We start from the raw sequence: 57671 nt of genomic DNA, 5'->3' as shown, positions 1-57671 counted from the left end.
ACCGTTATGGGCCAACGCAATACCGTAAGGCGAGTTGACATAAAATGGCTGAGATTCCGCTTCGCTGGATGAACCAGCGGTAGGATAACGTACGTGACCAATGCCCAGGTTGCCCTTAAGGCGAGCCATATGGCGGGTGTGGAAGACGTCGCGCACTAGCCCATTGCTCTTGCGCAGTAAGAAGCGTCCCTCGCTCCAGGTCATCATACCGGCAGCGTCCTGGCCGCGATGCTGAAGTACGGTCAGGGCATCGTAGATTCCCTGATTTACCGCCTGCTTGGCCAGAAGGCCCACTATACCGCACATTCAAGTTACCTCGCTTTAGTGCCATGGCTTGCCAAAACAAGCCCGTACGTTCTTAAAACTCATTTTAATACGTTTGCGTTTAACCGGTACCCGTCAAGCGGTTAGGCAAGCGCAAAACACGCTGTTAGGCGTTATTGACTATCCATGGGCTGCGGCGCAAAACTGCCATGCGGGCGAATCTCAGGCAGTGATATATCGCGTAAAGAGGCGGGCGCTTCTGGCAGCTCACGCTCCCACTGATCCAACTGACTAACCGCCCAATCGCGCAACTCGATAAAGGTGGGCCGTAACGAGGCTTGCTGCCATGCCTGAAGCTCGGCAAGCGGCGTGAGCGTAATAACAACCGTGGCCACCAGCAAGATGATCGTGCCACGCGCGATACCAAACACAGCTCCCGCAAAGCGGTTCAAAAGCCCCATGCCTACCCATACAATGGCCGCATGCACCAAGCGAATAACAATGCCGCAAAGCAAGATCACCGCAAAAATAACCAGTGCAAAGGCCAATACAAGTCGAGCGTCAAAACTTTCGATAAACCCGCTCATTAACTCGGCAACCGGCTCTGCCAATACGCGGGCGACCATTAACGCAACCACCCATGCCCCAAGCCCCAACGCTTCTCTAACAAAACCACGGACAAAGCCGGCCAGCATCGAAAGCGCCAGCACGGCAAGAAATACAGCATCAATCCACGTTAGCGCCATCGTTTAATCTCTTACTCGCACTAACAGACCTTGCACGTTTGCGCGCTGCTTAATTAAGGCCATCGCCGCTTCGCCATCCTCTGATGATGCGTAAGGCCCCACGAGCACTGTGGTCAAGTTATTGTCGCGCTGGCGTTGGAAAACACTAAATCCTTCGCCTGTAAGCTGGCTACCTAGTCGCTGAGCATTCGCGGCATCGCCAAAACTACCCACCTGAACCGCCCACCCACCTTGCTGTGTAGACGCTGGTCCAGCACCCGATGAACCCGCCCCTGATGAACCTGAACTAGAAGAGCCTGTACTTGAAGAATTAGCACTTGAAGAACCTGCAGCGCTTTGGCTGCTGGATGTCGACGTGCTATTCGAGGCTACCAGGTCGGCAATGGGGTCATTTTGGGGAGCGTCAGTGTTTGAAGATGACGTAGGCGCTTGTGCGACGGTTTCCGTTTCACTGGGCGCATCAATTTGAGAAGTATCAGGTAATCTCGGAGATGCATCTATCGGTGCATTAACCCCATCATTGCTTGCCACATTTGAAGATGGCTGAGGGTTAATGGTAGAGGGCATTTGGGGAGCGTCTACATCATGGCGCGCCGTTTCTATGGGCTGTTCAATAATGAACGTTGGTTGCTGTCGCTCCTCACGCGGCGCCGGGTCACTCATCAGCCAAGGGACAACGATTGCGAGTAGCGCAAGCAGAATCACAACACCGCTAATGCGCTCTGTTTTACCATATTTCATATCATCTCCCTCTAGCGGGACTACGCCTTAAGAACGGCTGGCTTGTGGCAGTGATCGAGCTAACAGAGCGGCGACGGTAAAAAAGGAACCCGTTACCAAAATGCGATCCTTGTCAGTGAGCATCTCAGCCATGGCATCAACACCGGCTTCAGGCGAGTCTGCACAAAGCCGCACACAGCCACCATGGGCTTTAATACGCTCAGCGAGTTCATTGGCCGTGTGGCCGCGCTCGCCATCAAGCGTTACACAGACCCAGTCAGTAATACGCGGTGCTAACGCCGCAATAACACCATCAACGTCTTTATCATTAAGCATACCTATCACTGCCCACTGCCGTCCTGTATCAGGCAGTACTGGCAAATGGCGAGCAACATAGGTAGCCGCATGAGGATTATGCCCCACATCCAGGCACCACTGCCCTATCCACTGCATCCGGCCTGGCAGATTAACACTGGCTAATGCATTTTGCGTGGCTTTTAGCGTTAGCGTCAGCCCCGTAAGCGCCAGCGCTTGTAGCGCAGTTGCGGCATTATCGACAGGCAGACCAGGATCAGGCAGCGCATCCAGAGAAAGCGTCTCCCCCGTTGCCGTCAACCCACTCCAGCACCAGGGTAAATGGCTGTTTTCCTCGGCACTGTGGTTAAACGCTAATCCTAACCGGTAAACCGGCGCCGCCAAGGCAATAGCCGCATCGGCCACGCTACCGGGAAGCGACTCACTGCCCAATACCGCTGGCCGCAACGGGCGAAATATACCCGCTTTCTCAAGCCCGATTTGCGAAATATCGGTTCCCAAAAAGCTCGCATGGTCTTGGGCTATCGTAGTGACAACCGCAACATCCGCATTAATGATATTGACGGCATCCAAACGACCGCCCAAGCCCACCTCAAGTACCGCAAGATCCAGTTCAGCTTGTGCCAAACACCAGAGTGCGCACAATGTACCTGCTTCAAAATAGGTCAGGCTAATTTCCGGCGCTTCCAGGCGAGCCTGTTCGACACGTTCAAACCCCTCGACCAGGCACGCGTCGCCAGCTTCCTGGCCGTTGATACGCACCCGCTCGTTGTAACGCAATAGATGAGGCGAGGAGTACGTACCCACATGCCAACCATGTGCGCGAGCCACCGCGTCAACCATGGCAACCGTCGAGCCTTTACCATTGGTGCCCGCCACAATGACAACGCGATTGGCAATGGGGCGTTTAAATAGCCCCATACGCTCAGCAACACGTGACACACGCTCCAGGCCTAAATCAATCCCGACAGGGTGCAGGGTTTCCAGATGCTGAAGCCACTCTGCTAACGACTTAGGCATTGCGGTGTGGTTCATGGCTCTTGTCAATAGAATCCGGACCTGTCTCGTCAACCGTTACGTCAGTATCGGCGATGTGTGCTTCATCAACCACCGGCTCAGCGACGGCTTCATCATCCGTCAACTCACTGGCTAACGAAAGCGCCTCCTGATGAGTCAACTTGCGTAGTACGCCGCCCACACGGGTACGCATTTCCTGGCGATGTACAATCATATCGACCGTACCATGCTCCAACAGGAACTCACTGCGCTGGAAACCTTCTGGCAGCGTTTCGCGGACGGTCTGCTCAATAACACGCGGACCAGCAAAACCAATCAATGCATTGGGCTCAGCAATATTCAAGTCGCCCAGCATGGCGAGCGAAGCGGATACGCCCCCAAACACCGGATCGGTAAGCACCGAGATATAGGGCACACCGGCCTGCTTGAGTCGCTCAAGTGCCGCCGATGTTTTGGCCATTTGCATCAGTGAGAAAAGCGCCTCCTGCATACGCGCACCACCGGAAGCCGCAAAGCAAACCAGCGGAATACCTTCGTCAAGCGCGATAGTCGCCGCTCGGGCAAACTTCTCACCCACTACGGCCCCCATCGACCCGCCCATAAAGGTGAACTCGAAAGCAACCGCAATGACCGGCAAACCGTCCAACGTACCACGCATAGCAATCAGCGCATCTTTCTCGCCGGTATCTTTTTGCGCAGCCGCCAAGCGGTCCTTGTACTTTTTAGAGTCGCGGAATTTCAGGCGATCAACAGGTTCAAGCTCTGCCGCGACTTCTTCACGACCTTCTTTATCCAGGAACCAGTCCAAGCGTTTCCGCGCAGTCAGCCGTAAGTGATGGTCACATTTCGGACAAACACTATGGTGTTTCTCTAACTCAGGAAGATAGAGAACGGCTTCACACTTGGGACATTTACGCCAGAGGCCGTCGGGCACACTGGCACGACGGTCTTTACGCTGGATACGCCCCATGGAGGGCACTATCTTGTCTAACCAGCTCATATCAAAAAGGCTTCCGTTTTACGTCATGCCTGGCAGCGCCAAGCTTGATGAGTGTCGTCAATCAACTTCAAGTATAGACGATGAGGGGCAGCGTTAGGCGTCCATTGCGGTGCGCATCTCTGCTAGCACGCTTCTAAGCTGACCAGCGATAATTTCGGGCGTTTCTACATTTTCGGCAATACGGTTTACTAACGCACTACCGACAATCACTCCATCCGCTACGTTAGCCACTTCAGCAGCCGTTACGCCATCGCGGATACCGAAACCAACACATAGCGGCAGGTCGGTCATTTCACGTAGCGGTGCCAGGCGTTCAGCGACGTCACTTGCATTTAAGGTTGCCGCACCAGTAACGCCTTTTAGCGAAACGTAGTAAAGGTACCCCTCACCCTGGGCGCATATTGTAGCGGCTCGCGTAGGTGAAGTGGTAGGCGCCACAAGGAAAATTGCTGCTAAATTATGCGCTTTTAACAGCGGACCCAATTCATCGGCCTCTTCAGGCGGCATATCGACCACTAGTACACCATCAACGCCCACTTTTTCAGCCTGCTCAGCGAAGGCCTCGTAGCCAATACGCTCAATAGGATTTAGATACCCCATTAACACGACCGGGGTTGTGGCATCGGCCTGACGGAATTCAGCCACCATATCCAGCACGTCGACCAAGCGGGTGCCCTGCTTTAAGGCGCGTTCACAGGCTTTTTGAATAACCGGGCCGTCCGCCATTGGATCAGAAAACGGCACACCAAGTTCAATGACATCCGCACCCGCTTCTACCAGCGCATGCATAAAGCCAACGGTGTACTGTGGCGCCGGGTCGCCCGCCGTAATATAAGGTATCAGAGCCTTGCGGCCCTGCTGCTTGAGTTCAGAAAAGCGCTGATCGATACGGTTCATGCTTGTCCTTAAAAGCGGGCCTTAAAATTCGATACCGTCAATGTTGGCTACGGTCATAATATCTTTATCACCACGGCCTGAAAGATTAACGACGATATGCTGGTCAGGGCGCATGGTAGGTGCCAGCACCTTGGCGTGCGCCAGCGCGTGGGCTGACTCCAAGGCAGGCATTATACCCTCCATCTGCGTCAGTTCTCGAAACGCTTCCAGCACGGCGCTGTCATTAGCGGTGACGTAGCTAACACGACCAACGTCTTTCCAAAGCGCGTGCTCAGGGCCAACGCCCGGATAATCAAGCCCGGCTGAAATGGAGTGTGTATCGGCGACCTGCCCCGCTTCATCAGACATCAAGTAAGTACGGTTTCCATGAAGCACACCGCGCGGGGCATTCGATGAAAGCGGAGCGGCATGGCGGCCCGTCTCAATACCATCACCTCCGGCCTCAACCCCATACATCGCGACGGCATCGTCTTCAACAAACGGATAAAATAGCCCAATCGCGTTGGACCCACCACCGACACACGCGATCAGCGCATCCGGCAAGCGGCCGATTTGTTCCAGCGACTGGCGGCGTGCTTCACGCCCCACTACCGCATTAAAGTCGCGCACAAGCTCAGGGTATGGATGTGGCCCTGCTACCGTGCCGATAATGTAAAACGTGTTATCAACGTTCGTTACCCAATCGCGCAGCGCTTCGTTCATGGCATCTTTAAGGGTGCGCGTGCCCGACTCTACCGGAATCACTCGTGCGCCCAATAAACGCATACGATAGACATTCAACTTTTGGCGCTGCACGTCTTCAGCGCCCATATATACATCGCACTCAAGACCCAGGCGCGCGGCAACCGTTGCCGTCGCCACGCCGTGCTGCCCGGCACCGGTTTCAGCGATGACCCGTGGTTTGCCGGTTTTTTTGGCAAGCAGTGCCTGGCCGATGGTGTTGTTTACCTTATGCGCGCCGGTATGATTTAAATCTTCGCGCTTTAACCATATTTGCGCACCACCGAGCGTCTCGGACCATCGCTTGGCATGATAAAGCGGCGACGGGCGCCCTACGTAGTGGGCAAGGTCATTATCAAACTCGGCCTGGAAAGCAGGGTCATCACGCAGGCTTACGTAAATTTTCTCAAGATCTTCCAGGGCGTAGCTCAATGTTTCGGATACAAACCGGCCGCCATAAGGGCCAAAATGACCGCGGGCATCCGGCATTCGGGTCAGGTCGCTGAATCTGGTCTTGGAAGCCGTGTCAGAAACGGTTCCAGGAACGGTATTAGCGCCACCAGTTGCTGAGACAGTCACAGGGATACCTCACAAGATTGCCAGAACAGGCAACAATTGAATAAGCGGACATAGAGCGCAGCGTCATAAAAAAACAGACTGCGCGGCGTATTTAACGAGCGTCGGCTAACGCGACTTGCTGAATAAACAGTGTCATTTTTTCAACGTCTTTACGGCCATGCGCTGCTTCAATCCCACCCGACACATCAACGGCATAAGGCGCCACTTGTTGAACGGCAGAGGCGATATTATCAACCGTTAACCCGCCTGCGAGGATAACAGGTTTTGCCAGTTTTGCGGGGATTCTCGACCAATCAAAGACCTCTCCTGTGCCACCTGGTGTGCCCGGCCGATAGGCGTCCAACAGCAGCGCCTGTGCCTGATGATAGTCAGCAGCTGCCTGAGATAAATCGATATCGTCACGCATTCGCAGCGCTTTAATCCAGGGACGTCCAAACTGTGCGCAAAACGCAGGAGACTCATCACCGTGGAACTGAATCATGTCCAGGTACGGTAAGCACTGCTGAATCACGTCAACGGATTGATCAACAAACAACCCTACCCGGGTAACAAAAGCAGGTACTTCACCCGAAAGCGTTTCAAGTTGCTCAAGCGTAATGCTGCGCGCGCTTTTCGGCCACATGACAAAACCCAGCGCATCTGCCCCCAGCATTACGGCTCTTTTAATATCATCACTGCGGGTAAGCCCACAGAACTTGACCCGTGTACGCATGGGGCTAAGCGTCTTCATCTAGCGCCTCCTGAGCGGGGTCAGACGTTGTTTTAGCAAATGTCAGTTTACGCCGCGCCGCTATTCTGGGGGTGTCTGGCAGTTCTCGTTCGCCTGTCCACTCCCCGGTAAAAGCGAGCAGGTTAGGTCCTACCGGCTCCATGGGCAAATCAAACCGCTCGTCGTAAATTGAATCAACAAAATGCAGCCCACACGCGGGAGCGGTTACATCACCTTTCTTACGATTCCTTAGCGCCAGCAATCGTTCAATATAACCTTCGTCCTGCGTCCCACGACCTACGCTAACCAGGGCGCCAGCGATATTGCGAATCATGTGATGTAAAAACGCATTGCCCTGAATATCAATGACCACCAGCGGGCCAAACCGCTTCACCTCGACAAAATGCATTTGCCGCCATGGCGTTTTGGATTGGCAGCCTGCAGCACGAAAACTTGAAAAGTCATGTTCGCCAATCAGAGCCTGCGCAGCGCGATGCATGGCATCTGCATCCAGAGGATCGCGGCACCACGTTACGTTCGTGCGTTCAAGCACAGGGCGACTGATTTGATTGAGCAGTAAATAACGGTAACGCCTGCCAAGCGCGCCCAACCGGGAATGAAAATCATCCGAGACAGGCTTTACCCAGCGCACGGCTACATCGCGCGGCAAGTTGGTGTTGGCACCAAAAATCCAGGCTTTCTCAGTCCGCTCGGTAGGTGGGTCAAAATGCGCTATTTGACGCGTGGCGTGAACGCCTGAGTCCGTACGTCCGCTGGCATGTATCTGAACGGGGGCACCGGCCACTTTTGCCAAAGCATCCTCTACGGCGCCTTGAACAGAAGCAGCATGCTTTAAACGCTGAAAGCCGCAAAAACGCGTGCCATCATATTCAATGCCTATTGCCAAACGGCCTTTCAGCGGCCGGGTTTCATCAAAGTGGTAAAACTGGGTCATCAAGCCACGTCACAAAGTTTGAAAGGTTAGCCATTATCCCGACCCAGCGGCTTGAATGCTACCTCTTCAATTTCCCACTCTGTGCCTATCGGGCGAGCCGTGCTTACTTTTTTCAGCGTTTCAGACGGTGTCAGCTCGGGCGCTTCAACCCGCTTAAAGTCCATGCCCTTTAATAACAGCGCATCTTCTTGCGGATACCGTCGGCTGCCATGGCCTGCCAAACCTGCTGCCTGACTTTTAGCGTAGCTAGCGCCAAAAGCATCACCTCTCTCGGGTATTACCGTGTCACTTGCGGAACTGCTGAAATGGTCTGATGCGGCACTGCTTGTACGAGCCCCGGAAGATAACGGTATATTATGTGTAGACGCTTGCAGGTCACTACTAACGGGTGGCGATGGTTTGAACACCTGAGGCTCGGCAAGCGACGCGCTCCTCAAATGCGCTTGAGCAACCGGCTCTTCAGCCTCGCGCCGCTTTCTGCGCCATATTAATCCCGTCAACAGCAGTACCAGCCCAAGGGCAATGAGTGGCCATCGATAACGCTCAATACTACGCAAAACACCACTTGATGGCGCATCGTGTACGTCAGCGATTGGCTGTGCCGCAGCATTCGCCTCAACCATTAATGGCATCGGAGGAGACGCTTCTACCAACACGCTATTCTCGATGAATTGACTGAGATTATGACGCAGTTCGCTGAGTTCAAGACGAAGCTGCTCACGCTCTTCATTAGCCGCCAGTAAGCTTGCCTGGCTTTGCTCCAGCTGCTTTGAAAACCTGGCCATGGTACGAGTCAGCTCGGCTTCTATCTGGGCAGTAGCCAGCTCAGGCGCAGGTGGCGCCTCAACCTCAACGTCCACTGGAATACTCTGAGGCACTGCTGTATTGGCGCGCTGCTCGCCTGCCACCATCACCTGGACAGCGTGAGCCGCCTCATCGACTGAACGTAGCTGCACTTGCCCTTCTGCGGGCAAGCGCAGTGCCTGGCCCGTCCGCAAACTATTAATATTGCCCTCAGGAAAGAACTCAGGATTCGCCGCTACCAGTGCCAGCATCATCTGCTGAATGCTCGCGCGCTCAGGTTTACTACGCGAGGCAATACGCCACAACGTATCACCCTCTTGCACCCTTACCTCGGTACGTGGAAGATGCTCCGCTGTTTCCGAGCCTGAGCTTGAGCTTGACACGACGCCATCAGCTTCCGCCTGGTTCAATGGGTAATTAGCGTAGTCAGCTGGGTCAAAAAGCAACGTGACCGCGTGCTGTTGCTGCCCCTCCGGCGAATCAATGACCAGTAGCAAATCCAACCAGGGCGTTGTTACCGCCTGTGATGAGCGCAGAATAATGCGCCGGCTGCCCGCTTGCTCTTGAATCTCGGCATGCACCTGACGAGCCAAAGGCATCCACTCAAGCCCAGAGGCGACAAATGATGGTTCATCAGCAACCTGTACGCTTAGCTCGTCTAGCGCGTAGGCGTTTGAGTCAAGCAACGGTAACGAGGCATTTAGCGGGGCTTCCAGCCAGGATTCCACCTCGGCAGGTCCGGCTTCAATTGCCTGCACAAAAGACGGCACCCCAACAATCAACAGCAGTGTGATCGTTTTCAAGAAAACGCGATAATTTGAATATTTTTTCGCCACGTTACCCAATCCGTTTTTTTATGGAAGCCGCGCTAGCAAGTGCGGTACATGCCAACACAGAACGCAAATTATAATTAACACAAATAAGCAGGTAACGCATGGAGGCGGGTTACTTAATTTAATTTAAAACACTTACAAAAAAACCGGCGCGCTAAAAGCGCCCCGGTTTTGGCTGACGTACTGCGTTGTTTTACTGTTCGCGCAAAATTTTGAGCATGCGCTTAAGCGGCTCGGCAGCGCCCCACAGCAGTTGGTCGCCAACGCTAAATGCCGAAAGGTATTCACCGCCCATGTTCAGCTTACGCAAACGCCCCACCGGAATATCCAATGTGCCAGTAGCGGCGGCAGGCGTTAAACCTGCAATGGTGGCCTCTTTCTCGTTGGGGATCAGCTTGACCCACTCATTATGCTGAGCGATCCGCTCTTCAATCTCATCCAGCGGCACATCATGTTTCAGCTTGATGGTGAACGCTTGGCTGTGAGAACGCATGGCACCAATACGCACGCAAAGACCATCAATCGGCACAGGATTATCACCAAGACCCAGAATTTTATTGGTCTCAACAAAGCCTTTCCACTCTTCACGGCTCTGGCCGCTCTCAAGCTTGGTATCAATCCACGGCAGTAGGCTACCGGCAAGCGGTGCGCCGAAGTTATCGGTCAGGAAGTCGCCACCGCGCATGGCCGCCGTTACCTTGCGGTCAATTTCCAAAATCGCGCTGGAGGGATCAGCCAGTTCGCTACTAACGCTGTCGCGCAGTTGACCCATTTGATTGAGCAGTTCGCGCATGTGCTTGGCGCCAGAACCGGAAGCCGCCTGATAGGTCATGGAGGTCATCCACTCAACCATATCGGCTTCAAACAGGCCGCCCAAGCCCATCAGCATGAGGCTAACGGTGCAGTTACCGCCGACAAAGGTCTTGGCACCTTTGGCAAGCTGCGCATCAATGACCTTACGGTTAACCGGGTCAAGCACGATGGTAGCTTCATCCTCCATGCGCAGCGTGCTGGCGGCATCAATCCAGTAACCCTGCCAGCCATTTTTACGCAGGTCACCATAAACTTGCTTGGTGTAGTCACCGCCTTGGCAGGTAATAACAACATCCAACGCTTTCAATTCTTCAAGAGCAAACGCGTCTTTTAACGCAGGTACGTCTACGCCGATGTCGGGACCAGGCTGGCCTACTTGGGAGGTGGTGAAAAAGACCGGCTCAATGCCGTTAAAATCACCATCTTCCTGCATGCGCTGCATCAGCACAGAACCCACCATGCCACGCCATCCTACGAAACCGACTTTCAACATGCGAAGTCCTCCAGCAAAGAATGAGACATATATTATACACAAAACTTATAAATAACGTCGGCCACTCTTTGAGTGGCCGAGGCATCACACTTTTCATATCAAATAGTTAGCACGCTTTATAGCGCATTTAACTTTTTGCAAAGGCCGCCAGTACCGCATCGCCCATTTCGACCGTCGAAACACGGCGAGTTCCTTCTGCGGCGATATCCGCCGTGCGCAGGCCGTTATCCAGAACGCTACCCACCGCGGTTTCAATGCGCTCGGCCATGGCCGTTTCATTGAGCGAGTAGCGCAGCATCATGGCAACCGACAGCATCATGGCGAGCGGGTTGGCAATGTTTTGCCCAGCGATATCCGGCGCGCTTCCGTGGCAAGGCTCATACATGCCTTGGCCGCTTTCGTTCAGCGAGGCCGAAGGCAGCATACCGATGGAGCCGGTAAGCATGGCGGCGGCGTCAGACAGAATATCGCCAAACATATTGCCGGTCACAACGACATCAAACTGTTTCGGGGCACGTACCAGCTGCATCGCGGCGTTATCCACGTACATATGCGAAAGCTCGACGTCCGGGTACTCTGGTGCCAAACGCTCCATCACTTCACGCCACAAAATGGTAACTTCCAGCACGTTAGCCTTATCTACCGAGCAGAGTTTTTTGCCACGCTTTTGGGCCATTTCAAACGCGACGCGGCCGATGCGCTCAATCTCACTTTCGGAATAAATGTAGGTATTGTAGCCCACACGCTCCCCGTTACGCTCCTCAATACCCCGCGGCTGGCCGAAGTAAATGCCGCCGGTCAATTCACGCACAATCATGATATCCAGGCCTGCCACCAATTCAGGTTTCAGGCTGGAGGCGCTGGCCAGCTGCGGGTAAAGCATGGCCGGGCGCAGGTTGCCAAACAGCCCCAGGTTCTTGCGCAGGCCCAACAAGCCTTTTTCAGGGCGCTTGGAAAGATCTTCAATCTTGTCCCATTTAGGGCCACCCACCGCAGCGAGCAGAATCGCACTGGCCGCCTTGGCTTTTTCAAGCGTTTCAGCAGGCAATGGGTCGCCATGCACGTCGTAAGCCGAACCGCCGACCAGTGCTTCTTCAACGTCAATATCCAAACCCGCTTCTTGGCACGCTTTTAGCAAACGCGCAGCTTGAGCAGCAATCTCTGGGCCAATACCGTCGCCGGGTAATAGAAGCACCTTATGGGTCATGTTAAATCCTTAATAGAGAGTCAGCACGGCTTACCGCCGCTTAGCGCAGTGCAATGGCGTTGCACTGCGTTTTTAACTTTTCTGAATGACGCTTATACGGCTGTATCAGGCTGGCTGACGGAACAACCAGGGCCGAGCATCTTTGTGTTTTTGCTCAAAGGCACGGATCGCATCTTCGTCCTGCAGCGTGATGCCGATATCGTCCAGTCCATTGAGCAGGCAGTGCTTGCGGAACGCGTCCACTTCAAACTCAAGAATTTCGCCGCTCGGCGTGATGACCCGCTGGTTCTCCAAGTCGATATCCAGCTGATAGCCTTCATTAGCATCAACGCCTGTAAACAAGCGATCCACTTCTTCTTCGCTTAACGTGATCAGCAAGATGCCGTTTTTAAACGCGTTATTGTAAAAAATATCTGCAAAGCTTGGCGCAATCACTACTTTAAAACCAAAATCTTCCAGTGCCCACGGCGCGTGTTCCCGCGAGCTTCCACAGCCAAAGTTGCGCCGAGCCAGCAACACCTCAGCCCCCTTAAAACGCGGCTGGTTGAGCACGAAATCAGGGTTCAGCGGGCGACTGGAACAATCCTGCCCCGGCTGCCCTTCATCCAAATAGCGCAGTTCATCAAACAGATTCACACCGAAGCCGGTCCGCTTGATCGATTTCAAGAACTGCTTGGGAATAATTAAATCGGTATCGACGTTAGCGCGATCAAGCGGGGCAACCACGCCTTCAAAACGAGTGAACTTTTTCATGGGTTAAGCCTCCTGGGCGTGGGTAGCATCGTTGGCGGATAAACTGCGTACATCAACAAAGTGGCCAGCAATCGCAGCCGCTGCCGCCATGGCAGGGCTCACCAGGTGCGTACGACCACCGTACCCTTGGCGTCCTTCGAAGTTGCGGTTGGAGGTCGATGCGCAGTGCTCGCCTGCGCCCAATTTATCAGCATTCATGGCCAGACACATGGAGCAGCCCGGCTCGCGCCACTCGAAACCAGCGTCGATGAAGATTTTATCCAGCCCTTCCTTTTCTGCCTGGCGTTTCACAAGGCCAGAACCCGGCACCACCATGGCAAGTTTAATGGAACCTGCCACTTTATTGCCTTGAGCCACTTTGGCAGCCTCACGCAAATCCTCGATACGTGAGTTAGTACACGAACCAATAAACACTTTATCGAGCTTGATATCGGTAATTTTTTGGTTAGCGTGCAAGCCCATATATTCAAGCGCGCGAGCATGGCTGCGCTGCACGGTTTCATCCTGCGAGGCTTGCGGGTCTGGCACGCGCCCGGAAATACCTGTCACCATCTCGGGGCTGGTTCCCCAACTGACCTGCGGCTCGATATCTTCGGCCTTCAGAGTCACCACTTTGTCGAACGCGGCATCGTCATCTGATACCAGTTGACGCCAGTCAGCCACCGCGGCTTCCCACTGCTCGGCGGTCGGCGCAAAGGGGCGCTTGGCCAGGTAATCAATCGTCGTGTCGTCCACAGCAATCAACCCGACCCGGGCACCCGCTTCAATCGCCATATTACACACGGTCATACGGCCTTCCATGGAGAGCGACCCGATAGCGCTGCCCGCAAATTCGATAGCGTAGCCCGTACCACCTGCCGTACCGATCTTGCCGATAATGGCCAGTACCACATCTTTGGCGGTCACGCCGAGGCCAAGCTCCCCCTCAACACGCACCTGCATGTTCTTCATTTTTTGTGCCAACAGGCATTGCGTCGCCAATACGTGCTCAACTTCAGACGTACCGATACCGTGCGCCAGCGCGCCAAAAGCACCGTGAGTGGCCGTATGGGAGTCACCGCAAACGACGGTCATGCCGGGCAACGTGGCGCCCTGCTCTGGCCCAACCACGTGCACGATTCCCTGGCGGGGGTCGTTAATTTTAAACTCTTCAATTCCGTACTCAACGCAGTTGTCGTCAAGCGTCTGAACCTGAATCAACGACACCGGGTCTTTAATGCCGCTATTACCTTCGGCGCGCTCTTTCGTCGTCGTTGGGACGTTGTGATCCGGTGTTGCCAGGTTAGCATCCAGGCGCCACGGCATACGTTTGGCCAAGCGCAACCCTTCAAACGCTTGCGGAGAGGTCACTTCGTGAAGCAGCTGGCGGTCAATGTAGATCAGCGCCGTGCCGTCATCGCGCTGCTTCACCAAGTGCTGGTTCCAGAGTTTGTCGTAAAGGGTTTGACCTGACATATGGCTCTCCTGGGCAAGCGCCCTGCTAGTTCGGTATCGCAGCCTCTACGTGCTGCTTAATGTGACGATGCAGCCAGTGTTACGCGTAGCGACCATAAAAGCAATTCATGTTATTTATAGGTATGATTCCATACTGGAATACACCAACACTAACCACACAATAGTGAGCACCACGTGGACACCCAGAGCCTACAAGCGTTTTTAGCCGTTGCTGAAACACAAAGCTTCTCGCGCGCCGCCGAGCAGCTTTATCTCACTCAGCCAGCGGTTAGCAAACGCATTGCCACGCTGGAGTCGCTGGTGGGCACGCGGCTGTTTGACCGTATTGGCAGGCGTATTTCGCTTACCGAGGCAGGCCATTTATTACTGCCACAAGCCAAGCGAATTCTGTTAGCGGTAGAAGATAGCCGCCGAGCACTCGCGAACCTTTCTGGCCAGGTGGGTGGCCGATTAACGCTGGCTACCAGCCACCACATTGGCTTACACCGCCTGCCACCTGTTTTAAAAAATTACACCCAGCGCCATCCAGAAGTAGAATTGGATCTGCATTTTCTGGATTCAGAGTTTGCCTACCAGGGCGTGCAGGATGGCACCCTGGAAATGGCCGTGGTGACGCTCGCTCCCCACCCTGTTGAGCAATTAAACGTGGTGAACCTTTGGCATGACCGGCTATGTTTTGTTTGCGCGCCCGACCACCCGCTAGCTCAAGCCGCTACCCTTAGCCTTGAAGCACTTTGTCACTATAAATGTGTTCTACCTAGCGCCAAAACATTTACCCGTACATTGATTGAGCAACGTTTTGCCAAGGCGGGCCTGTCTCTACAGGTCAGTATGGCTACCAACTATTTGGAAACATTAAAGATGATGTGCAGTGTTGGGCTTGGGTGGAGCCTACTGCCTGAGGGGATGATTAATAGTGAGCTGGTCGAGCTGAAAATAGATACACCGCCCATCTATAGGCCGCTCGGCTATTTGGTGCATACCAATCGGACACTTTCCAACGCCGCGATAAAAATGATTGAGGCGCTGGAGGCGACGAAAACGACGCATCATGGATAACCAGGTATATGTTATCCTTTTAAGTTCAGCAGACAATTTATCGCAATGATGTGTCTAGCCACTTGCGACTACAACTCATCCTGAGTTCGACCAACTTTATGCCCAACTTACCTACCTACTGCTTCTTAAAAGTACATACTTCACACCAAGGCATATAACTTACAATTAATCGTCATCACTAACATATAACCATCAAAACCTTCAACCTCTACCTTTAACTACTCTCTTAAACCTTACCTTTTAAATTCAATTTTCTAGAAAGTAATTCGAGAAACACTCAACACTTTAATCCTACATGAAGGAAAGTAATTAAAAAAAATAATACTTCAACACTCACCAATACTACTTAGACGTTCGGCATTACGACCTATTATTACCGGCTTCAATATCAACCTTTATCCTGGTTCAACCTATTAGATACTCCTATACACTGAATATACACGTTTTTCTTAGCAATAGCGTTTGCTACTACGCCTCAGTGTAGGAATAACACTATGCACGGTCATCCTCGCGCCTTATTACCCATTTGCTTATTCGCTTGTTTAAGCGTAGATACGGTGTATGGGCAAACCACTATAAACGCACAGCGGGAAGCCCTGGTGATAGAGGCACGCCAGGGAGCACCGGGGCCGTCAATTGATGGCTTACAATCTCTTTATTATCGAACACAAAACAGTCGTGTTCGTGAGGATTTGATAGCCCTGCTGGTACGTGCAACAAGGTATGAAGAAGCGCTGGCAGTTTGCTCAGCGTGTCGACCCCAGGATTACAGCGACTCTGAACTTGCCAATCTGGGCAGTGCAGCGCGTAGTGCAGGTGATTACCCTAAAGCGCTCTCGCTATTTCAATCGCTTACCTATCGCAGCCCTACCTATGCAGAAGGTTGGCTTGGGCAAGCGTTAGTTCACACCGACACGGCTAATTATACCTTGGCCGATATCGCCTTACAGCAATATAGCCAAGTGGCAGGCACGACGACCGCCGGCCTGGAAGCCAAAGGCTATTTGGCCGCAAAAACAATGAATGCCGTTCAAGAGCTACAGGTTCGGCAAGCACTGGTAGAGCAAGACCCCGCCAATACCAGCGAGTTACAGGCACTCTACCGCTTGGCAGTGGGTTTAGGCGCCAGCTCCGCCGCCCGTAACATCATGCAGGACAACCCAACGGTTTTCTCTGAAAGTGATCGCCTTTGGCTTATCTACTACGAAGCAGTTACTGATATACGCTTGGGCATTCAGACGGATCAGCCACCCAGAACGCGCAGTGGCCTGGCCCAGCTAAACCAGGTACTGGATTCGCCAGCGGTCCCCCAGGAATTAGCCAAGCTTGCCGAATATGACAAAGTCGTCGCACTTGCCCAGCTAAGGCACTTTTCCGAAGCGGAGGTCCTCGCCGTTAGGCTCCAACATCAGCATGGCCCGTTGCCAAGTTACGTGAGCCGGGCCAAAGCGTACGCCTTGAATGGCCTGGGCCGCCCTGATGAAGCCATTGTGCTTTACGAAAGCCTGATACAACAAACCCCTCAGCGTGGCACTGATCCTGATGACCCGCTTAACGAAGGGCTCTTTTATAGCTATACCGACGCTCAGCGTTTTCGTGATGCTGATCGACTGTTGGCTTCCTGGCGTGCGAGCGAACCCGAACAGCGCTGGGATTTCACTCAGACCACGCGTATCAATAACCCAAACTATCAAAAAGTCCTGCTACTTGACGTATTGCTCACTGCCTGGCGTGGTCAAGCTGGCTTGGCCAGCGAACGCTTGGCCAACTATCAAGACCAGGCACCTGGCGACCCTTATCTTTGGCAGGTTAAAGGTGACCTTGAACGAGACCGAGGCTGGCAACGAAAAGCGGAAGTATCTTACCTACGCGCGACAGAACTACTCTCCCCAGATCAGCAAGACGCAGCCCGCCATGGGATGCTGCTGGCCAACCTGGAACGCGGCCAATGGAAAGGCACTACAACGGCCGTCGCGCAAGAGATCGCCGAAGCCAAGCCCAGCGCAACCCGGGATGAGCTAGCACGAACGTTGCGTGAGCTACGTGCACCACAGCTGACTAGCTCGGTAACGCGTAGCGAGGGGCAAGGTAGCGGCACCCAAGCCTCGCGGGAATGGCGCTATGACGTGCTTTTTGAAGGACCACGTAATACAAACGGCTCCCGCGCATTTGCACAACGCATCGGTCAGTATGGGAAATTTGATGACACAAACCTTTACGCAGCCTACGACATAGCGGGTTATGAGTGGAACCTGCACCCAGCGACCATAAAATTTGCCGCCGGGCACGGTGCCCAACTTAACAATAACTTTATGGCCTCGGTGGAGCTGCGCTACGCCGCTTCAGACCACCTAAGCACCACGCTGGGTATCGAACTTAACACGCCAGATACTCCTTTACGGGCGTTGCGTGACGGCATTAATGCCGACCGATATCGCGGAGAGATCGCCTATCGCCATGATGAGCGCGGTGCAGGCGCCATCGGCCTGATGCTGACCGACTTTGAAGACAACAATCTGCGCCAATCTGTCTATGGCTACTGGAACCAAACACTCTATCACCTTGATCGCTGGCAAATTAACGGTGAAGTGTATACCGCCACGTCACGCAACGATGAGGTTGAGGCCAGCTACTTCAACCCACGTCGAGACGCCAACCTCGGTGGTGTTTTATCACTAAATTATGAACTCCCCCTCGATTATCGACAGTCGTTTATCCAGACCCTATCGCTGGGCTCCGGACGCTACTGGCAAGAAGACAATGGCAGCGAAAACACCTGGTCGCTGGGTTACGAGCATCAGTGGCAATTAGCACCCACGTTCAATATTGAATATGGCATTTTCAGAGAAAGATCCGTTTACGACGGTACCCCTGAATATGACAACCGCATTGAGGCCAGCTTTATATGGAGGTTCTTATGAAACATTGGCGTGTTTTTGTAATTAGCGCTGCCTTGCTGGCCATGCTAAGCCTTCAAAGTGCCCACGCAGCCCGGGTGCCCGGTGATTACGTGGTTATCAGCTATCATGACATTGTAGATACGGCGGTTACCCCCGATTTACCCATCTACTCACAAACCATTACCCAAAGCCGTTTAATTGAGCACTTTAACCTGCTGGCAACAGGCGGCTACCATCCCGTTAGCCTTCAGCAAATTATCGACGCCAAGGCTGGTGGGCCTCCGCTCCCCGAAAAGGCCGTACTGCTTACCTTTGATGATGGGTATCGCAGCTTTTATGACATCGTTTTTCCGCTACTCAAACTCTATAACTTTCCGGCTATTCAAGCGGTGGTGGGAAGTTGGCTGGATGTTCCCACTGGCGGGCAAGTTCCCTATGGCAATACGACCTTGCCTCGCGAGCGCTTCTTAACCTGGGAGCAGGTCCGAACGCTTGATGAATCGCCCTTGGTCGAAATTGCCTCGCATACCTACCGCCTACACTATGGCGTTAAGGGCAACCCGATGGGTAACGAGCAGGCCGCCTCTGTCACCAGCATCTGGGACCCCCAAACCGGCTACGAAAGTGAAGCCACCTATCTGCAAAGAATTCACGACGACATGGCGCGAACCCGGCAGCAGTTTCAAACGCACTTGGGCCGCTCTCCTCGCATAATGGTGTGGCCTTACGGTGCCTATAGCCAAGCAACGCTGGATATCGCTGGCGAATACGGGATGACGTACACCTTTAGCTTGTTAAGTGCGCCCAATCAACTCAACGACACCATGCGTACTATTAACCGCTACCTCATTGACCAGGAAACCGGCCTTCAAACTATTGATGAAATACTGTCTGATCACGTATGGCAGCCCGAAGAACTCCGTATCGTCCACGTTGATTTGGATTACGTTTTTGATGAAGACCCCGTGCAGCAAGAACGAAACCTCGACAGGCTGATTGAACGAATTTTTAACTACGGAATTAGCACTGTTTATTTACAAGCATTTGCAGACCCAGATGGCAACGGCGTCGCCGATGAACTCTACTTCCCTAATCGTCATTTACCGGTAAGAGCCGATCTTTTCAACCGAGTCGCCTGGCAGCTTAAAAAACGTGCTGAGGTAAAAGTCTATGCCTGGATGCCCGTTCTCTCATTTGATCTTGGTGACGGACACCGCTATGTCACCGATGTTAGAACGAGTGCCGAGAACCCCGGCCAATACCGCCGACTCTCTCCCTATGTAGAAAATAACCGTCGTATTATCCGTGAAATTTATCAAGACCTCGGACGGCTGACGAAATTCGATGGCCTGATCTTCCACGATGATGCTTTTCTCACTGATTTTGAAGATAACAACCCCGAAGCACTGTCCGCCTATGCACAGGTTTCTCTGCCTGCTGATGTGACCGCGATTAAAAACGATGACAACCTGATGGATCGATGGACGCGGCACAAGACCCAGTTCTTGACACATTTTACTAACGAACTGACACAAGCCGCTGACTACTATCGCCAAGCCGACAACAAAGTATTCACAACGGCGCGCAACCTTTATGCAGGCACGATAATGAACCCAGAAAGCCAGCAGTGGTTCTCCCAGGATATCCAAAATTTCGCAGAGAGCTACGACTTTGTTGCCGTCATGGCCATGCCCTATATGGAAGAAGCAGACAACCCTAACGAATGGCTGCGGGCGCTGGCGCAATGCTCGCTTTCTCAGGTTAACGCCAATCAGTTGGTCTTTGAATTACAGACTCAGGATTGGCGCACCCAAACCCCCATCCCCAGCGCAGAAATCGCTGAATGGATACATTTGCTGCGCGAAGAAGGCATCAAACATATCGGTTACTATCCAGACGATTTTATTCAAAGCCATCCTGAAATCAGTGTTATTAAGCCCGCCTTCTCCATTGGACGTCGCTTTAGGGCTCTCCCATGAACATACTCGACTACTTAGCCATGTTCACGCTTGGTTACCCGAGCCTAATGGCAACCATCTGGATTTGTGGAGGCATCTACTTTTATGTGCATTGGGAGCGTAAGCAGCCTTGGCCCGATACGTTTGAATGGGATGCAAACGCGCCTTCAGTCACGGTGTTGCTGCCCTGTTATAACGAAAGCGCTAATGTCGATGAAACCGTTCATCACCTTTTCAAGCAAAACTATCCGCACATAGAAGTGGTTGCCATTAATGATGGCAGCAATGACAACACCGGTGGTCGGCTTGAAGCGCTCGCGGTTGAGTATCCTGGGTTAAAAGTGCTGCACCAACCCAACCAGGGTAAAGCTAGCGCGATGAATCATGGGTTGGGTGAGGCAACGGGCGAGATCATTGTTGGCATTGATGGAGATGCCATTCTTGATTACGACGCTATTAGCTACATGATGGAGCATTTTATAAGCAGCCCTAAAGTAAGCGGCGTCACCGGCAACCCTCGCGTGAGAACCCGTTCAACGGCTATTGGCAAAATACAAACCGGCGAATTTTCCGCGATTATCGGTCTTATCAAACGAGCCCAGCGTATCTACGGCATGGTGTTTACCATATCCGGTGTTATCTGCGCATTTAGACGCACGGCTCTGGAGAAAGTCGGCGGCTGGAACACCGATATGATTACCGAAGATATCGACATTAGCTGGCGTTTGCAGCTGGTAGGCGGCCATGTCCGCTACGAGCCACGCGCCATGTGCTGGGTGCTGATGCCTGAAACGCTGCGCGGGCTTTTTAAGCAGCGGCTGCGCTGGTCCCAGGGTGGTGGCGAAGTCGTTTTGCGCTATTTCTCTCAAACCATGCGCTGGAGGAATCGGCGCTTCTGGCCATTGATGCTGGAATATATCGTCAGCGTGGTCTGGTGCTACTCGGTGATCGCTTTACTTATCGCCTGGCTTATTTCCCTGGCGGTTCAGCCCACGGCTTGGCCGATCACAACACAGACATTCTCATATTTTGGCAGCCTTCTTATCGCGATTAGTTTTATCCAATTTACCGTCAGTTTTTATATCGACAGTCGCTACGACAAACAGATATTCCGCTGCGTTTATTGGAGTATTTGGTACCCATTTGCCTATTGGATGATCAATATGGCGACCGTTGTTATTGCCTTCCCCAAAGCCATCATGCGCCAACAAGGAAGGCTTGCGACCTGGACCAGCCCAGACCGAGGAGAGCCCTTCCATGAACAATAAACTCGTGCCTATCATTATTGATAACCCCTCCCAACGAGGCTGGGGCTACCGTATCCGCGACCTCCTTATTACGGCTGCCACACTTATTTTATGGCTACTCGTACTGGCCAGGTTATACACCTTCTTTGTTATTGAAGAGGCCATTCTGGAACAACTTTATGGCTCCCTTATGATCAAAGTAGTCGCCATGGGTTTTGTCGTTACCTTTCTGGCCTTTCATTGCTGGGCAGTTTACAACCAATACCTGTATACCCGCATTACGAAACACCATTAACGTTACGCGCAATCATCAACACTTCGTCCGATGAATATAAATTACTAATAGTGGCTTCAATCTCAGCACCTAATGTGGATCTATATAACCGTTGAGCAACGTTATCCGCTCTAGTGGTGACCAACACGTGCTTTAACGTGGAACCCTGTTTTGCCAGCTGCTCTTTAACCAAAGGGAGTGAATTTTCGATTAATTGTTTCCCAACCCCTTTACCTTGACGATTTGGCAATACTGCCAATTGCTCTAACTCCAGAACCGCCTCAGGACGGAAGCCGCTCTTTTGCATCCAAACAATATATCCAATAACGCTACAATCCTCCTCTACGACAAAGCAAAGAAATCGAGGAGAGGCACTGAGACTGCATTTCAACCATTCATACGAATGCGTTTGGCGAGGGAATGCCAGTGAATGAACGTTTGCAGCTTCATCCAAATCAGCGATATTCATTGACCTTATTTTCATTAAAAACCTCATCGATTTATTGAAGCATATCGGCTGCGACTAGCCTTTCAGTGCCAACCCTATTAGCCTGCTAATTCACTTTAAGGGTTTAGCATGCAAGAAACGACTTTTCGGCAGCGCTTGGCGGGTGTGCTGATTCTGCTTGGGTTGATCGCACAGATTCTTGGGTTTACCGGTCTGATAAACACGGCGCACGCAGTGAGCTATGTGTTGTGGCTCGCCGTGATATTGCTGTGGAAGGACATTCCCAAGCGCTCACGTTTTCAGGCCGGCGTGTTGATGGTTTTGGGCATATTAATGCTGCTGGTGGCGCGTTTTTATTACCATAACCACGTAGATTGGCCCGCTATGCTGCAGGGCAATGCCTTTGTAGTGGCCATGCTGGTAGGCGTCAGCTTTATTTCCCTGGTAGGTAAACAGCAAGGGCGAAAAAAAGCGCCAGGCAAACGCTTAACGGGCAGTGGCGGCGTATTACGTACCTGGCTTGGCGTGCATTTTCTGGGCACGATTTTGAATATATCAACCGTTATTATGGTCGGTGACCGATTGGCACGAACGGCTCCTTTAACGATTCCACAGTACCTGGCATTGAATCGAGGGCTTTCAAGTGCCGCGCTATGGTCACCGTTTTTTGCTTCCATGGGAATAGTGATCGCACTCGCACCGCAGATGCAGTACTCCTACGTGGCACTCTTTGGATTCCCATTAGCAATGATTTCCGGGTTGCTAACGACGCTTGAACTTGGCCGTCGATTTGATTTACGTGAGGTGTATGGCTTTTCTCTGGCACCGCGTAGCCTGCTAATGCCCGTGATCATGGCCTTGCTGGTCATGGTGTTTCATTTCTGGCTAACGCCCAGGCTCTCAATCGTTGGCATTATTACTTTTTTGATCCCGGCCGTTGCCTTGATCTATAACCTGCGCGAAGGCATCGGCTATACGTTGTGGCGTGTTCGCCAACACACCACCACACGGCTCCCGGCCATGCGAGGAGAAGTTTCACTGTTTTTAGCGGCTGGGCTTTTTACGCTGGGGCTTTCAGCGCTTGTGGCTGCCGTAGCGGGCAACGATTGGACGCTATTCGAAACCTTTGGCGCGCAACAAGGCATGATCAGTTTTCTCAGCATTGTGCTGAGTGCGCTGGTGGGGCTCCACCCAATTATTGGGGTATCGGTGCTGGCCTCTATCGTAAGTTTGCACGGTGGAGAGCACACTCTGTTTGCGTTTGTCTGTTTATGTTCATGGGCCGTAGGCACCAGCGTCGGGCCTTTATCAGGGATTAACCTAAGCCTTCAGGGCCGCTACGGGATCAACGGTTACCACATGATGAAGAACAATCTTCTTTATGCAGCGGTGATGAGTCTACTTTCGCTAGCCTCAATCACGGCGATGAGCTATCTGGTGACGTAGCTCACCGCCTGCTGCATCACACGGAATTACCAACACAACAGGGGCAGCCCCCTTCGGCGAGCCCCTGCTCTGACCACCCAACTGACTAGATTGAGCTACTGACGCCCCCTGCCCACACCGTTTGTCAGCGGTTAGAGAGATGCTCAGGTTTCGATAATCTTACTGGGAAACCGATAAAAGTAGCGATGACCACATTGATGGCAAGGCTCAAGGCGCGCCACATGGGGCAGCATTACCTGGGCATCACAATGGACACAGGCCATCAAGCCAGGTGCTGCCATTTCACCTTCGCAGTAATCTGCCCGAGCCGCCTCAAGATCGTCATCAAAGCGCTCACGCTCTACAATGCTTCGATCTGCGATGGAAAGTAGTGACTCCGCAACGCGACGTGAAAGCCCACTGATATCGACACCCAACCAGGTAGCGACCTGCATCCCGGTATCTGCCAGGTAGTGGCGCATATCTTTTAAGTCGCGCTCAACCCAAGCACGCAGCAGGGCCAGCTCATCTTTCGTGTACTCTTCAAGCTCCGCTTCAAAAGCGACTGCGTCGTCTAAATCCTTTTGCAGGTTGTCCCAGGTTAAGTCATTTGCGCCATGCTGCATGCGCTCCAGCAAGCGCTCATAGCCTTCGCGCAAGCGGTGGTCATTGTGTTGTTCACTCATGATGCCTCTCCTTTTGTCGACGCAGGTGTTTCCTATCATCAGCTTGCCGTTCAAGGATACCCCTTCATAGGATACAATCGACACTACTTATCTGACAGTCGTCATCTACCATTCACTTTGCGCCCTATTGGGCGAATACGCCAAGGCATTAAAAAAACCGATGGACGCACACTATAGCCCTCGTGAAATTGAACGTGACGCCCAGCAGTACTGGGACAAACATCAGTGCTTCAAAGCAGTAGAAGACGCGAACCGCGAGAAGTTTTACTGCCTATCCATGTTCCCCTACCCCAGCGGCAAGCTGCATATGGGCCATGTGCGTAACTATACTATCGGTGACGTCGTTTCACGTTTCCAGCGCATGCAGGGTAAAAATGTGATGCAGCCCATGGGCTGGGACGCGTTTGGCATGCCTGCGGAAAACGCAGCGATCCAAAACCAGGTACCGCCTGCGGAATGGACGTATCAAAACATTGATTACATGCGCAACCAGTTGAAGGCGCTAGGCTTTGCCTACGACTGGAGCCGCGAATTCGCCACCTGCGATACCAGCTACTATCGCTGGGAGCAGTGGTTCTTTACCAAATTGGTCGAGAAAGGCCTGGTTTACAAGAAGATGTCCACAGTGAACTGGGACCCGGTTGACCAGACCGTACTTGCCAATGAGCAGGTCATTGACGGCCGCGGCTGGCGCTCAGGTGCGCTGGTTGAGCGTAAGGAAATTCCGCTGTGGTTCTTGAAGATCACCGACTACGCCGATGAGCTTTTGACCGACCTGGACAAAGTAGAATGGCCTGAGCAGGTCAAAACCATGCAGCGCAACTGGATTGGTAAATCGCGTGGTGTTGAGCTGACGTTTGATATCGAAGCGGCAGACGGTAGCGCGGCTGAACCACTAGCCGTTTACACCACTCGCCCGGATACGCTGTCAGGGGTTACCTACGTCGCGGTAGCCGCTGGCCACCCACTTGCCAAACAGGCGGCAGAACAAAACACAGAGCTGGCAGCCTTCTGTGAAGAGTGCGCCAAAGGCGGCACCTCAGAAGCTGAAATGGCCACTAAAGAGAAACTTGGCATGGCCACCGGTCATGTCGCCATTCACCCGCTTAGCGGCGCTAAAGTCCCGGTGTTTGTGGCCAACTTTGTACTTATGGAGTTCGGCACCGGCGCTGTCATGGCAGTACCTGCCCACGACCAGCGCGACTGGGAGTTCGCCACCAAGTACGGTGTCGATATTAAACCTGTTATTGCCGATGAAAACGGCAATACGCCCGACCTTTCCGAAGCCGCGTATATTGAGCATGGCGCGCTGATCAACTCCGGTGAGTTCGATGGCTTGGCGTTTGAGCAGGCCTTTGACGCGATTGCCGCAAAACTTGCCGAAATGGGCCGTGGCGAGGTTAAAACCAACTATCGCCTGCGCGATTGGGGGGTTGCCCGCCAGCGGTATTGGGGGGCGCCGATTCCGGTTAAATACGGCCCGGAAGGCCAGACCGTTCCGCTGACCGATGAAGAGCTCCCGGTATCACTGCCCATGGAAGTGACGGTTGACGCCTCCGGCTCACCGCTCAAGAAAATGCCTGAGTTTTCCGACCTGGGCGATGGCTGGGTACGTGAAACCGATACGTTTGACACCTTTATGGAATCCTCTTGGTACTTTGCGCGCTTCTGCTGCGCCGATAACCATGACGCCATGCTGGATGATCGCGCCAACTACTGGTTACCGGTTGATCTTTATATCGGCGGTATCGAGCACGCCATTTTGCACCTGCTATACGCACGTTTCTTCCATAAGCTGATGCGCGACTTTGGCCTGGTGGATTCTGATGAGCCCTTCCAGCAGTTGCTTACCCAAGGCATGGTCATCGCGGAAACCTACTATCGCCATACCGATAACGGCGGTAAACAGTGGTTCAACCCGGACGATGTCGACGTTCAGCGTGATGAGAAAGGCCGTCCGCTAAGCGCTATCCTGATAAGTGATGGCCAGCCGGTTGAGATGGGCGGCATCGAAAAAATGTCCAAGTCGAAAAATAACGGCGTTGATCCGCAGTCGATGATCGACAAGTTCGGTGCTGATACTGTCCGCTTGTTCATGATGTTTGCGGCCCCGCCCGAGCAGTCGCTGGAATGGTCTGACTCAGGTGTTGAAGGTGCGCACCGCTTCATCAAGCGCATTTGGCGCCAGGTGAGCGAGCATCTTGAAGCCGGCACACCGGGTGAGCTGAAGGTTGATGCGCTTAATGATGACCAAAAAGCACTGCGTCGGAAAACGCATGAAACCATCAAGAAAGCCAGCGACGATATTGGCCGCCGCACCACCTTTAATACCGCTATCGCGGCAGTCATGGAGCTTTCCAACGCGCTTGGCAAGTTTGATGACACCTCTGAGCTTGGTTTAGCGGTAAGCCGTGAAACGCTGGAAGCATGTATCTTGCTGCTTTCCCCAATCACTCCGCACGTGTGCCATCAGTTGTGGCAGAACCTGGGGCATGCAGAACCCGCTATTGAAGTGCAGTGGCCAGTGCTTGATGAAGCAGCGCTTACTCGCGATAGCATTGAACTTGTCGTGCAAGTAAACGGTAAGTTGCGTGCACGCCTGGAAGCACCGGCTAGTGCAGATAAAGCAGCCATCGAGAAACTAGCGATGGAAAACGAAAACGTCCAGCGCCACCTGGAAGACAAAACGGTCCGTAAAGTGATCGTCGTGCCAGGCAAGCTGGTAAACATTGTGGTAAGCGGATGAATCGACGCACATTTTTGACAACCAGCATCGCCGCTTCAGCGGCGGTGCTACTCAGCGGTTGTGGCTTTCATCTGCGCGGCCATAGCGCTATGCCCAGCCTGCCCGCACTGACGCTGGAAGGAGACATTAATAGCACCACGGCCCAGCAACTACGTGCACGCCTGACACAGTTAGGAACCGAGATTAGACCTGACGCGCCTTGGCGCGTCACGTTAGGCACTCCTTCCTTATTGGAGCGACGTATTGGTAGCGATAGTCGCGCCAGCCGTGAACACGAGCTGGTGCTGAGCACAACGCTCTCGGTGCAACAGCGCCAGACCAATGCCTATGCGCTTAACGGCAGTAACGTATCTGTCAGCAGAACCATACGTGTTAACGATGATGATTTGCTCAATCGTGAAACCTTGTTCAACGAAGCAGAGCGATCGCTTGCCCGGGAGCTAGCACAACGTATTGTGGAGCGCTTGGTTAACATTAAGGGTGTTGAGTGAAGGTTTTTGCCGACCAATTGCCGGGTGCCTTAAGTAAAGCGCTGCCTAAGGTCGTCATCGTAGCGGGCGATGAGCCGCTCCAGCACCGCGATGCCTGTGATGCAGTACGTGCCGCCGCACGCCAAGCCGGTATTGAAGAGCGCGAAGTACTGGACGTAGATGCCAACTTTGCCTGGGGCCGCTTACTGGAGGCCGCCAGCAACCTTTCATTATTTGCAACCAGCAAGTTGATGGAAGTTCGCCTGGGCACCCACAAACTGGGCCAGGAAGGCAGCAAAGCACTAGCGCAGTACGCTGAAACCATCGCAAACAGCGACGACCTGCTGCTACTCAGTATGGGTAAGCTGGATGGCAAACAGCAGAAAAGTGCCTGGTTTAAAGCCCTTGATAAGCACGGCCTGTTTGTCCCCGTATGGCCCGTAGATAATACTCGCCTGGGCTACTGGTTACGTGATCGAGCATCAATGCATGGCTTGCAGATCGACCTTGAGGCTGCGCGCCTACTGGGTGAGCGCACTGAGGGTAACCTGCTGGCCGCCGATCAGGAGCTTCAAAAACTCTCGCTGATTCATCCGCAAGGTACCCGCTTAAACATTGAGAGCATCGCCCAGGGCGTAGAGGATAGCTCGCGCTTTGATGTGTTCAACCTGGCGGATGCCTGCTTGAAAGGTGAGGTTAGCCGCGCCTCACGTATAGTGCAGGGGCTGCGCAGCGAAGGGGTCGAAGCGCCCATCGTGCTATGGGCATTAAGCCGCGAGTTGCGCACGCTACTCTCTTTGCATCAGCACCTGGATCAAGGCCAAAGTTTTGAGCACGCCTGCAAAACCCAAAAGCCAATGATTTTTGACAAGCGCCGCCCCGCTTATCAAAAGGCCATAAAGCGTCTTCCCATGAAGCGTTTGCACAAGCTACTTTTGATGGCCCAACGGCTGGACTTAGCCGTTAAAGGGGCCGCTAACGTGCCCTTATGGCCAGGCCTTCATGACTTGGCGATGACCATGGCAGGCGGAAAAGGTATTCTTGCTGAAACAGCCTGGACCTATCGCATTAGTGCAAATAATTAGCATATTGGACAATAGACTTAAAGCCTGTCCTCTTTATTCCTATACTAGTGATTAGAGCAGCACAATGCTCGACACCCCTGACCAGTCTCTAAGGAAGAAGACGATGAAAACATTGCGCGCTTACCTCTCTACCCTCTTGATCGCGGCGCTAGTGATCACCAGCCTGCCCGTCGCTGCTGCGCCTGCCGCCCCCCAATCCATGGATTTAGTTTCAACTCAGTCTGTTTTAGCAGGTGATCGTGTCGGCGCTGACCGTGAGCGGATAAACGAAATTCTGGCCCGTGCCGATGTACAGGACCAACTGCTAAAGCAGGGTGTGGATCTTGATGAGGTAGACGCCCGCGTTGCCGCTCTGAGCGATGCCGAAGCACAGCAAATGGCTCAGCAGCTTGATCAGTTGCCTGCCGGTGCAGGCGGCGGTGTTATCGGTGCCCTGTTTGCCGTTTTCATCATTTTGCTGATTACTGATATTCTCGGTTTAACCGACGTTTATCCGTTTACCCGCTAAGCCAGTCACTATGAAAACATTGTTACCCTACGCCCGCTTTGCGGGCGTTTTTATGCTCGCCCTACTGCTTTCTGCCTGTGCCCGCAGCCCCATTTTACTCGACAGCACCTACGAAGCCTTGACCCCTCAGGTAGAAAATCGTGCCGTGCCGTTTTTTGCCCAAAGCGAGTACCAGTGTGGCCCGGCAACGCTTGCCATGGTGTTGAACTACCAAGGCGTTGAGGTGGGCGTTGACCAGCTGATTCCGCAAGTATTCTTGCCAGGGCGTGACGGTAGCGTTCAACCTGAAATGCTGTCCACCGTTCGCCGCCACCAACAGCTTGCCTACCCCATTCGCGGTACCATGGATGCACTGTTAAATCATTTGGCTAACGGCGACCCAGTCGTGGTGATGCAGAACCTGTCACTGCCTATTTATCCCATGTGGCACTACGCGGTGGCTATCGGATTTGATTTGCCTGATGAAACGCTCATCCTGCGCAGTGGTGAACGTGAGCGACATACGTTGTCGTTTAGCCGCTTTGATGCGACCTGGGCGCGCAGTGGTCGCTGGGGATTTATTGTGGCCAACCCCGGCACTCTGCCGGAAGACATTAGTGCCCGCAATGCACTGGAGGCTATTAGCGCTTACGAAGAAGCTCACGGCCCCAAAGAAGCTCTAAGCAGTTGGCAAGCCCTGGTTAACCGCTACCCAACTGACCCACTGGCGCAGTTTGCGCTGGGCAACGCGCTGTATGCCGACAGCCGGCCCAAGGAAGCGATGACAGCCTTTGATGCAGCGACCCAGCACGATGCACACATGGGGGCCGCTTGGCTCAACCTGGGGATTTTGCTGCTGCAACAGGATAAGCCCGACGAAGCACGCAACGCCTTGATGCAGGCAGCATCAATAGACGGCAGTTGGCAGGCACGCGCGCAGCAGTTACTGGGCGAATATTAAGTATACAAAAAGGGCCACGCAATTTTCTGGTGGCCCCTTTTACACAGCGATGTATGACACTACACCTGCGCTTTACGCTACCCAAAGCGCGTTAAAACACTCTGTTCAAACCATTTTGTGCTGCCACTCGGTACGCTTCTGCCATCGTTGGATAGTTAAAGGTTGTGTTCACAAAGTACTTAAGCGTATTGGCTTCGCCCGGCTGCTGCATAATGGCCTGGCCGATATGTAGAATCTCGGAGGCCTGGTCACCAAAACAGTGGATCCCCAGGATTTCCAACGTATCCTGATGGAAGAGAATCTTCAGCATACCCACGACATCGCCGGTTATTTGCGCGCGCGCGGTATCTTTAAAGAACGCTTTTCCGACTTCATAGGGCACTTTGGCTTCAGTCAACTCGCGCTCGTTAGGGCCAAACGAACTAATTTCGGGAATAGTGTAAATGCCGGTGGGTACATCGTTGACGAAGCGATACTCTTTATCGAGCAGCTCGTTGCAAAGGTTTAGCCCTTGGTCATACGCAGCACTGGCAAGGCTTGGCCAACCGATCACGTCACCGGCGGCATAAATATGCGGAATTGTCGTACGGTAGTGTTCATCAACGCTGAGCTGGCCGCGCCCATTGGCTTCTAATCCAATATTCTCAAGCCCCAGGCTATCGGTATTGCCCGTGCGACCATTGGCCCATAAGAACGCATCAGCGCGGATCTTCTTGCCCGACTTAAGATGCACGACAACGCCAGACTCATCACCTTCTACACTCGCGTATTCCTCGTTATGACGGATCAATACGCCATGTTTACGCAGGTGGTAAGAGAGCGCATCACTGATTTCATCATCAAGAAATGAAAGCAAGCTGTCACGGTTGTTGATGAGATCTACCTTGAGGCCTAATCCTGAGAAAATTGACGCATATTCACAGCCGATAACGCCTGCACCAAAAATCACTAACGTACGCGGTGTATGAGAAAGGCTTAGAATAGTGTCAGAGCAGTAGATACGTGGGTGGCGGAAGTTGATGTCCGAGGGCCGATAGGGCCGTGAGCCGGTAGCAATCACAATTTTTTTGGCGACCAGCTCTTCCATTCCTTCATGCTGGTCGCGCACAACCACGGTATGCGCATCTTTAAAGCGCGCAATACCATGAAACAAGTCGATTCGATTGCGGGCATAAAAGGTAGTACGCATTTCTACCTGTTTATCAATCGTGCCGCGCGAACGCTCCATCACTTTAGGGAAAGAAAACCAGCGCGGCTCACCAATATCGCGAAACATTCGGTTGGTGTTAAACGCCATGATTTGCTTAACCTGGTGGCGCAACGCTTTGGAGGGAATAGTGCCCCAATGGGTACAGTTACCGCCTACCTGTGCCTGCTTTTCGATAATCGCTACACGCTTACCGTGCTTGGCGGCGTTAATAGCCGCGCTTTCACCTGCAGGGCCTGTACCAATAACCACGACATCGTAATTGTGAACCGCCATACTCTCTGCGTCTCCTCGTTCCCCAATAATAAGGCGCAGCTGATCTCTCGGCTGCGCCCTGCACTCTTTCTCTTTCCGATACGGTTACGGATTGTGCTAGCGCCGTGTAGCGTCGTAGCCCAAGTCCGCTCCGCGGCTTTCATCACTGCGGCGACGCACATTTCCTCGCTTGCGGTTCTCCTCTTCACATACGTCATCTTTACCGCCACAAATATCGCAGCCGTCTTTCATACCAATCTGGTTTAAACCGCCACATGAACCTGCGATAGGCTTACGACCCATTAAAACGCCAACCGCCATTGCGCACATTATCAACGCCATAAAGCCAAATACCAGTAGCCAAATCGCCATGTTAACCTCCCTGCATTGCTATGGATGCACCACCTACCGACAACAGCTTAGGCAATTAGTGCCTTCCAGATACTCGCTATACCTTAATTGTACCTTAGCTGACACATACTTATTAGCTGCCATGTACTTATAACTGCCAAGCACTTATTCACCGCTCAGCGCCTATTAGCGAAGGTAGCGTAGGCTTGAGTCTATTCAAAACAAATGGGGCCAACCTTACGGCCAGCCCCAAATGTGCCCGAAGGCTACTTTCGATTACCTGAGCGCTTACCCGCCGAAGTCATCCAGCATGATATTTTCAGGCTCAACCCCCAGATCAAGCAGCAGCTTAATCACGGAAGCATTCATCATGGGCGGCCCACACATGTAGTATTCACAATCTTCAGGCGCCGGATGGTCCTTCAGATAGTTTTCATACAGTACATTATGGATAAAGCCCGTCGGCCCTTCCCAATTATCTTCAGGCTGCGGATCAGAAAGCGCCAGATGCCATTCAAAATTCGGGAACTCTTCTGCCAACTGATCGTACTCTTCGTTGTAGAAGGTTTCACGCCAAGAGCGTGCACCGTACCAGAAAGACATTTTACGCTTAGACTTAAGACGCTTAAGCTGATCGAAGATATGGCTACGCATCGGCGCCATACCCGCACCACCACCGATAAAGATCATTTCGGCGTCGGTATCCTTGGCGAAGAACTCACCAAACGGACCCATTACGGTCACCTTGTCACCAGGTTTCAAGTTGAAGACGTAGGTAGACATTAGGCCCGGCGGATGACTGCTGCCTGGGGGCGGTGTAGCAATACGAATGTTGAACTTGAGGATACCCTTCTCTTCCGGGTAGTTCGCCATAGAGTAGGCGCGAATCACTTCCTCATTGCTCTTATGGGCAACCTTGAAAATTCCAAACTTGTCCCAATCGCCGCGATACTCTTCCTCGATATCAAAATCGGAGAATTTAATATCGTAAGGCGGTGCAACCAGCTGAACATAACCACCCGCGCGGAAGGCAACTTCTTCGCCTTCAGGCAGTTTTAGGTTCAGCTCCTTGATGAAGGTCGCGACGTTAGGGTTAGCGATAACTTCGGTTTCCCACTTTTTAACGCCGAACACTTCCTCAGGTACTTCGATCTTCATGTCTTGCTTAACGGGCACCTGGCAAGAGAGCCGCCAGCCCTCTTTCTTTTCACGCATGGTGAAATGCGACTCTTCAGTCGGCAGAATGGAACCACCACCCTCTTCCACACGGCATTTACATTGGGCGCAAGAACCACCGCCACCACATGCCGAGGAGAGGAAAATACCATTTGCCGCCAAGGTGTTTAAAAGCTTACCACCGGCCTGAGTCGTCAAGGTGTGCTCAGGGTCGTGATTAACTTCAATCGTCACGTCCCCGCTACTCACAAGCTTGCTGCGCGCTGCCAGAATGATCGCCGTTAAGCTAATAACGATGATCGTGAACATGACAACACCGAGCAAGATGACAGATGTATCAACCATGTCGGTTTCCTATTGCTGAGGTTTCCTGTAACCCGGCAGCGCAGAACGCCGCCGGGAAAAACCGGCTCCGTTTAGAGCTGAATGCCCGAGAAGGACATAAAGCCCAACGACATCAGACCTACGGTGATGAAAGTAATACCCAGCCCTTGCAAGCCACCAGGCACATCGCTGTATTTCAGCCTTTCACGGATACCTGCCAAGGCCGTAATAGCCAACGCCCAACCAACACCGGATCCAAAACCATAAACGAGGGATTCACCGAAGTTGTAGTTACGCTCAACCATGAACAGCACGCCACCCAAGATGGCACAGTTGACGGTAATAAGCGGCAGGAATACGCCAAGCGCGTTGTACAGTGCAGGCACGTACTTATCCAAGAACATTTCAAGAATTTGCACTAGTGCTGCAATGACGCCGATATAGCTCAATAACCCAAGGAATGAGAGGTCAATATTCTCAGCACCGCTAATACCGGTCCAGGAAAGTGCACCTTGCGCAAGTAGAAGGTTGAATACCAGGTTATTAACAGGCACTGAAATAGTCAGGACGACAATAACCGCGATGCCCAGGCCAAACGCGGAGGAAACCTTCTTGGAGACCGCGAGAAAAGTACACATCCCCAGAAAGAATGCCAAGGCCAGGTTTTCAACAAAAACCGAAGCGACGAAAAGGCTTAAATAGTGTTCCATTTTACACAGCCTCCTGTGGCTTGGAGTTTTCCTTCATCTTGAACTCCGTCTCTTCTACCTGCCCTGGATCGATTGAGCGCATAACCCAAATCATCAGGCCGATAATAAAGAAGGCGGACGGAGGCAACAGCAGCAGACCGTTAGGCACATACCAGCCACCATCTTGAACGGTAGGCAGGATAGTAAAACCGAACACACTACCTGCACCCAATAGTTCACGGAAGAAGCCAACCACCAGCAACACGAACCCATAGCCCAAGCCATTCCCGATACCGTCCAGGAAAGACATGCCGGGGGTGTTGGACATGGCAAAGCCTTCCGCACGACCCATTACAATGCAGTTGGTAATGATCAGACCCACAAATACCGACAGCTGCTTGGACATTTCATAAGCATAGGCTTTGAGGATCTGGTCAACCACGATTACCAATGAAGCAATAATCGTCATCTGCACAATAATACGGATCGAAGAAGGAATATGATTCCGAATCAGTGATACGAAAAAGCTTGAGAGCGATGTGACGAAAATAACAGCTAACGCCATTACCAACGACACGCTCATGCTGGTCGTTACTGCCAGCGCAGAACAGATCCCCAATATCTGAAGTGCAATGGGGTTGTTCTGAAAAATAGGCGCTATTAAAACGCTTTTTGCATTTACGTCCGCCATGATTAAGCCCCCTCACCGTCTTCGAAGTCGGTATCGGTGTTATCGGCGTCTTCCAGCTCAGTACCACTGCGGAATTTCGCAAGGTATGGACCGAAACCTTCTTCGCTCAACCAAAACTGCAGCATGTTGGTCACACCATTACTGGTGAGCGTTGCACCGGATAACGCGTCTACTTCATTTTCACCACTAGCGCTTTTGCTCAGGCGGATGGCCGGTGAGAGGTCGCCCTCTTCATCGTAAATCTCTTTACCTTCCCACTGAGCCTGCCAACGTGGGTTGTTCACTTCACCGCCCAAGCCCGGCGTTTCACTGTGGTCATAGTAGGTAATACTGATAATAGTATTACCGTCACCTTCGATCGACAAAAAGCCCATCATCCGGCCCCACAGGCCTTGTCCACGAATCGGCAAAACGATTTGGTCTGGGTCGCCTGCATCACCGACCAGATAAACCGTCGCGTAATTTTCAACCCGAGAAAGCCCCGCAATGTCACGGTCTCCGGACAACGTGCGGCCGGTTGCCGGGTCACGCGCTGCTTCAAACCCATCAAAGGTTTCAGGGTCAAACTCATCGGTATACTCACCGGTTTCAAGTTCAACCACACGTGATGTGATTTGGGTCCGGAACGCTTCCTCGACATCCGTACCCGGCTCGTATAAACGCGCCACGTTAAGGATATTGGTTTTACGGTCTAATTCCTGGTTGAGCTGTTGAGCAGGGCGTAGCGCCACGGCGGCCGTCGAAACAATCACCGAACACACGATACACAATGAAAACGCTACAATCAGGACCTTCTTGATTGAGTTATTACCTTGTGCCATTAGGCAGTCTCCTCGGCCGGAACGCCAGTACGCTTGATACGGCGTTTTATATTGGCCTGGACGAAGAAGTGGTCAATCAATGGTGCAAACAGGTTAGCAAAGAGAATTGCCAACATGATGCCTTCGGGGAAGGCGGGGTTAACCACGCGAATCAGTACCGTCAGTACACCAATTAGCACACCAAATATCAAACGGCCCTGGGTCGTCATGGAAGCAGAGACGGGGTCAGTAGCCATAAAGACCATACCGAATGCAAACCCACCTATCACGAAGTGCCAATACCACGGCATGGCAAACATGGGGTTGGTATCGGAACCAATCAGATTAAACAACGTACTGGTGGCTACCATCCCAAGGAACACGCCAAGCATTATTCGCCACGAGGCAATACGCGTGTACAGCAGCACCAATGCCCCGACAAGGATCGCAAGCGTCGACACCTCGCCTACTGAGCCTGGAATAAAGCCAATAAAGGCATCCCACCAGCTAAACGCATTAGTGACTGCACCCATGCCGTCCTGGAACGCCATCGAAAGTACCGTTGCACCCGTATAACCATCAGCGGGCACCCAAATGGCGTCGCCGGAAATTTGCGCAGGATAGGCGAAGTAGAGGAAGGCACGACCAGTAAGCGCCGGGTTCAGGAAGTTTTTGCCAGTACCGCCAAAAATTTCCTTACCGATCACGACACCAAAGGTGATACCCAGCGCTACCTGCCAAAGCGGAATAGTTGCCGGAAGAATCAGCGCAAAGAGCACCGAAGTAACGAAGAAACCTTCATTAACTTCATGGCCACGCTTGATGGCAAACAGTACTTCCCAGAAACCACCAATGGCAAAAGTGACCAGGTAGATAGGCAGGAAGTACGTGGCGCCAAGAACAAAGTTGGACCACAAGTTACCCGCATCATGCCCGCCAGCCAAGGTCATCAGGATCGCTTCACGCCAGCCACCCATGGAGGCATAGCCTGCATCAATAGCCACGTTGGCTTGCCAACCCGCGTTCCACATACCAAAGAACATTGCCGGGAAAGTACACAGCCAAACGGTGATCATAATGCGCTTCAGGTCGATACCATCGCGCACGAACGACGTTGTTTTGGCAACGCTTGGGGGGGAGTAGAAAATCGTATCTACGGCTTCATAAAGCGGGTAGAACTTTTCGTACTTACCGCCTTTATGGAAATGCGGCTCGAGATTATCGAGTGTTTGTCGAATACCCATTATCAGGCCTCTTTCTCGATCATGGCGAGGTTGTCACGCAGGATAGGGCCATACTCATATTTGCCGGGGCAAACGTATGTGCACAGCGCCAGATCCTCTTCGTCTAGCTCCAGACACCCAAGTTGCATGGCAACTTCAATGTCGCCCACGATCAGCGAGCGCAGCAGCTGAGTCGGCATGATATCCAGCGGCATTACCGTCTCGTAAGTACCAATCGGCACCATGGCACGTTCAGAGCCATTGGTCGACGTGGTAGGCGCGTAGTTACGCAGGCCTTTAATACGCGAGAGGTAAATACCCAGAATCGAGTGACGATCGGCCCCAAGAGAAAGCCAGCCTAACAAGGCACGCTTGTTGCCCTCTTCAAGCAAGCTAATCTGATTGCTGAAACGCCCCAGGTAGGTCAGGTGCCCTTCCGCCGAGAAACCCGAAAAAACCGAACCGGAAATTACTCGGGTGTCATCGGGTTTGATGACTTCATCTGCCAAAAACTCTTGGGTACTTGCTCCCAAGCGGGTCCGCAGAAGACGAGGTTTTTCAGCGCGTGGGCCGCCAACAGCGACAACACGAGCTGTATGCAGTTTGCCTTCGGCAAAGAGCTTACCAAACGCGATCACATCCTGATAACCGATATGCCAGACTTGTTTGTGCAGCGCGACTGGCGAAAGATAATGGATATGCGTACCCACCAGACCCGCAGGATGCGGACCGGCAAAACTTTCGGTTTTCACACCGTCAATATCCCCGCCAGGGATATTGGCATCAGCCCCCGTGCACAGAAAAACGTTGCCCTCGGTCAGGCGTGTTAGCACCTTGAGGCCGTCTTCAAATGCCTGGTTTTCTTCATTGATGACAATTGCTGGATCAGCGCTTAACGGGTGGGTATCCACGGCCGTTACAAAGATATCAGCAGGAATGCTATCAATAGCTGGCGTGCGAGAGAAAGGACGTGTGCGTAACGCTGTCCAAAGTCCCGACTCAACGAGCTGGTCAACGACCAACTGTCGGTCAAGCTGCGCTAAAGAAGCGCGATCATGAGAAGCAAATGCCATCGCTTCTTCATTCTCGTCAACTTTAATAACGACAGATAGCAGGCGACGCTTTTCGCCACGGTTAATGGATACTACTTCACCGCTTGCAGGTGCCGTAAAACGGACACCCTCAATTTTTTTATCGGTAAAGAGCAGCTGGCCCAGTTTGACCTTATCCCCTTCCTGAACTTCCATGGTTGGCTTCATGCCAACGTAGTCAGTGCCCAGGATTGCCACGTAACGCACAGGCTGCGCATCTTCAATACGCTGCTCGGGCGCTCCCGTGATGGGGAGATCCAGGCCTTTTTTGACTTCGATCATAGTCTCGCCCAGTTGATGGATCGGATATACGAAGGTAAGGGGTTCGAATGCTTATTTTCTGTTCAGTGAATTGTTGTTTTCTGTCAGATCGTTACCAGTCAGGCCCAAGCACGCTTGAACCACCCCGAAAAATCTACAACATTATAAAGATAAGCGCGGACAATGACCACATCCCTGATGCCCACATAAAGTGTTACATGCCATCCATGACACTTGATTTTACAATTAAAAACGCCACCCGAAGGTGGCGTTAAGCAATCCAGACGCGATGAAAAAAGCTATTCCGCAGCTAATTCACCGGCATAGAGGCACTATGCGTGGCGTGGCAGTTTTAAAAACTGTACGTTCGACATTTGCTGCAGGATACGAATAACCTGGCAGCTGTAGCCAAACTCATTGTCGTACCATACGTACACAACCACGTGATTACCGTTAGCAATCGTTGCTTTTGCGTCCACGATGCCAGCATGGCGGTTGCCAACGAAGTCCGATGAAACCACTTCAGCAGAGTCCACGTAATCAATCTGCTTCTGATAAGACGAATCAATGGACATACGGCGCAAATAGTCATTCAGCGCGGCAGCATCGGTTGGCTTATCTAATGTCAGATTCAAAATGGCCATCGAAACGTTCGGCGTCGGCACGCGAATCGCATTGCCCGTTAGCTTGCCTTCCAATTCAGGTAGCGCTTTTGCTGCGGCTTTGGCCGCACCCGTTTCGGTTAACACCATGTTAAGCGCCGCACTGCGGCCACGACGATCACCCTTATGATAGTTATCAATCAGGTTCTGGTCGTTGGTGTAAGCATGAACAGTTTCCACATGACCGGTGGTGACCCCGTACTGATCATTGAGCACCTTTAGAACGGGCACAATGGCATTGGTGGTACAGGAAGCCGCCGATACAATACGGTCATTCTCACCAATGGTCGCGTGGTTAACACCGTAAACGATATTTTTAATATCGCCCTTACCTGGCGCCGTTAGTAGCGCCTTGGCCACGCCTTTACACTCCAGGTGCTGACCCAAGCCAGCCTCATCGCGCCAAATACCGGTATTATCAACAATGACCGCGTTTTTGATGCCATAAGTGGTGTAATCGATTTCGCTGGGTGAGTCAGCGTAAATAACCTGAACCACATTGCCATTTACAGTAAGCGTACGCGCTTCGGCATCAACAGAAATAGTGCCTTCAAACGGGCCATGCACCGAGTCACGACGCAGTAAGCTGGCACGCTTTTCAAGGTCTTTACCCACATCGCCACGCCCACGCACCACAATCGCGCGCAAACGCAACAGGTTTCCGCCACCGGCTTTTTCAACCAGCACGCGCGCCAGCAGACGACCAATGCGCCCAAAACCGTAAAGTACAACGTCCTGCGGCTCGCCTTTACTGGCTCCCGGCTGATAACCGCCAATGATATCCTGCAGTTCGTTATGCAAGAATGCGCTTAAATCACCACCGCCCTGCTTTTTAAACATGACCGCCAGCTTACCCACATCAACATGAGCAGGCCCCAGATTAAGCGCGCTCATCGCTTCAACGATGGGGAAGGTGTCCTCAACCGACAGTTCTGTTCCTTCAATTTTGCGCACAAACCGATGATCTTTCAGGATACGAATAACGGACTGGTTGATCAGCGAGCGCCCATACATGGTAGCCACAACATTGTTATGCCGATAAAGGCGCCCAACAAGCGGGATCATCTGTTCGGCCAGAGCCTGGTTGTTCTGCCATTCCTCAAAAACGTTTTCGAGAGCTTGCTGACTCACATGCGGCCTCATTGGGTAATGATAAGGTAGTGATAAAAGGTTTCAGGCGCATTATCCCGGCCTTATTAGCTACTCGCAATGGAAGGATGGTCGCACACGTTGTAGGGGTATTACAGGAATAGAGGTTTGACTACAAACACAAAATAGGCTCTCACACTAACAGTAATGTTTTGGCCCTCTAACTGAAAGAGGCGATCGTGTATGATCCAGTATCCGTTTCAGCGCAAAATGATACCTGACTATGCCTTCATTCTCTCTGCTCGAACCGCCTCAGCCACACGGGGCTCGCGACACGCTTTTCTGGACAGCGCCCCCGGGTAGTGCGTCTGCACTGGCGTTAACCCAGGTAGCTTCTAGCGCCCCGCTGCTGGTAATTACACCCAACACGGCCAGCGCTCAACGTCTGGAACAAGACCTGGCGTTCTACAGCGATGTCCCAGTACTGCCATTCCCTGATTGGGAAACCCTTCCCTACGACAGTTTTTCTCCGCATCAGGATATCGTCTCGGCCCGCTTGCGCACGTTACGCCAGCTACAAGACGGTGTTCGCGGCATTGTATTGGTGCCTATTAATACATTAATGCAGCGCCTTCCCCCGGTCTCGTATATCGCGGGGCGTGTAATGACGCTGAACGCGGGCGCCAAGCTTAACCGGGATACCTTTAGGGAGTCGCTTACCCGGGCAGGGTATCGCGCCGTTGAAACCGTGTACGAGCCTGGCGAATACGCCATACGCGGCGCACTAATTGATCTTTTTGCGATGGGGATGGATGAGCCGATTCGTATCGACTTATTTGATGATGAGATCGACACACTTCGTCATTTTGACCCTGGCAGTCAACGCTCAACGGGCAAGATAGACACGCTGGAACTACTTCCTGCCCATGAGTACTCGCTTAGCCGCAGCGCAATCGCCTGCTTTCGCGAGCAGTTTGAAACCCTGTTCGATGTCGACCCTCGTCAGTGCCCGCTCTATAACGACGCTCTTAAAGCCATACCTTCGCCTGGGCTCGAGCACTATTTGCCGCTATTTTTTGACGAAACGGCGTCTTTGTTTGATCACGTAACCGATGATACGCGGGTGGCGCTGCTACCCGGCGTTTTCCAAGCCGCCGAACAGCACTGGCAATCCATTGAAGCGCGCTACATCAATTTGGGCGTTGACCCTACCCGCCCACTACTGCCGCCTCGCCGGGCATTTTTCCCGGTTAGCGATGTATTTTCGGCGATCAAATCACGCCCTCGTATTGAACTCACTGAAGACGAAGCGCATCGTCATGCCTTAATGCCAGAAGCAAAAGCGCTCCCGCCGCTGGCCATTAATGCACGAGCCAAACAGCCACTGAGTGAATTGGAAGGTTTTTTAAATAACGAACCTGATACACGGGTCCTGTTTGTCGCTGAATCACGCGGGCGGCGCGAAGCATTAGAGGAAGTGCTTGCACCGCTCACCCTGTCACTGCCTTATGTTGATAGCTTTCAGTCATTTCTTAAAAGCCAACACCCCTTCGCGATCACGGAAAGCCTGGTAGATAGCGGCTTATGGCTTACTGACCCTAGCCTTGCCATTATTAGCGAAACGGAACTGTTTGGCGAAGTCGTTCGCCAAAGCCGACGGCGTGAAAAAGTCACTGATGACAATGAATTAGCGGTTCGCCACCTTTCAGAACTTCGCGAAGGGGCACCCGTTGTTCATCAGGCGCATGGGGTAGGACGTTACCTGGGGCTAGAAACCCTCGCGGCCGGCGGTCAGGCCAACGAATTTTTAGCCCTCTCTTACGCCGATGGCGCCAAGCTTTATGTACCCGTTGACAGCCTTCACCTTATTTCACGCTACAGCGGCGCTGATGATGAGCTGGCACCGCTGCATAAGCTGGGTTCTGATCAATGGGAAAAGGCGCGCCGTAAAGCGGCCGAAAAGATTCGCGATACTGCCGCTGAATTGCTGGATGTTTACGCAAGACGAGAAGCCCAGCAAGGGGTTGTCTATGAAGCGCCAAGCGATGAGTACGTGCGCTTTTCCGCTAGCTTTCCGTTTGAAGAAACGCCTGATCAACAAGCGGCCATTGAAGCCGTCATTGAGGACATGGTTTCTCCGCAGTCCATGGACCGCGTGGTATGTGGTGATGTTGGGTTTGGCAAAACCGAAGTGGCCATGCGTGCCGCGTTTCTGGCCGTGCAGTCAGGTCGCCAGGTCGTCGTTCTCGTGCCGACCACGCTGCTCGCCCGCCAGCACTTTGAAAACTTCCGTGACCGCTTTGCCGATACGGCCGTCAATATCCGTTTGATCTCGCGCTTTACGGCGGGCAAAGAGATGACCCAGACGCTCGAAAGCATCAAAAACGGTCAAACCGATATCGTGATTGGCACCCATAAGCTGCTCTCCAAAAGTGTTGAGCTACCTCAAATGGGTCTACTAATTATCGATGAAGAGCACCGCTTTGGCGTTGCACAGAAAGAAAAGCTTAAAACCCTGCGTGCAGAGATTGATATTCTCACCCTCACCGCCACCCCTATCCCGCGTACACTTAATATGGCGATGAGCGGCATTCGGGATCTTTCTATTATTGCGACACCGCCCGCTCGCCGCTTGTCAGTTAAAACATTTGTACAGCAGCGTGATAACAGCATTATTAAAGAAGCCCTGCTACGGGAAATACTTCGCGGTGGTCAGGTCTACTTCCTTCACAACGAAGTAAAGACGATTGAAAACGCGGCTCAACAGATCCGCGAACTGGTGCCAGAAGCTCGCGTAGCCGTGGCGCATGGCCAGCTCCCTGAACGCAGCCTTGAACGCGTAATGTCGGACTTTTACCATCGCCGTTTTAATGTATTGGTATGCTCAACGATCATTGAAACCGGCATTGACGTACCCAGCGCCAATACCATTCTCATAGAACGAGCCGACAAGTTTGGCCTGGCGCAGCTGCACCAACTACGAGGACGCGTAGGCCGCAGCCACCACCAGGCCTATGCTTACCTGCTTACGCCTCCCCCCAAGGCCATCACGCGCGATGCGGTTAAACGCCTTGAGGCTATAAGCGCCTCTGATGACCTTGGCGCTGGGTTTACTCTGGCAAGCCACGACATGGAAATTCGTGGCGCAGGTGAGCTACTAGGAGATGAACAAAGCGGCCAAATGGAAACTATTGGCTATACTCTTTATATGGAAATGCTGGATCGAGCAGTGAAAGCAATCCGTGCTGGCAAAACACCTAATATTGAGGCGCCCTTCAATACTGGCGTAGAAATTAGCCTGAACCTGCCAGCACTGATTCCAGATGACTATATTCATGATGTACAGCAGCGGCTTGTTATGTATAAGCGCATTGCCAATACACAAAGCGATAGTGAGCTTAAAGAACTACAGGTCGAGCTCATTGACCGCTTCGGCCTCCTGCCACAGCCGTTGAAGAACCTGATACGTCAAACAAAGCTACGCCAACGCGCAGAGCAGCTGGGTATTAGCCGTATTGAAGCAGGCGAAAGCCGTGGCCGGGTGCTGTTTGATGGCACAACGAAGGTCGACCCACTCACCCTGGTTACGTTGATTCAAACATCGCCCAAGCACTATCGCCTGGATGGTTCAGACACCTTGCGGTTTGAATTTACCATGGAAAACAGCGATCAGCGTTTCGAGCAAGTTGAAGCACTTATAACGACCCTTAATCAAAAAGTAGCGGCGGCGTGAACCTTGGGGCAAACTGACGGCAAGCAACCATTGTTTGCCCGTTTACGCGTACTAGCAGTGCACTAACTTATTAGGAAAGATCATGAACATTCGTCACAAATTCAACCTTTGGGGTCCTACCAGCCTGGCAGTATTGTTGGCAGCCTCCCTTACTGGCCCTGCTTATGCGCAAACCGCATCTGAACAAGCAGAAAACGCGCCCGCGATCGCCGATGAATCCGTGGCAAGCGCTGAGCAGGTTGCCGACACGCGTGAACTCCCCCGCGGGCATTTTCGACTCCCTGACCAAGGCGACATTATCGGTGAGTCGTATACCATCACGGTTGACGACCCCGCTGAGACTCTCATTGATATCGCTCGTCGTCATAATATCGGCTACGAAGAAATTCGCATGGCCAACCCCGGCGTCAGCATGTGGGTGCCTGGCGAAGGAACGGAAATCGTTATTCCAGCCCAATATATTTTACCGCCTGCACCACGTGAAGGGGTTGTTGTTAACCTTTCCGAACTGCGTCTGTATTACTACCCTGCCGACAACCCGGGCATCGTTGAAACGTATCCGGTGAGCGTGGGCCGTGAAGAGTTTGCAACCCCCGTTGGCATTACACGCACGACCATTAAAGTAAAAGACCCGGCGTGGGCCCCTCCTGCCTCCATGCGTCGTGAAGCGGCCGCTCGCGGCGAGCCAGCGCCCTCCGTAGTGCCTGCTGGGCCGGACAATCCTTTGGGCGAACATGCCATCCTGCTTGCCATGCCGAGCTACTTGATTCATGGCACCAACCGCCCTGATGGCGTTGGCATGCGCGCCAGCCGCGGCTGCATTCGTATGTACCCTGAAGACATTAAGTCACTCTACGAGCGCCTGCCAAGCGGTACGCAAGTAAACCTGATGGATGCGCCTTTTAAAGCTGGCTGGGCAGCGGATGGCACACTATTCGTGCAGTCCTACCCGCAGCTTGAAGAGAACGTGGGTGACTTTGAACCGCTCCTGGATGCCATTGATCGCGTTGATGCACTAACGGAGGACCAGGTAGCTGTCGACTATGCCAAAGTAAAAAGCGCCGTAGAATCACCTAACGGCCGTTTTGTAGCCCTTTATGGCCCTCAGGCACAGTCAACCGTAGAAGAGGAGCCTGCCAGCCGTAACAGCCTGCTTGAGGAGGTAGAACTTAGCCACCTACAAGCGACTGAAGAAGATGCTTAATCTAAAATAGACAAGCAATAAAAAACCCCGCCGAGGCGGGGTTTTTTTACATCTTCAGCAACCGCTGAGTCAAACATCAACCCAGTGGTCCAAGCAGAATTACTTCTGCATGGAGCGCTGGAACATGCGGTTCATTTCTTCACGGTTTTGCTCAGTCATCTGCAGTGCAGCATTCGCGTCACGCTGTGCCTGGTTTGCAGTGTTCAGAGCTTGTGAAGCCATGCTGCGTGCTTCTGCGGCATCAGCCTGTGCAGATTCAGCAGTCATGCGAACTTCTTCCAGAGCGCTGGTAGAAGCACAGCCAGCCAGGATTGCCAGAGAAGCGGCAGCGGCGGTCATTTTCAGAGTCGTTTTCAAAGTCATAATGTTCTCCTTGAGTCTTCCTTGGGTACAACGTTAAGGGTATGACAAACCTAGGCTAATTGCTTAGCTGCGCTTTGTCTACCTGCGGTGCAGGTTCTTTTCAGTGACTTGTGCATGAGCACGCTAGTCAAACGCTGTTTTATAATAGACCACAACGCTTGTCTATAGCCACTTGTAGAAAACCTCTTACTTCCTTCAACAACATAAGACTAGCCGATCACGACGCGAGTGCCAATATCAACAAGCTGCACAACTCGCTCAATTTGCTCATTTGTTACCGCCACGCACCCTTGAGTCCAGTGGTAACGGCTATGAACATCAGGGTCTGCACTGCCGATACCATGAACACCAATGGCTCCACCCAGCGCCGTATTTTGCGGGGGATGGCCATAACGGCGGTAATAGTCGAAATAGGCTTCATAATCGCTTTGCGAGTATATGCCATTTTCTAACGCCATCCGCGCATGGGCCGGCGTAGGATAATCGATACCGATAAAGATATGCCATCGACTTTCGTAATTAAAACGATTAATACGAAATTCGCCCAGTGGCGTAACGTTATCCCCCCTTACCCGCTGCGTTTTCGCACCTGAGCGACCCAGCGAAACCGGGCTAAAAAGCTCCACCAGCGTATCGCCACGATACACGCTAAGTGTAGATTCTTGATCATTTATCAATAACCATACTTCGTTGCTGTAGCGGGGCAAATGAGCCCGGGACAGCAACGTCTCAACCAGGTCTATCGGCTGTGAGTTTAGCGTAGCATTTGACGTAGCAGCGCTGGCAACTACTGGCCAGCCAAGCGCCAGCGCTAAAAAGCGGCGACGGTTTAAAGGCATAGGTTAGCTCTCAAAAACAGGTTAGCTCAGCACTGGCCAACTAAGCATTTCTTGAAGGTGTTATACCTTATATACACCGCGTCTGTCAGCGATTTTGAGAACAATTTAACCATGTGGACACGCCAAGCCCTGCCAATGAACCGCTAGTCAACGCAGCGCTAAATATCGTCAAACTTTTGCATGCTGCTGACCAGCTTACGAATTTCTGCTTCGTGCCCCTCTGCCAGCGCATTAAAAAACTCCGCTTCTGGCGGTATAGCGGCTCTGGAAGCGCGATGCTCATAGAGCGCTTGAAGCTTTCGATTGGACTCAACGGCCATGCGCGCTATTTCATCGACTGAATTCCATTCAGACTTTTCCGTAAGGCGCTCAAGCTCAGGCGGCTGAGGAAACTCACTTGACTCATCAAACCAGGTCTCCAATACGTCTCTATGATCAGAACCATCATGAAACAAGTCATCAAGCCCCTGCTGCATTCGAAGCTCTCGGCTGGCTAGATAAGTCAGCACCATGGTCAAACGCTCGTTATCTGTCTTATCGGCCGCCTCGCTGTACTGACGAGCCATACGCTTGTGAAAACCTTCAGCCCATACGACTAAGTCCTTGACCTGGTTGTAGCGCATCCGTGTCTCCTTTTCAGTCGTTCTATCATCTCGGTAACAGTATGCTGCTTTATGAGCGTAGCCGGTCAGGATAGATTCGTCATGTGACAGCTCACCACTCCTGGCTTGTCTCCCTTAGGGCGGCTATTTCCTGCTTGGCATCGCTTATGTAATCAAGCAATTGCTCTCCCAAGCGTTTCTGACTCCCCATGGCGATCATGGCGGGATTAGTGACGGTGCGCCGTGCAGCCCCGTCGCTGCTGTGCAACTGCTCTAATTTGAACGCCAGCCAGTTTAGCCAACTACCCGGTTCACGCATCACATCACGCAGCCGCTGAAGCTCTGCCATGGGCGGACCATCAAGGGCTAATAACTCACGCCAGGCATGGTTTTCCAGACGAGCATGTTCGGTGACTTCTTTAAGCAGCGAACACAACGCTAATTCAAACAGAGCCAAGGTGCTCTCTTCGAGCGCCATTTGACGAGCGACCGCATGCTCATCCTCACCAACAGGCATACTTACCAGCAGCTCGGCCTGATAGAGCAGTTGATTAGTACGGGAGCGGTCGCTCATTTACGCTTGTCCTCTACGTGCCACTTGCCTGCATCAAACGTTGCTTTCCATCCCGTGGCTTTGCCTTCTTCATCGGTCATCACGTACTGCTCTTTGCTTTTACGCGAAAAACGAATTTGAGCTGGACGACCATCCGGGTCTTCGCTGGGCGCTTTGAGAATGAAGTGATACTTCTCAGGTAGCTCGTCAGCATGAGCTTTCAGCTCCTTCACCAACGGCGGACGCGTTTCACGATTTTTAGGGAACTTACTGGCTGCTAAAAACAGGCCGCTTGCCCCATCGCGCAATACGTAGTGGTCATCCACTTTCTGACAGGCAAGTTCCGGCATCGGAATCGGGTCCATCTTGGGCGGCGCCACTTCACCATTTTTCAATAGCTTGCGAGTGTTCTTACACTCGCTATTGGTACAGCCAAAGTACTTGCCAAAGCGGCCGGACTTGAGCTGCATTTGTGAACCGCACTTATCGCATTCGATAACCGGGCCATCGTAGCCTTTGATCTTGAACTTGCCCTGCTCTATCTCATAACCATCACAGTCAGGGCTATTACCGCAGATATGCAGCTTGCGGGTTTCATCAATCAGGTAGTTATCCATTGCCGTGCCGCACTTATGGCACCGATGTTTGGCACGCAAGGCGTTGGTTTCGGCCTCTTCACCGGCATCCGCCGCTACTGCTTCCTCACCCGGAATCAAATCGATCGTGGTTTTGCAGCGCTCTTTGGGCGGCAGGTTATAGCCACTGCAACCTAAAAAAACGCCGGTAGATGCAGTACGAATCTGCATCTTGCGGCCACACGAGGGGCAGTCAATATCGGTTGGCACGGGCTGGTTGGGACGCATCCCATCATCGCTTTCTGCCTTGGCAAGCTCTTCACGAAATTCACCATAGAAGGCATCGAGTAGCGCTCGCCAGTTGCGTTCGCCTTCAGCGACCTCATCCAGGCTATCTTCCATACGTGCGGTAAAAGAGAAGTCCATCAAGTCAGGAAACGACTCTTTCAGGCGCTCGGTAACGATATCCCCCAGTTTCTCGGCATAAAAACGCCGATTTTCCAACTGCACGTAGCCGCGATCCTGGATCGTCGAAATTATCGACGCGTAGGTAGAAGGACGACCAATCCCTTGTTTTTCAAGCTCTTTAACCAGGCTTGCCTCGGTATAACGCGCCGGGGGCTTGGTAAAGTGCTGCTGAGGGTCCAGCGTTTCCATCGCCATCGGCGTGCCTTTGGGCAAATCGGGCAGCGTCTGGTCTTCGTTTTTACCGCTCGGTTTCATGACCCGCGTATAGCCGTCAAACTTCAGAACACGCCCTTTAGCGCGTAGATCGTAGCCATCCACTTCCACGCTCAATGTGCTCGACAGATATTCGGCCGGCGTCATCTGGCAGGCGACGAACTGACGCCAGATCAACTCATACAAACGCTCAGCATCGCGTTCCATAGCCGCTAAATCGGTTGCCTTGCGCTCAACGCTGGATGGGCGAATCGCTTCGTGAGCTTCCTGAGCACTCTCTTTGCTGCTATAGCGATTGGGCGTCTCGGGCAGGTAGCGTTCACCGTACTCGCTGCCAATAAACTCACGCGCACTTTCAACCGCATCCTTCGAGAGGTTGGTAGAGTCGGTACGCATATAGGTGATATAGCCCGCTTCATACAACCGCTGGGCCATAGTCATGGTTTTCTTGACCGAGAAGCCCAGGCGCCCACTGGCCGCCTGCTGCAACGTAGAGGTAATAAACGGCGCCGTTGGTTTGGAGCTGGTCGGCTTATCTTCGCGCGAGGTAATCGCAAGCTTTGCATTACGCAACGCCGCAATACGCGACATCGTGTCTTGCTCAGACGTCGGCTTGAAGGCCTTACCATCCTGCTTGGCGAGTGCAAAGCGCACCAGTTCGCCGTCTGGTGAGACTAAATCCGCGTGCACATCCCAAAATTCCTCAGGGATAAACGCGCGAATATCCCGCTCGCGCTCAACAATAAGACGTACTGCGACAGATTGAACGCGGCCAGCGGAGAGGCCACGGGCCACTTTGGCCCACAGCAGCGGCGACAGCATAAAGCCCACCACGCGGTCCAAGAACCGCCGCGCCTGCTGAGCTTCTACACGAGGAATATTGAGCGCACCAGGGGCTTTAAACGCATCCTGGATCGCATTTTTAGTGATTTCGTTAAAGACCACACGCTTATAACGGCTGTCGTCTCCACCAATGGTTTCCCGCAAGTGCCACGCAATGGCTTCCCCTTCGCGGTCCAAATCCGTTGCCAGATAAACGGCATCTGCCTTTTCAGCAAGTTTCTTTAACTCAGCCACTACCTTTTCTTTGCCCGGTAGCACTTCATACTGGGCTTCCCAGCCGTTGTTGGGATCAATACCCATACGCCGAATTAACTGATCGTGGCTCTTGCGCTTTTTATACTCTGCCTTCTCTTCCGCCGACATTTTACGTGTTGCCGCGGCTTGGCGAGCGCGCTCCTTGGGGTCGGAAGCAGCCTTGCCCGAGCCGCTGGTCGGCAGGTCACGAATGTGACCCACGCTCGACTTGACGATGAAATCGTTGCCGAGATACTTATTAATCGTCTTCGCTTTCGCTGGCGACTCGACGATGACCAGTGACTTGCCCATAGTGCTCCACTTTTCTATTGCTTGGGCCGAGAGCCCGCGCTCTGAATACGGTACCGCATGGTTTTGAGTTTGCGGCGTTATTTCACTCGCCGAGACAAACATACGGATGAAAAAATGCGCCTACCCTACCCCAGGCCTTCACTTAGCGCCAGTGTCAACCGAACAGTAGTGAGAAAAGCTTACTTTTTTATACCGAAGTAGCTAGACACTAGACTGACGTTACGAGATCAGCAACCTACTATTTCTTTCATAAGCAGAACGCCCCTACGGTAAAGTAGAGGCGTTCTTTTTCAATCAGGATCGATTAACGTTTGCGGGGACCCTTGCCTTGACTCACTGGCGTGTCGGTCTTTTTGGCCTCACCCGGTGGGCTCTCAACCGTGGTTGCCTTATTGACGGCCGTTTTTTTGACCGCAGGCTTGGCCGGGCGCGCTTTATCAAACAACGCTTTTACCTGTACAAAACGTTCTGCCGCGTGTTCAGTAAGCTCACCGCTTGCTGCAAACACCTGCTCCAGGTTTTTAATATAGCCATCAATCGCACTGTTGCTTTCACCGGCCAGTAACTCAGGTAGCGTATTCAGCGCCCTTTCACGATCAAGTTTTAAAATAAAAAATTGCTCGCGCACCAACCGCTTGAATTCGCAAAGCTCGATGTCTGACTCAAGCTTCGTCCTTGTGGCACGTAACTGCTTGAAGTTGCGCTCATCGGTGGAGGGTGCTCCACCCAACACGTAGATTAATGAGCGCATAATCGCTTCATGCGCGCCCCCTTGGGCAATGCGCTCACCTAACTCTTCCCGGCGCCGCGCCAGGAAGCGACGATGCTCAGGCTCAGCGCCCGGCCTCCTGCGGTGTACATGCGCATCACCATAAAGTCCGACAGCCGCCTGTAGCAGTGGCTGGCCATAGACATCCATAAACAGACGCTCTGTACTGCTATCACGCAGATCCCGCCAGGCATTCAAGGCGGCTACGATCTGGTCAGAATGCATCGTCTCTAGCGCTTTAAAGAGATTATCTGGACCAATTTCCTGACGATTCTTGCGTATTGCTTCCGCCATTACCGGCAGGGCGACAGATAAAGGATTGCGGTCCGACAGCAGCTTGTAGCCCAAGCGGATAGGATGCATACGCCGAATAAAGCGCGCTGCTTCTGGCGTCATTATGGCCCGCAACCAGGGCTGCACATACAAACGATACAAGCCCAAATTTATCTCGGAAATTCGGGCAACCGTCGCGAAACGCCGGTCATCGTCCGCATCATGGTGTACTTCACAATCCAGCTCTTCAAAGTTACGCGGCGTAAATTCCAATAAGTAGTCACGCTCATACAACGCGGCATCGCTACCCTCTGGCGCCTCGGTAACCGAGGTTTCATACAGCCCCGGTGGCAGCACATCGATGTAGTCCATATTGGCAGTAAATTCAGAGTGCTCTTTGCGGGATACGCTGCCGGATACGAAGATCCCCAAATGGCCGGTCGTATCATGCATGCAGTAGACGATGGTTTGGTCGTTGGCGATGATATCATCGGTATCTTCGTATAAATCACGAATCCAGCCCAGCGCCTGAGGGGGCGGGGTAATGTCGTCACCGCGCGAACAGAACACCACCACCGGTGAACGTAGATTACGCAGATCAATCCGCCGCCCGTCACGGGTTACCAGTTGGGCCGTCGACAACCGGTTACCGACAAATAAATTATCGACGATGTACTGGATTTCTTCGCCACCCAGAACCACGTGCCCGCCCCACCAGCGCTCAAAATCAAGATAACGCTCAGTTTCTGTGTCGATGTTAGCGTACAGGTGGTACTGCTTTTTCCAGTACGTATTGGCAGGATTCAAGCGCTCAAAGTTTTGCACCAGCCAAGCGCCATCGAATAAGCCGTTACCCATATCACTGGTGAATGCCGTGATCCAGCTCCCCCCCGTCATGCCGCCGGTATAACGCATGGGCGCATTGCCATGCTCCCCCGCCCAGTAAGAGAGTGGCGCCCCCGCGATCAAGATAGGCCCAAAAACGTCCGGCTCAAGTGCGGCTGCCATCATCAACTGCCAGCCCGCTTGGCAATTGCCTACCACCATGGGCTTTTCACTTATATCAGGATGCAGCTCAATCACATGGCGTAGAAAAGCAACTTCTGCCTCGACAACGTCCTCAACCGTTTGCCCCGGCTCAGGGAAGGGCAAGAAGCCAATAAAGTAACAAGGATGCCCTGCTTTTAATGCCACGCCTAACTCACTGTCAGGCTTAAAGCCACCAATACCAGGGCCGTGCCCTGCACGCGGGTCAACCACCACGAACGGGCGCTTGCGGGGGTCAGCGACGGTATCTTCAGGGGGCAATACACGCAGCAATTCATAGTTGGTAGGCTGGGCAAGCGTGCGACCATCAAGCAGCACTTCGGTTTTGAACCCAAGCACACTCGGCTTGGTTTGTTCCATGTGCTCCAGGTACTGGTTGCCACGCTCGCGCATTACATCCCAATAGAGCACGCTACGCTCAACGCTATCTCGCCAGTAATCGGCCGCGGCACGCCCAAACCCAAAGGGGTCCATGAAAGAGGACAGCGTCTCACTGCCCGGTAGCAACGTGGAGGAATCGTTTGACTGTCCCCAACAGGTACGTGTTAATGAGTTAGCGGTAAGCAAAGGGTTGGCGAGAAAATTCATAGGGTCTCCCTAGGGTGAATGCGCTGGCGATCAACCTAAAAACCATGATGCTGCGATGCAATATAGCTTAAGCCACTTCTCAACAGACGTCGATGGGTAACACCACTGATTTACCGCAAGCGCTGCAAACTAGCGACACGGCAGGCATAAACAGTGGTAGCATTTTTAGGTAGCGTTAGTAATTCGTAACGCTCGCCGTATTATTCGCCGCCGGAGGGCAATTCTCTTGAGGTTGTTATGTCATCCCCTAAGCTGCTCAATCGCCTAACGTTTCGTCAATTACAAGTCTTCCAGGCGGTATATCGCCAACGCTCTTACTCACGCGCAGCAGAACAGCTAGGGCTTACCCAACCCGCCGTCAGCGCTCAGATACGCCAACTGGAGCAGGCACTTGGCCAGCCGCTGTTTAAATATGCGGGAAAAACGCTGCATGTGCTGCCTGCCGCCGATACGCTGGCGCTATCAACAAGAGAAATCTTTAGTCAGCTCTCCCGGTTGCAGATGAACCTGTCAGACATCAATGGAAAAATTTCCGGGGAGCTCAACCTGGCCGCCGTGTCGTCAGCGCAGTATATCGTGCCGTATATACTGGCCCGCTTTCGCGCAAGCTACCCTGATATTCATGTGCGCTTAAAGGTGTGTAACCGTAGCCAGGCGCTTGAGCGCTTGGCCGAACAGCAGGATGACCTGGTGATTATGGCCATGGTGCCCGAGGATGATCGCTTAGTCGTGACGCCCATCATCGATAATGAACTAATAGCAGTGGTATGGCCTGACCACCCTTTACTCGCCATGCTGACGCCTACTCTGGCTGATTTTTCCCGCCACTATGTGTTAATGCGCGAACCAGGCTCCGGCGTGCGCAATGCCTTTGAACAGCTTGCTGCTTATCAAAAAGTCGCGCTGCCGCACCGTATTGAGCTCGGTACTAACGAAGCCATCAAACAAGGGGTTATGGCGCATTTAGGCGTGGCCGTGCTGCCACGGCTTGCCGTGCAGCTAGAGCTTGAGCAGGGTCTTTTGTTTGAACTTCCGCTACCGGATTTTCCCATCCGCCGCGCATGGTGCACGGTTTATCGCCTTGAGCGCTTTCCCACACCTGTGGCTGAGCTTTTCATGCGGTTTATTCACGAGCATGTCACTGAGTATCAAGACTACTTTGCAGCATCTCCTAGCCCCTTACCAAGCCACGGTGTTGCCTGTTTGCCCATGCCGGTAAGCTAAGTTGACGGTGTCTTGTTAATCACCAGATATGTTACATTACACCTACTACCTATGTATTAATTAGTAATCTGTTAATTGGCAACGTATTAATCGGCATGATTGGGGGGCAAGCGCTTACGTTTCTATGATAAGCCTTGCCTGCCGCACAGTAGAGAGGCTCTATTCCTATGAGCAACAACCCCACACAGCGTGTACCCAGCGGCCAGAAATTCCGTAATGAACACGGCACAACGGCGATCAAGGATGGCATGAAGGTGCGCAGCGCGCAGGCTGAAGCCCCATCTCTTGAACGCAAGCCCAAATGGCTGCGCGCTCAAATTCCCGGTGGCGAGCGCTTTGAAGCCGTTAAGCGCAATGTCTCTGAGCATCGTCTAAGTACCGTCTGTGCTGAATCACACTGCCCTAACATGGGCGAGTGTTGGAGCAATGGAACTGCCACCATCATGCTGATGGGGTCTGTGTGTACCCGCGCATGCCGTTTCTGCGCCGTTGATACGGGCAATCCCAAAGGCTGGCTGGACCACGAAGAGCCCGAAAACACCGCCAAGTCCGTCGAATTAATGGGGCTTCGCTATATCGTCCTAACATCGGTTGATCGTGATGATCTGGACGATGGCGGTGCGAACCATTACGCAAGCTGTATCCGTGCTATTAAAGCGCGCACACCAGACGTGGTCGTTGAAGCGCTGACACCTGATTTCGATGGTGAACACGCAGCCATTGAGAGCGTTGTGGATTCGGGCCTTGAAGTGTTTGCGCAAAATGTCGAAACCGTTGAACGCCTGACCAGCCGGGTTCGCGACCCCCGTGCAGGCTATCGCAAAACACTCGACGTTCTGGCCTACGCGAAAAAGCATCGCCCCGATGTCATTACCAAAACCAGTATTATGCTGGGTCTTGGCGAAACCGATGAGGAGATCCTGCAAACGTTTGATGATCTTCGTGAAATTGGTGTCGATATTGTGACACTCGGCCAGTATCTGCGCCCCACGAAAAACCACCTGCCGGTTGAGCGCTGGGTAAGCCCTGAAGAGTTTGATCGCTACCGTGTGCTAGGGCTTAAAAAAGGCTTTATGGAAGTACCTTCTGGCCCGCTGGTTCGTTCAAGCTATCGCGCTGACCGAGTGTTCGAAAAGAACAATCTCGGACTGGCCTCACCGGCAGCGATCCCAGGCCAGGAGTCTGACCCTAATATTATTCCCGCCCTAAACGTAGGCTGAAAAAGAATTAAGCACGGACTTAACCAGAGCAAGTCTAAACAAGAAGCCGCCGCGAATATTAACTATCGCGGCGGCTTCTTTTTATGTACTACCATCGCCTGCTTTACGGAAACCACTGCGATTAGCCGATAGTCACCAGCTCTCTGTTCAGCTTCAGTGCCAGTGCAGATGCCAGTTGCTGGCCTACGTGATGCTCATTAGGCAAAGCAACAAGATCAGCCAAGCGAGTGACCGCCATACCTGCGTAGCCACAGGGATTGATGCGCTGAAAAGCAGAAAGGTCTCCATCCACATTCAACGCGACGCCGTGGTAACTGGCTCCCCGCCGAATACGCAAACCCAACGACGCTATTTTGGCCTCGCCCATCGGGCTTTTGACATACACACCCGGTGCATCTGGGCGTGCATGTGCACTGACGCCATAGTCGGCTAACACCGTAATGACTGCATTTTCCAGTGCAGACACCAGGTCACGCACGCCTATTTTACTGCGCCTAACATCCAATAGCGGATACAGCACTATCTGCCCAGGGCCATGATACGTTACCTGCCCGCCACGGTCGGTTTGCACCACAGGTATGTCGCCTGGCATCAGTAGATGCTCAGGTTTGCCTGCCTGCCCTTGGGTGAAGACAGCGTCATGCTCTACCAGCCAGAACTGATCCGGCGTCTCACTGTCACGAGAATCCGTCAGGGCGCGCATTTCTTCCCAGACGGGCAGATACGGCCTGCGACCCAAGCAGTGCAGCTCAACAGGTGCAGAACTACTCACTCACAACACCATATGAACACGGCCAGTGGCTTTTAGCTCTTCAAACAGTTGGCTAATTTGCTGCTCGCTGGTCGCATTAATCGTGATGCGAACGGATTGAAAACGACCGTTTCGACTATCCACCACTTGCAGCGTCGATTCATCAAAATCCGGTGCGTGACGCACCACGATTTGACAAACACAAGCCGTAAAATCCTCAGCAGCATCACCCACTATTTTTAAAGAGTAGTCACAAGGAAAAGTGATCTTGGGGGCTTCTTCTGCCACCGGCTCGCGCAGGTCTCGAAATCCCTTTTTCGTATCCTTAGTCATAACGCGCCTTTTATTGAAGGTAAAAAAGGCCCAGGACGCACCTGAGCCGAATCACTTAGTCAGTGAAGTTCGCAATTAAACCGCTGAAGAAGCGCTGAACCTGATCAAAAAGGCGTTTAAACAGCCCGCCCTCTTCCACATTTTCAAGTGCTACCAATTGGCGCTCGCCAACCATCTCTTCACCCAAGTAGACCTCTAGCGTGCCCACATCATCACCTACCGCAATAGGTGCTTGTAAGTCAGAGTGTAGATTAAGACGAGCACGCAGCTCTTCATTACGGTTGCGCGGAAGAGTCATAAACACTTCTTCATCCACCCCCGCACGCAATTCGTTAATGTCACCCCCCCAAACACGCGGCGTTGCAAGCACAGCACCACGCTCGTAGAGATTCATGGTTTCGTAGAAGCGAAAACCATAGCTTAAAAGCTTCTGAGTTTCCTGCGCGCGCGCTTCATCCGAATTGGTGCCCATCACAACAGAAATAAGCCGCATACCGTCGCGCTCAGCTGACGACACCAGGCAGTAGCCCGCAGCATCTGTCCACCCCGTTTTCAAACCATCTACTGACGGGTCACGCCACAACAGGCGGTTACGGTTGGGCTGATCAATTCCGCCATAAGAGAAGTGACGCTGCGAGTAAATGGCATAATGCTCAGGGTAATCATTAATAATATAACGTGAAAGTCGCGCCATATCGTGAGCCGTCGAGTAGTGATTCTCGTCGGGAAGGCCGGTTGCATTCTCAAAATGGGTATTTTCCATTCCCAAACGTGCCGCATGCTGGTTCATTAGATCAGCAAAAGGAGCTTCCCCACCTGCCAAGTGCTCAGCCATGGCCACGCTGGCATCATTACCGGATACAATAACAATACCGTGCAGTAGATCATCCACGCGGACCTGATTGCCCACTTCGATAAACATTTTCGAACCGCCGGTGCGCCAAGCATTTTCACTGACGTTAACCAAATCGTCCTCTTGAATGGTACCGCGGTCTAACTCGCGCTCTACCAAATAGGCCGTCATGAGCTTGGTCAAGCTTGCTGGCGCCAAGCGCTCATCCGAGTTGTGTTCGACTAGAATTCGTCCGCTATTGGCATCCATTAAAATCCAGGAACTAGCAGCAAGCTGCGGAGCGGCTGGAATAATCGTTTGCGGCTGAGGTATGACTTGAGCCGCAGCCGGCAACGCAACAGCCGTCATGGCCGCAAACAAACATAATTGGGCAGAGCGGCGAATCGACACGAATACATTCATCACTAACATCTCACTTGCAAGAAAGTGGCGCTAAGCACCAAAGAATATAAAAAATGAATTATCTCACGATAAAAACTTGAGGAAACCCCGCTTGACGAAGTGCTTCCCGAGCCTGGGTCTCTTGAGCCGGTGTTACTGGCCCCACCTGCACACGATGCACATTAGCCTCATTCATTACACGAACGCTGTGAGGCAATTCGTCTGTCAATCGCTGGCTAAGCTTACGAGCGCTATCAGCGCTTCCCAGCGCAGCAATCTGAAGGTAATAGCCGTCTGACACCTCACCCTCAGCGGGGTTATTAGAGGCCACAGACGGGGCTGCTTGAGGTACGGGTGCGGCTGGCGTGGGCTCGGCAACGGGCGCATCCGCATTCGGCGCAGTACTCGCGGGCGCTCCGCCGCGCTCAGCTAGCCAACGGTCAGGCTC

General features: G+C 52.7%; 50 protein-coding genes (2 of these 50 running past the window's edge). 15 read left to right on the top strand and 35 right to left on the bottom strand.

Features of this window, described 5'->3' with window-relative positions:
- The 14 genes from purF to leuC form a co-directional block, all read right to left on the bottom strand.
- Window positions 1-306, bottom strand: partial view of an amidophosphoribosyltransferase gene (gene purF / locus ACT3T7_RS10235; RefSeq protein ID WP_172118409.1) — the start only. Its footprint begins 1215 nt before the window's first position; only the first 306 of its 1521 coding nucleotides appear in the window; its start codon is at window positions 304-306; the stop codon falls past the left edge of the window.
- Between the two features lie 131 nt (window positions 307-437).
- Complete coding sequence (locus ACT3T7_RS10230; protein ID WP_172118408.1) at window positions 438-1010, bottom strand: CvpA family protein; 573 nt, start codon at window positions 1008-1010, stop codon at window positions 438-440.
- Window positions 1011-1013: 3 nt separating this feature from the next.
- Entirely contained in the window at window positions 1014-1751 is a 738-nt protein-coding gene (locus tag ACT3T7_RS10225; RefSeq protein WP_444630965.1) for an SPOR domain-containing protein, read from the bottom strand.
- A gap of 27 nt (window positions 1752-1778) precedes the next feature.
- Window positions 1779-3065: a bifunctional tetrahydrofolate synthase/dihydrofolate synthase gene (gene folC, locus ACT3T7_RS10220; RefSeq protein WP_444630964.1), complete on the bottom strand. Its 1287-nt coding sequence runs from the start codon at window positions 3063-3065 to the stop codon at window positions 1779-1781.
- Window positions 3058-4062: an acetyl-CoA carboxylase, carboxyltransferase subunit beta gene (gene accD, locus ACT3T7_RS10215; protein ID WP_193054633.1), complete on the bottom strand. Its 1005-nt coding sequence runs from the start codon at window positions 4060-4062 to the stop codon at window positions 3058-3060. Before accD ends, folC begins: the two co-directional genes overlap by 8 nt.
- A gap of 93 nt (window positions 4063-4155) precedes the next feature.
- A complete protein-coding gene (trpA, locus tag ACT3T7_RS10210; RefSeq protein ID WP_444630963.1) occupies window positions 4156-4959 on the bottom strand; it encodes a tryptophan synthase subunit alpha in 804 nt (267 codons plus the stop codon).
- A 21-nt stretch (window positions 4960-4980) separates the two neighbouring features.
- Window positions 4981-6168 (bottom strand): tryptophan synthase subunit beta, encoded by a 1188-nt coding sequence (trpB, locus tag ACT3T7_RS10205; protein ID WP_444630981.1) that lies wholly within the window; start codon window positions 6166-6168, stop codon window positions 4981-4983.
- Between the two features lie 181 nt (window positions 6169-6349).
- Window positions 6350-6988 (bottom strand): phosphoribosylanthranilate isomerase, encoded by a 639-nt coding sequence (locus ACT3T7_RS10200; protein ID WP_444630962.1) that lies wholly within the window; start codon window positions 6986-6988, stop codon window positions 6350-6352.
- Window positions 6975-7922 (bottom strand): tRNA pseudouridine(38-40) synthase TruA, encoded by a 948-nt coding sequence (gene truA / locus ACT3T7_RS10195; RefSeq protein WP_172118402.1) that lies wholly within the window; start codon window positions 7920-7922, stop codon window positions 6975-6977. The genes ACT3T7_RS10200 and truA overlap by 14 nt, the downstream gene beginning before the upstream one ends.
- Before the next feature lie 26 nt (window positions 7923-7948).
- A complete protein-coding gene (locus ACT3T7_RS10190; RefSeq protein WP_444630961.1) occupies window positions 7949-9529 on the bottom strand; it encodes a type IV pilus assembly protein FimV in 1581 nt (526 codons plus the stop codon).
- 223 nt (window positions 9530-9752) lie between these two features.
- A complete protein-coding gene (gene asd, locus ACT3T7_RS10185) occupies window positions 9753-10865 on the bottom strand; it encodes an aspartate-semialdehyde dehydrogenase (RefSeq protein WP_172118400.1) in 1113 nt (370 codons plus the stop codon).
- Window positions 10866-10992: 127 nt separating this feature from the next.
- Window positions 10993-12072 (bottom strand): 3-isopropylmalate dehydrogenase, encoded by a 1080-nt coding sequence (leuB, locus tag ACT3T7_RS10180; RefSeq protein WP_172118399.1) that lies wholly within the window; start codon window positions 12070-12072, stop codon window positions 10993-10995.
- Between the two features lie 105 nt (window positions 12073-12177).
- Complete coding sequence (gene leuD, locus ACT3T7_RS10175; RefSeq protein ID WP_172118398.1) at window positions 12178-12825, bottom strand: 3-isopropylmalate dehydratase small subunit; 648 nt, start codon at window positions 12823-12825, stop codon at window positions 12178-12180.
- A gap of 3 nt (window positions 12826-12828) precedes the next feature.
- Window positions 12829-14280, bottom strand: a complete 1452-nt coding sequence (gene leuC / locus ACT3T7_RS10170; RefSeq protein WP_444630960.1) for a 3-isopropylmalate dehydratase large subunit — start codon at window positions 14278-14280, stop codon at window positions 12829-12831.
- A gap of 174 nt (window positions 14281-14454) precedes the next feature.
- Here leuC and ACT3T7_RS10165 point away from each other — a divergent pair, with 174 nt between their 5' ends.
- The 5 genes from ACT3T7_RS10165 (at window position 14455) to ACT3T7_RS10145 (ending at window position 21739) form a co-directional block, all read left to right on the top strand.
- Complete coding sequence (locus ACT3T7_RS10165) at window positions 14455-15339, top strand: LysR family transcriptional regulator (protein WP_444630959.1); 885 nt, start codon at window positions 14455-14457, stop codon at window positions 15337-15339.
- A gap of 494 nt (window positions 15340-15833) precedes the next feature.
- Window positions 15834-18260, top strand: a complete 2427-nt coding sequence (gene pgaA / locus ACT3T7_RS10160; protein WP_444630958.1) for a poly-beta-1,6 N-acetyl-D-glucosamine export porin PgaA — start codon at window positions 15834-15836, stop codon at window positions 18258-18260.
- Window positions 18257-20218, top strand: a complete 1962-nt coding sequence (gene pgaB / locus ACT3T7_RS10155) for a poly-beta-1,6-N-acetyl-D-glucosamine N-deacetylase PgaB (RefSeq protein WP_444630957.1) — start codon at window positions 18257-18259, stop codon at window positions 20216-20218. Before pgaA ends, pgaB begins: the two co-directional genes overlap by 4 nt.
- Entirely contained in the window at window positions 20215-21465 is a 1251-nt protein-coding gene (gene pgaC / locus ACT3T7_RS10150) for a poly-beta-1,6-N-acetyl-D-glucosamine synthase (protein ID WP_444630956.1), read from the top strand. The genes pgaB and pgaC overlap by 4 nt, the downstream gene beginning before the upstream one ends.
- Complete coding sequence (locus tag ACT3T7_RS10145; RefSeq protein WP_444630955.1) at window positions 21455-21739, top strand: hypothetical protein; 285 nt, start codon at window positions 21455-21457, stop codon at window positions 21737-21739. The genes pgaC and ACT3T7_RS10145 overlap by 11 nt, the downstream gene beginning before the upstream one ends.
- On the opposite strand, the gene ACT3T7_RS10140 is transcribed toward ACT3T7_RS10145, so the two are convergent.
- A complete protein-coding gene (locus ACT3T7_RS10140) occupies window positions 21723-22187 on the bottom strand; it encodes a GNAT family N-acetyltransferase (RefSeq protein ID WP_444630954.1) in 465 nt (154 codons plus the stop codon). The two genes, ACT3T7_RS10145 and ACT3T7_RS10140, sit on opposite strands and share 17 nt — an antisense overlap.
- 108 nt (window positions 22188-22295) lie before the next feature.
- Between ACT3T7_RS10140 and ACT3T7_RS10135 the strand changes: the two genes are divergently transcribed.
- Window positions 22296-23612, top strand: coding sequence for a hypothetical protein (locus ACT3T7_RS10135; protein WP_193053113.1), 1317 nt, complete (start codon window positions 22296-22298; stop codon window positions 23610-23612).
- Window positions 23613-23755: 143 nt separating this feature from the next.
- On the opposite strand, the gene ACT3T7_RS10130 is transcribed toward ACT3T7_RS10135, so the two are convergent.
- The gene (locus tag ACT3T7_RS10130) at window positions 23756-24277 is read right to left on the bottom strand and encodes a zinc ribbon-containing protein (RefSeq protein ID WP_172118391.1); all 522 of its coding nucleotides are present in this window, start codon (window positions 24275-24277) and stop codon (window positions 23756-23758) included.
- A gap of 160 nt (window positions 24278-24437) precedes the next feature.
- Here ACT3T7_RS10130 and leuS point away from each other — a divergent pair, with 160 nt between their 5' ends.
- The 5 genes from leuS to ACT3T7_RS10105 all read left to right on the top strand — a co-directional run bounded on the left by leuS (window position 24438) and on the right by ACT3T7_RS10105 (window position 30026).
- Window positions 24438-27023 (top strand): leucine--tRNA ligase, encoded by a 2586-nt coding sequence (gene leuS, locus ACT3T7_RS10125; protein ID WP_444630953.1) that lies wholly within the window; start codon window positions 24438-24440, stop codon window positions 27021-27023.
- Entirely contained in the window at window positions 27020-27514 is a 495-nt protein-coding gene (locus tag ACT3T7_RS10120) for an LPS-assembly lipoprotein LptE (protein ID WP_441679450.1), read from the top strand. The genes leuS and ACT3T7_RS10120 overlap by 4 nt, the downstream gene beginning before the upstream one ends.
- Window positions 27511-28578 (top strand): DNA polymerase III subunit delta, encoded by a 1068-nt coding sequence (gene holA / locus ACT3T7_RS10115; RefSeq protein WP_444630952.1) that lies wholly within the window; start codon window positions 27511-27513, stop codon window positions 28576-28578. The genes ACT3T7_RS10120 and holA overlap by 4 nt, the downstream gene beginning before the upstream one ends.
- A gap of 103 nt (window positions 28579-28681) precedes the next feature.
- On the top strand, window positions 28682-29086 hold the full coding sequence (locus ACT3T7_RS10110; protein ID WP_087107490.1) for a PA2779 family protein: 405 nt from the start codon (window positions 28682-28684) through the stop codon (window positions 29084-29086).
- Between the two features lie 10 nt (window positions 29087-29096).
- Window positions 29097-30026, top strand: a complete 930-nt coding sequence (locus ACT3T7_RS10105) for a PA2778 family cysteine peptidase (RefSeq protein ID WP_087107492.1) — start codon at window positions 29097-29099, stop codon at window positions 30024-30026.
- A gap of 91 nt (window positions 30027-30117) precedes the next feature.
- Here the strand turns inward: ACT3T7_RS10105 and sthA are convergent, their stop codons facing one another.
- The 9 genes from sthA to ACT3T7_RS10060 all read right to left on the bottom strand — a co-directional run bounded on the left by sthA (window position 30118) and on the right by ACT3T7_RS10060 (window position 39887).
- Window positions 30118-31509: a Si-specific NAD(P)(+) transhydrogenase gene (gene sthA, locus ACT3T7_RS10100; RefSeq protein WP_444630951.1), complete on the bottom strand. Its 1392-nt coding sequence runs from the start codon at window positions 31507-31509 to the stop codon at window positions 30118-30120.
- A gap of 96 nt (window positions 31510-31605) precedes the next feature.
- Window positions 31606-31860, bottom strand: coding sequence for a (Na+)-NQR maturation NqrM (gene nqrM / locus ACT3T7_RS10095; RefSeq protein WP_087107496.1), 255 nt, complete (start codon window positions 31858-31860; stop codon window positions 31606-31608).
- 267 nt (window positions 31861-32127) lie between these two features.
- Entirely contained in the window at window positions 32128-33360 is a 1233-nt protein-coding gene (nqrF, locus tag ACT3T7_RS10090) for an NADH:ubiquinone reductase (Na(+)-transporting) subunit F (RefSeq protein ID WP_193053118.1), read from the bottom strand.
- A 71-nt stretch (window positions 33361-33431) separates the two neighbouring features.
- Window positions 33432-34049, bottom strand: coding sequence for an NADH:ubiquinone reductase (Na(+)-transporting) subunit E (gene nqrE, locus ACT3T7_RS10085; protein ID WP_087107500.1), 618 nt, complete (start codon window positions 34047-34049; stop codon window positions 33432-33434).
- Between the two features lies 1 nt (window position 34050).
- Window positions 34051-34719 carry an NADH:ubiquinone reductase (Na(+)-transporting) subunit D gene (locus tag ACT3T7_RS10080; RefSeq protein ID WP_087107502.1) on the bottom strand — a complete coding sequence of 223 codons (669 nt, stop codon included), beginning with the start codon at window positions 34717-34719 and terminating at the stop codon, window positions 34051-34053.
- Between the two features lie 2 nt (window positions 34720-34721).
- Entirely contained in the window at window positions 34722-35540 is an 819-nt protein-coding gene (locus tag ACT3T7_RS10075; protein ID WP_087107504.1) for a Na(+)-translocating NADH-quinone reductase subunit C, read from the bottom strand.
- A complete protein-coding gene (locus ACT3T7_RS10070) occupies window positions 35540-36763 on the bottom strand; it encodes an NADH:ubiquinone reductase (Na(+)-transporting) subunit B (RefSeq protein WP_172118385.1) in 1224 nt (407 codons plus the stop codon). The genes ACT3T7_RS10075 and ACT3T7_RS10070 overlap by 1 nt, the downstream gene beginning before the upstream one ends.
- A 2-nt stretch (window positions 36764-36765) precedes the next feature.
- Window positions 36766-38115, bottom strand: a complete 1350-nt coding sequence (locus tag ACT3T7_RS10065; protein WP_172118384.1) for a Na(+)-translocating NADH-quinone reductase subunit A — start codon at window positions 38113-38115, stop codon at window positions 36766-36768.
- A gap of 311 nt (window positions 38116-38426) precedes the next feature.
- Entirely contained in the window at window positions 38427-39887 is a 1461-nt protein-coding gene (locus ACT3T7_RS10060; RefSeq protein WP_444630950.1) for a glyceraldehyde-3-phosphate dehydrogenase, read from the bottom strand.
- Between the two features lie 241 nt (window positions 39888-40128).
- Here ACT3T7_RS10060 and mfd point away from each other — a divergent pair, with 241 nt between their 5' ends.
- A complete protein-coding gene (gene mfd / locus ACT3T7_RS10055) occupies window positions 40129-43578 on the top strand; it encodes a transcription-repair coupling factor (RefSeq protein ID WP_444630949.1) in 3450 nt (1149 codons plus the stop codon).
- Between the two features lie 82 nt (window positions 43579-43660).
- Complete coding sequence (locus ACT3T7_RS10050; RefSeq protein WP_172118381.1) at window positions 43661-44782, top strand: L,D-transpeptidase family protein; 1122 nt, start codon at window positions 43661-43663, stop codon at window positions 44780-44782.
- Between the two features lie 99 nt (window positions 44783-44881).
- Here ACT3T7_RS10050 and ACT3T7_RS10045 read toward each other — a convergent pair whose 3' ends face one another.
- The 6 genes from ACT3T7_RS10045 to ACT3T7_RS10020 all read right to left on the bottom strand — a co-directional run bounded on the left by ACT3T7_RS10045 (window position 44882) and on the right by ACT3T7_RS10020 (window position 52461).
- Window positions 44882-45145, bottom strand: coding sequence for an Lpp/OprI family alanine-zipper lipoprotein (locus ACT3T7_RS10045; RefSeq protein WP_087107516.1), 264 nt, complete (start codon window positions 45143-45145; stop codon window positions 44882-44884).
- Window positions 45146-45354: 209 nt separating this feature from the next.
- A complete protein-coding gene (locus ACT3T7_RS10040) occupies window positions 45355-45984 on the bottom strand; it encodes a L,D-transpeptidase family protein (protein WP_172118380.1) in 630 nt (209 codons plus the stop codon).
- Between the two features lie 158 nt (window positions 45985-46142).
- A complete protein-coding gene (locus ACT3T7_RS10035; protein ID WP_172118379.1) occupies window positions 46143-46607 on the bottom strand; it encodes a 2-hydroxyacyl-CoA dehydratase in 465 nt (154 codons plus the stop codon).
- 91 nt (window positions 46608-46698) lie between these two features.
- Complete coding sequence (locus ACT3T7_RS10030; RefSeq protein WP_444630948.1) at window positions 46699-47160, bottom strand: DUF6586 family protein; 462 nt, start codon at window positions 47158-47160, stop codon at window positions 46699-46701.
- A complete protein-coding gene (gene topA / locus ACT3T7_RS10025; protein ID WP_172118377.1) occupies window positions 47157-49784 on the bottom strand; it encodes a type I DNA topoisomerase in 2628 nt (875 codons plus the stop codon). Before topA ends, ACT3T7_RS10030 begins: the two co-directional genes overlap by 4 nt.
- Before the next feature lie 304 nt (window positions 49785-50088).
- Entirely contained in the window at window positions 50089-52461 is a 2373-nt protein-coding gene (locus tag ACT3T7_RS10020; RefSeq protein WP_444630947.1) for a DUF3141 domain-containing protein, read from the bottom strand.
- 237 nt (window positions 52462-52698) lie between these two features.
- On the opposite strand from ACT3T7_RS10020, the gene ACT3T7_RS10015 reads away from it, so the two are divergent.
- Together ACT3T7_RS10015 and lipA are read left to right on the top strand one after the other, a co-directional pair.
- Entirely contained in the window at window positions 52699-53685 is a 987-nt protein-coding gene (locus ACT3T7_RS10015; protein WP_193053129.1) for a LysR family transcriptional regulator, read from the top strand.
- A gap of 167 nt (window positions 53686-53852) precedes the next feature.
- The gene (lipA, locus tag ACT3T7_RS10010) at window positions 53853-54905 is read left to right on the top strand and encodes a lipoyl synthase (RefSeq protein WP_444630946.1); all 1053 of its coding nucleotides are present in this window, start codon (window positions 53853-53855) and stop codon (window positions 54903-54905) included.
- 121 nt (window positions 54906-55026) lie between these two features.
- On the opposite strand, the gene lipB is transcribed toward lipA, so the two are convergent.
- The 4 genes in view from lipB to ACT3T7_RS09990 are tightly spaced (at most 58 nt apart) and all read right to left on the bottom strand, a layout consistent with a single transcriptional unit that may run on beyond the window.
- Window positions 55027-55677 carry a lipoyl(octanoyl) transferase LipB gene (gene lipB, locus ACT3T7_RS10005; RefSeq protein ID WP_444630945.1) on the bottom strand — a complete coding sequence of 217 codons (651 nt, stop codon included), beginning with the start codon at window positions 55675-55677 and terminating at the stop codon, window positions 55027-55029.
- A complete protein-coding gene (locus ACT3T7_RS10000; RefSeq protein ID WP_444630944.1) occupies window positions 55678-55989 on the bottom strand; it encodes an HP0495 family protein in 312 nt (103 codons plus the stop codon).
- A 55-nt stretch (window positions 55990-56044) separates the two neighbouring features.
- Window positions 56045-57244: a D-alanyl-D-alanine carboxypeptidase family protein gene (locus ACT3T7_RS09995; RefSeq protein WP_444630980.1), complete on the bottom strand. Its 1200-nt coding sequence runs from the start codon at window positions 57242-57244 to the stop codon at window positions 56045-56047.
- A 58-nt stretch (window positions 57245-57302) separates the two neighbouring features.
- On the bottom strand, window positions 57303-57671 hold the end of the coding sequence (locus ACT3T7_RS09990; RefSeq protein ID WP_444630943.1) for a septal ring lytic transglycosylase RlpA family protein. Its footprint extends 606 nt past the window's final position; the window shows 369 of its 975 coding nt (coding positions 607-975); the start codon falls outside the window, past its right edge; it ends in the stop codon at window positions 57303-57305.

This window comes from Halomonas sp. 111 (assembly GCF_052379685.1).
Taxonomy (GTDB): Bacteria; Pseudomonadota; Gammaproteobacteria; order Pseudomonadales; family Halomonadaceae; genus Vreelandella; species Vreelandella citrativorans.
Note: the sequence above shows the minus strand (reverse complement) of the source record. Positions and strands in the feature narration are given on the sequence as shown.

What these genes read in the sequence shown, in the direction of transcription:
- ACT3T7_RS10050 (WP_172118381.1), top strand. Translation starts at nt 43,661, where the DNA reads ATGAACATTCGTCACAAATTCAACCTTTGGGGTCCTACCAGCCTGGCA.
- pgaB (WP_444630957.1), top strand. Translation starts at nt 18,257, where the DNA reads ATGAAACATTGGCGTGTTTTTGTAATTAGCGCTGCCTTGCTGGCCATG.
- ACT3T7_RS10105 (WP_087107492.1), top strand. Translation starts at nt 29,097, where the DNA reads ATGAAAACATTGTTACCCTACGCCCGCTTTGCGGGCGTTTTTATGCTC.
- ACT3T7_RS10035 (WP_172118379.1), bottom strand. Translation starts at nt 46,607, where the DNA reads ATGCGCTACAACCAGGTCAAGGACTTAGTCGTATGGGCTGAAGGTTTT.
- leuC (WP_444630960.1), bottom strand. Translation starts at nt 14,280, where the DNA reads ATGTCAGGTCAAACCCTTTACGACAAACTCTGGAACCAGCACTTGGTG.
- asd (WP_172118400.1), bottom strand. Translation starts at nt 10,865, where the DNA reads ATGTTGAAAGTCGGTTTCGTAGGATGGCGTGGCATGGTGGGTTCTGTG.
- ACT3T7_RS10145 (WP_444630955.1), top strand. Translation starts at nt 21,455, where the DNA reads ATGAACAATAAACTCGTGCCTATCATTATTGATAACCCCTCCCAACGA.
- ACT3T7_RS10070 (WP_172118385.1), bottom strand. Translation starts at nt 36,763, where the DNA reads ATGGGTATTCGACAAACACTCGATAATCTCGAGCCGCATTTCCATAAA.
- trpB (WP_444630981.1), bottom strand. Translation starts at nt 6,168, where the DNA reads ATGCCGGATGCCCGCGGTCATTTTGGCCCTTATGGCGGCCGGTTTGTA.
- ACT3T7_RS10040 (WP_172118380.1), bottom strand. Translation starts at nt 45,984, where the DNA reads ATGCCTTTAAACCGTCGCCGCTTTTTAGCGCTGGCGCTTGGCTGGCCA.
- ACT3T7_RS09995 (WP_444630980.1), bottom strand. Translation starts at nt 57,244, where the DNA reads ATGAATGTATTCGTGTCGATTCGCCGCTCTGCCCAATTATGTTTGTTT.
- leuB (WP_172118399.1), bottom strand. Translation starts at nt 12,072, where the DNA reads ATGACCCATAAGGTGCTTCTATTACCCGGCGACGGTATTGGCCCAGAG.
- ACT3T7_RS10015 (WP_193053129.1), top strand. Translation starts at nt 52,699, where the DNA reads ATGTCATCCCCTAAGCTGCTCAATCGCCTAACGTTTCGTCAATTACAA.
- nqrE (WP_087107500.1), bottom strand. Translation starts at nt 34,049, where the DNA reads ATGGAACACTATTTAAGCCTTTTCGTCGCTTCGGTTTTTGTTGAAAAC.
- trpA (WP_444630963.1), bottom strand. Translation starts at nt 4,959, where the DNA reads ATGAACCGTATCGATCAGCGCTTTTCTGAACTCAAGCAGCAGGGCCGC.
- ACT3T7_RS10200 (WP_444630962.1), bottom strand. Translation starts at nt 6,988, where the DNA reads ATGAAGACGCTTAGCCCCATGCGTACACGGGTCAAGTTCTGTGGGCTT.
- nqrF (WP_193053118.1), bottom strand. Translation starts at nt 33,360, where the DNA reads ATGGTTGATACATCTGTCATCTTGCTCGGTGTTGTCATGTTCACGATC.
- nqrM (WP_087107496.1), bottom strand. Translation starts at nt 31,860, where the DNA reads ATGGCGATTTGGCTACTGGTATTTGGCTTTATGGCGTTGATAATGTGC.
- pgaC (WP_444630956.1), top strand. Translation starts at nt 20,215, where the DNA reads ATGAACATACTCGACTACTTAGCCATGTTCACGCTTGGTTACCCGAGC.
- leuS (WP_444630953.1), top strand. Translation starts at nt 24,438, where the DNA reads ATGGACGCACACTATAGCCCTCGTGAAATTGAACGTGACGCCCAGCAG.
- ACT3T7_RS10110 (WP_087107490.1), top strand. Translation starts at nt 28,682, where the DNA reads ATGAAAACATTGCGCGCTTACCTCTCTACCCTCTTGATCGCGGCGCTA.
- ACT3T7_RS10140 (WP_444630954.1), bottom strand. Translation starts at nt 22,187, where the DNA reads ATGAATATCGCTGATTTGGATGAAGCTGCAAACGTTCATTCACTGGCA.
- ACT3T7_RS10030 (WP_444630948.1), bottom strand. Translation starts at nt 47,160, where the DNA reads ATGAGCGACCGCTCCCGTACTAATCAACTGCTCTATCAGGCCGAGCTG.
- lipA (WP_444630946.1), top strand. Translation starts at nt 53,853, where the DNA reads ATGAGCAACAACCCCACACAGCGTGTACCCAGCGGCCAGAAATTCCGT.
- ACT3T7_RS10075 (WP_087107504.1), bottom strand. Translation starts at nt 35,540, where the DNA reads ATGGCACAAGGTAATAACTCAATCAAGAAGGTCCTGATTGTAGCGTTT.
- ACT3T7_RS10045 (WP_087107516.1), bottom strand. Translation starts at nt 45,145, where the DNA reads ATGACTTTGAAAACGACTCTGAAAATGACCGCCGCTGCCGCTTCTCTG.
- ACT3T7_RS10020 (WP_444630947.1), bottom strand. Translation starts at nt 52,461, where the DNA reads ATGAATTTTCTCGCCAACCCTTTGCTTACCGCTAACTCATTAACACGT.
- pgaA (WP_444630958.1), top strand. Translation starts at nt 15,834, where the DNA reads ATGCACGGTCATCCTCGCGCCTTATTACCCATTTGCTTATTCGCTTGT.
- ACT3T7_RS10130 (WP_172118391.1), bottom strand. Translation starts at nt 24,277, where the DNA reads ATGAGTGAACAACACAATGACCACCGCTTGCGCGAAGGCTATGAGCGC.
- ACT3T7_RS10230 (WP_172118408.1), bottom strand. Translation starts at nt 1,010, where the DNA reads ATGGCGCTAACGTGGATTGATGCTGTATTTCTTGCCGTGCTGGCGCTT.
- ACT3T7_RS10080 (WP_087107502.1), bottom strand. Translation starts at nt 34,719, where the DNA reads ATGGCGGACGTAAATGCAAAAAGCGTTTTAATAGCGCCTATTTTTCAG.
- sthA (WP_444630951.1), bottom strand. Translation starts at nt 31,509, where the DNA reads ATGGCGGTTCACAATTACGATGTCGTGGTTATTGGTACAGGCCCTGCA.
- topA (WP_172118377.1), bottom strand. Translation starts at nt 49,784, where the DNA reads ATGGGCAAGTCACTGGTCATCGTCGAGTCGCCAGCGAAAGCGAAGACG.
- ACT3T7_RS10065 (WP_172118384.1), bottom strand. Translation starts at nt 38,115, where the DNA reads ATGATCGAAGTCAAAAAAGGCCTGGATCTCCCCATCACGGGAGCGCCC.
- ACT3T7_RS10225 (WP_444630965.1), bottom strand. Translation starts at nt 1,751, where the DNA reads ATGAAATATGGTAAAACAGAGCGCATTAGCGGTGTTGTGATTCTGCTT.
- ACT3T7_RS10135 (WP_193053113.1), top strand. Translation starts at nt 22,296, where the DNA reads ATGCAAGAAACGACTTTTCGGCAGCGCTTGGCGGGTGTGCTGATTCTG.
- ACT3T7_RS10120 (WP_441679450.1), top strand. Translation starts at nt 27,020, where the DNA reads ATGAATCGACGCACATTTTTGACAACCAGCATCGCCGCTTCAGCGGCG.
- mfd (WP_444630949.1), top strand. Translation starts at nt 40,129, where the DNA reads ATGCCTTCATTCTCTCTGCTCGAACCGCCTCAGCCACACGGGGCTCGC.
- accD (WP_193054633.1), bottom strand. Translation starts at nt 4,062, where the DNA reads ATGAGCTGGTTAGACAAGATAGTGCCCTCCATGGGGCGTATCCAGCGT.
- leuD (WP_172118398.1), bottom strand. Translation starts at nt 12,825, where the DNA reads ATGAAAAAGTTCACTCGTTTTGAAGGCGTGGTTGCCCCGCTTGATCGC.
- truA (WP_172118402.1), bottom strand. Translation starts at nt 7,922, where the DNA reads ATGACCCAGTTTTACCACTTTGATGAAACCCGGCCGCTGAAAGGCCGT.
- folC (WP_444630964.1), bottom strand. Translation starts at nt 3,065, where the DNA reads ATGCCTAAGTCGTTAGCAGAGTGGCTTCAGCATCTGGAAACCCTGCAC.
- ACT3T7_RS10000 (WP_444630944.1), bottom strand. Translation starts at nt 55,989, where the DNA reads ATGACTAAGGATACGAAAAAGGGATTTCGAGACCTGCGCGAGCCGGTG.